This window comes from Marinovum sp. 2_MG-2023 (assembly GCF_030548265.1).
In the GTDB taxonomy this organism is placed as follows: Bacteria; Pseudomonadota; Alphaproteobacteria; order Rhodobacterales; family Rhodobacteraceae; genus Marinovum.
In genome coordinates this window covers 57,107-110,476 of the sequence record NZ_JAUOSD010000016.1, presented here as the reverse complement: position 1 = coordinate 110,476, position 53,370 = coordinate 57,107, and the positions used below count along the sequence as shown (strand labels likewise).

Genomic DNA, 53,370 nt, shown 5'->3' with positions numbered 1-53,370 from the left:
GGTGGCGATTGTGTCAAACGCATCATCCGGCACATTCATCTTTGCCAATTGTTCGGCGACCTCGTCACGCGGCCGCGGAGCGTTCGTCAAAAGCACCACGGTGCCGCCACGTGCGCGAAAGCCTTGCAGGGCGGCGACGGCCTCCGGGAAAGCGTCGATGCCGTTGTGCACACACCCCCACAGGTCGACAAATGCCGCGTCGTAATGATCGGAGATCTCGGAAAAGGACTGGATGATCTGGGTCATGAATGCCTCGCATGTCGGTGTGGCTCAGGTGTACGACATGCGGGGCTGGGGTCAACGGGTCAATAGCCGGGGATGCAATGGCATGCACCGCCCGGCGTTTGGTGATCAGCTTCACAGCGCCTGCCACATGGCGAGGTCAAGTGCCGCCGTCCAGGTACAACGGGGTGTCGGTTCCGCGGACCGGGAGGATCATCACGCCGCCATTGCCCGTGGTCACGCCCAAGTTCGGATTGCCCTGAAAGGCAAAGATCCCGGCCCTGTGGTTTCCTTGACTGTCGTCGGGGTGGAAGGGCCGGGAATTGCGTATTTCAGGAAGAGAAGAAGGGTCTATCGCGCGTAAGGGTCGGCCAGCGCGGGCAAGATCCGGCCTGTGCAGGCGCCAAAGCCGATCTGATATCCGTCGCCCCGTGCCACGCCGGACAGGGTCAGCGTATCGCCGTCTTCTAGGAAGGTGCGGGTCTCTTCGGTGTCGAGTGTCAGCGGCTCCTTGCCACCCCAGCTGAGTTCCAGAAGAGAGCCGCGCTGATGTTTTTCCGGGCCGGAAATCGTGCCAGAACCAAGCAGGTCGCCAGAGTTCATCGGGCAGCCCGAGGTGGTGTGATGCGCCAGCTGCTGGGCGGCGGAATAATACATCACGTTGTAATTGGTCTCGGCGATGGTAGTTGGTGCTTTGCCCGCCGGGGCAAGCGTCACCGACAGGTCGATGTCATAGAGCATCGGGCCCGCGTCGCGCAGGTGCGGCAGCAACTCTTGTTCCCGTGCAGGCGTGTCACAGCGGAAAGGTTCCAGCGCCGCTTTGGTCACGATCCAGGGCGACAGGGTGGTTGCGGTTGCCTTGGCCTGGAACGGCCCAAGCGGTTGATATTCCCAGGCTTGGATGTCACGTGCGGACCAATCGTTCAGCAGCACATAGCCAAAGATCATGTCGTCAGCTTCGCGAACGGTGACCGGGCGGTCGGAGGGTGTGCCGACAATGGCCCCCATTTCCAGTTCCAGATCAAAGCGGGCACAGGGGGCAAAGCGCGGCAGGGCGTCGTTCGGGCCTTTCAACTGTCCCCAGGGGCGGCGCACATCGGTGCCGGACACCACAACCGAAGACGCGCGCCCGTTATAGCCAATGGGAATATGCAGCCAGTTCGGGGGCAGGGCGTTTTCCGCCCCACGGAACATCGTGCCGACATTGGTGGCATGGTGGCGGCCGGCATAGAAATCGGTGTATTCGCTGATCAGGAACGGCAGATGCATTTCTGCGGCATCCATATCGATCAGAAAGGGTTCCACCGTGGCGCGGACGTCGCTGCCGGCGATGAACAGCCCGGTCAGGGTGTTGCGCAACCGGTCCCAGACGTCTGAGCCAGCCTCCAGCACTTCGTTCCAGAACGGCACGTCGAACAGCGGCTCTTTGCCGAAGTTCAGCAAGCCGACCTCTTCTGCTGCGCGGCAGTCAAAGATCTTGTCGCCGATCGCCACGCCACAGCGCGGCTCGCCCCCGCCAACCGAAAAGACACCATAGGGCAGGTTGTTCAGCGGAAATTGCGTATCGGGGGCATTGGCGCTTTCGACCCAGCTTTTCATCAGCGGCATGTGGTTTCCTTTGTTAAGTGCTGCGCGGGATGCGCATCGCCTTTGCGTCAGGCGGTTATTTGTCAGGTAGCAGTTTTGTCAGGTGGCAACTTTTGCTGCCGCGTCAGGTTGGCGCTCGGGCATGGCGCTGGCGATTGCGTCAATCTGCTGGCAGCGGGCATCAATGTCGGTCAGACGCCCGAAAGGGGCCAGATCACATTGCCAGCGGCGGGCGTTATAGAGCTGGCCAACAAGGCAAAGATCCGCAAGCCCGGGGCTGTCGCCGAAACAAAAGGCGGTGTCGGGGCGGATCAGATGTTGAAAGGCGGTGAAGCCTTCGGTCATCCAGTGGTTCATCCAAGCGACCGCATCGTCCTGGGAATGGCCCAGAGATTTCAGGTGGCTTACGACCTTCAGATTGTTGACCGGATGGATATCCAGCGCGATTTGATCGGCCGCTGCACGGACCTTGGCCCGCGCGATTGGATCAACCGGCAGGAGTGCCGGTTCGGGATAGCGGGTTTCAAGATAGTCGAGTATCGCCATGCTTTGCGTCAAGACGGTGCCATCATCCAGCACCAGCGTTGGCACGCCTTTGCCCGGATTCAACGTCTGGTACGACTCGTGCCTCTGGTCGCCTGCGACCAGGTCAACCGGCACGATGTCATAGTCCAGCGATTTCAGGTTCATCGCCGCGCGGACCCGCAGCGACGTGGTGGATCGCCAATATGAGTATAGCTTCATGTTTTGTCGCTTTCATCACGGGATTGTTCAACACGGGCTTTTTCGTCACGGGCCTCGCGGCGGCGTTGCAGAACAACCGCCACGATCAGCCCGCCAAAGAGCAGCAGGATCGGCAAGATCACCACAAGTTTCAGGGACGCGCCAGTCATCTTTGCCTCACTGCCAGTGCCGGCTTATTTCTTGCCCGGCGTGCCATCGAATTTCTTATCCAGGTCACTCCAGCAATCAATATAGTCATCTTGCAGCGGGGCCTCTTGCGCGGCAAAGGCGGTCAGATGCTGGGGGAACCGGGTTTCGAACATGAACGACATGGTATTGTCGAGCTTCTCTGGTTGCAAATCGGCGTTTGACGCGCCTTCAAAGGCATTGCGATCCGGGCCGTGCGGCAACATCATGTTGTGGAGCGACATGCCGCCGGGCACGAAGCCCTGGGGTTTGGCATCGTATTGGCCGTAAATATTGCCCATGAGTTCCGACATGATGTTTTTGTGATACCACGGCGGGCGGAAGGTGTCCTCCATCGTCATCCAGCGTTCGCGGAACAGGACAAAGTCGATATTTGCGGTGCCTTCGACGCCGGACGGGGCGGTCAATACGGTAAAGATCGACGGATCGGGGTGATCGAACAGGATCGCGCCAATCGGGCAATAGTCGCTGAGGTCGTATTTCACCGGGGCATAGTTGCCATGCCAGGCCACCACATCCAGCGGGGAATGACCGATGCTGGTTTGATGGAATTGGCCGCACCATTTGACGGTGACTGTTGATGGCGTTTCGCGGTCCTCGAATGCGGCAATCGGGGTTTTGAAATCGCGACGGTTGGCCATGCAATTGGCCCCGATCGGGCCGCGGCCGGGCAGGTCGTATTTCTGACCATAGTTTTCGCAGACAAATCCGCGCGCCGGGCCCTCGACGACCTCGACCCGATAGACAAGCCCACGCGGAAGGATGGCGATTTCACCCGGCGCAAGGTCGATAATCCCCAGTTCCGTGTAGAACCGCAGCTTGCCCTGTTGTGGCACGACAAGAAGTTCGCTGTCCGCCGAATAGAAATAGGAATCCTGCATGGATTCGGTGACCAGATAGATATGGCTGGCCATGCCGACCTGGGTGTTCACGTCGCCGGCCGTGGTCATGGTGCGCATTCCGGTGATCCAGGTCAGCGGTTGATCGCTGTTGGGCACCGGATCCCAGCGGTATTGGCCAAGCGACACCACATCCGACACCACATGCGGGGCGGTTTTCCAGTAGGGCACGTCGATCTTTTCAAACCGGTGGCTGTGTTTGACAGAGGGGCGGATGCGATAACACCAGGTGCGTTCGTTCTGGTGGCTGGGCGCGGTAAAGGCCGTTCCCGAAAGCTGCTCACCATAAAGCCCATAGTTGCACTTCTGCGGGCTGTTGCGCCCCTGGGGCAAGGCACCGGGCAGGGCCTCGGTTTCGAAGTCATTGCCAAAGCCGGGCATATAGCCGGGGGTCGTGCCAACCGGTGTCTGGGCCTGGGTCATGGGGCGGTTCATTGTCGGGGTGACTGGGGAATTTGTCATCACGTGTCCTCCTGCTGGAGAGGGAAGTAATAGTTGAATTTGTAACTAACAACGATTATCCTTCGCGATATGACAAATAATAGCGCATCAGATGGCGGGTTCGATTTGAACCTGTTCCTGCCCTATCTGCTGAATCAGGCGGCCGAGGTGTCGTCGTTGGGATTTCAGAAGGTGTACAAAGACCGCTACGGGATGCTGGTGACCGATTGGCGGGTGTTCTTTCATCTTGGGGTCTATGGCCGGATGACGGCGCGGGATATCGGGCGGGTGGCCAATATCCACAAGACCAAGGTCAGCCGCGCTGTTGCCAGATTGGAGGCGCGGCGCTTTCTGATCCGCCAGGAGGATGACGCAGATCGGCGGGTGGAACATCTGATGCTGACCCCAATGGGGCAGGCGGCCTATCGTGATCTGTATGGTGTTGCCGAGCAATATGATGCGGCGCTGGTGGCCGGGCTTGACCCTGACGATGTTGTTGTGCTGCGCCGGGTCCTGCAACAGCTGGCCGGTCGGGCGGCCAAAAGCACGGTCTAGACGGGCAATCGGCGTGTTCTGTCCCAAATGCTGGGCAGGATGGCAATCAAAGCTTGATTTGTTGCAGCGGGGCAGACACCCCTTGAGACAGACCAAAGACAGGAGGGCCAAAGACAGGCGACCTGCGGCGTGCGGTTTGCCGGTGTCTGAAATGCCCGCCGACGGCCTTATCGCGCCAACTTGAAACCAACTGCCATTGGGTTACGTCCCGAAACGACCGCCGCGCCCGATTTTTTCAAACCTCCAATACGGAGCCCCGATATGTTGCTACAGATCGAGTCCTATCTGCATTATCGACTGTCGGCGGAAACCGATATTCTGCTGCAAATCGAGGCGGCGATCCTGCCGGATCAACGGATCATCGCCCCCTATCTGCAACCCGGCCCGACCTTGCATTTCGCGCGCGTCAACGCCGAAAGTTCGGTGGGAGAGCGGATCTGGATGCGGGTGGCGGGTGATTTCACCTGCCAATACCGCGCTTCGGTCGAGGTCGATCGCGCCAACCCGGATCTCAATGCGCTGGCGTCGGTGCCGCCGCATCTTTTGCCGGGCGGCGTGGTGCAATATCTGATGCCGTCACGCTATTGCCCGTCGGATCAATTCCAGAATTTCGTGATCGAGGAATTCGGCTCACTGTCCGGTGGGGCGCGGGTGATGGCAATTGCCGATTGGGTGGCGCGCAACATCCGCTATGTGCCGGGGGCCAGCCATGCGGGGACAACCGCGCTGGACACATTTGTGCAACGTCAGGGCATTTGCCGGGATTTCGCCCATGTGATGATTGCCATGGCGCGGGCCTCGACCATTCCGGCGCGGTTTGTCAGCGCCTATGCACCGGGGGTCGAACCGCCCGATTTTCATGCCGTGGTCGAGGTGTTTCTGGATGGCGGCTGGCAGTTGTTTGATCCGACAGGCATGTCCACCGCCAGCACCATTGCCCGCATCGGGGTCGGGCTGGATGCGGCGGAAACCGCGTTTCTGACCAGCTACGGGCCTGCGGAATTGGTGACACAGACGGTGTCGGTGGTCGAAACCGCCGCCAGGAATGGCTAGGGCAACATGCAAAAAGACACGCGCGTCAAGGGCGCAAAACTTCGTCCCGGGTTCTTGCGGGAAATGAAACGCGGCGAAGAGGCGGCGGTAGATGCGCTGTTGCACGCGGCGTTCGGGCGCAAGACCGAAGCGCAGTTGATCGCGCAATTGCGCAAATCCGGTGCCATTGCGGGCGAAAGCGTCCTGCCGCTGGGCCGGGGAGTTGCCGGTTACTTCGCCCTGTCGATGATGGTCAAACCCAAGGGCTGGCTCTGTCTGGCGCCGGTGGCGATTGCCCCGGAGTGGCAGGGGCAGGGCTTTGGCCGCCGTATGCTTGGCATGTTGTCGGGCTGGGCCGGGGCCAGCGGCGCGACGATCGTGGTGTTGGGCGATCCGGCATACTACGAGCGGTGCGGATTTTCACAGGCGCGGGCGGCGCGGTTGTCCTCGCCATATCCGATTGCCCATACATTGTTGATGGCGCCGGGGCAGGACATGCCAGAGGCAGAATTGGTCTATCCGCGCGCGTTCGGCTGAGGCTTTTCGCGCCTCTCATCCGCCCTGACAGGCGTCTTCGATTGTTCTTGTCAATCCGGCCGGGATCGGTGCAACTCACTGCATGTTTCAGGCCAAAACCCAAAATCCCCCGCTTGCCATTCTTCTGATGCTTGGCGCGACGGTGTTCATCGCCAGTTCAACCGCCTTTGCCAAGGCGTTGGGCGCCGGCGCGATTGCCGGTTCCCTGCATCCCTTGCAGGTCACATTCGGGCGGTTTTTGTTCGCGGGCCTGTTTTTCGCCGGTATCGTTGGGGTGTCGCGGCTGAAATATACACGGGTGCATTGGCGGCTTCATCTGCAACGCACCAGCTGTGGCTGGGGCGGGGTGACATTGATGTTTGCCGCCGTGGCCGCGATCCCGCTGGCGGATGCAACGGCGATTTCCTTTCTCAACCCGGTGTTTGCAATGATCCTTGCGATCCCTTTGCTGGGGGAACGGGTCGGCCCGGTGCGTTGGGCGGCGGCGGGGTTGGCCTTTGTCGGGGCATTGGTGCTGTTGCGGCCCGGAACTGGCGCGTTTCAGCCCGCCGCCCTGCTGGCGCTGGGCGCGGCGATGTTGCTGGGGCTGGAGGTGATCTTCATGAAGCGTCTGACCGGGCGAGAGGGGCCGTTGCAGGTGCTGTCGATCAACAATGCGATCGGCCTGGGCATCGCGACATTGGTGGTGCTGGTCTTTGGGCGCAGGGTCTGGGTCTGGCCCACGCTCGCGCAATGGGGCGGTATGGCGGGGGTTGGCCTGTCGATGGCCCTGGCCCAGAGTTGTTATCTGAATGCCGTGTCCCGCGCCGAGACCAGTTTTATCGTGCCGTTCAGCTATGGCACGTTGATTTTCGCCGCAGTGATTGATTTCGGCGTCTTTGGTGTGGTGCCGCGCCCGGTGTCGGCACTGGGAGCAGCGATCATCATTGCCGGCGGCGCCTTGCTTGCATGGCGCGAGGGTCGGGCTGCCACCCGGCGGTCCGCAGCGGGGGCTGCCCCTAGGCCTTGAGCCGCGTGCCGCGCCGGAACATGGTCCAGCCGATAAATCCCACCGCAAGAACCGAAACGATGGACACCGCCAGCCCCAACCAGGGCGACGAATCAGAGACCCCGACCATGCCATAGCGCACACCGTCGATCAGATAGAACATCGGGTTGATATGGGTGATCTCGCGCAGGACCGGCGGCAGGGCCTGAACCGAATAAAACGTACCGGACAAAAAGGCCAAGGGTGTCACGATGAAATTGGTGATCGCCGCCATCTGATCGAATTTCTGTGCCACGATGCCGGCAATAATGCCCAAGCCCGCCAGAAACGCCGCGCCCAGGATGACAAACACCAGCATCCAGACCGGATGGGCAATGCCAATCCCGAGGAACAGCACCAGACAGGTCGCTATGACAATCGCCACCACAACCCCGCGCGCCACACCACCCGCCAGATAGCCGATCACCAGCTCCAGCGGCGACAGCGGCGGCATCAGCGTATCCACAATATTGCCCTGTACCTTTGAAATCATGATCGAGGACGAGGCATTGGCAAAGGCGTTCTGGATCACCGTCATCATCAGGATGCCGGGGGCAATGAAATGGGTGAACGGCACCCCCATGACATCACCGCGCCGTGGGCCGATGGCGATGGAAAAGATCAACAGAAACAGACCGGCGGTTACCAGCGGCGCCAACAGGGTCTGGGTCCAGACGGCAAGGAATCGCTGAACCTCGCGCTGGCACAACGTGAACAGCCCAAGCCAGTTCACCGCGCCAAAGCGCCGACCGCCCATGTCCAGTCCCATGTCCAGTACGGTGCTTTCGGGTGTGTGCCCTGTTTCGCCCATGTTGATTCTCCCTTACCGATTCGCGGCCTTGTAACTCAGCCACGAGTGACTAGAATAGGAGCTTGACCGAAATTCCAAGGGCAGCCCGTACATGAGGCTGCTTTTCTCGTAAGGATACCCGATGGCCTGGACCGATGAACGCGTCGAATTGCTCAAAAAGATGTGGGGCGAGGGGCAATCCGCCAGCCAGATCGCCAAGGAACTGGGTGGTGTGACGCGCAATGCCGTGATTGGCAAGGTGCACCGGCTGGGCCTGTCGAACCGGGCCGGCGTCGGCCCCGCAGCCAAACCAGAACCGGCCAAGGCGGCGAAGGTCGAGCCCAAGATCAAACCAGTGCCCAAGGTCGAAGCCAAGCCAAAGGCCGAACCGGTGGTGGAAACCGCAGTTGTGCCCAAGCCGGTGACACCGGCCCGCCGTCAGATCATCCCGGCCGGCCAGCCGCTGCCGCCGCAACCCTCGGCGAATGAGATCAGCCCAGAGGCGCTGGCCAAAGTGAGCGAAATCGAGAAGAAGGCCAAGCGCCTGACCTTGATGGAGCTGACCGAACGCACCTGTAAATGGCCGGTTGGCGACCCTGCGACAGATGATTTCTGGTTCTGCGGGCTGCCCGTGAAACAGGGCAAACCCTATTGCGAGGCACATGTCGGCGTGGCGTTTCAGCCGATGTCGTCACGCCGCGACCGCCGCCGGTAAAAGGCCGGTCACCGCCGGCGCCGTATTGGCGGCTGAAAAAATCCGCGCAAGCGCTGCCCACAGTCGGGCCGCTTGCCCCGGTTGACGGTACTTGTTTGTTGGCCGGGGGCGGGGGTGTGACCGGCGCTGACAGGGCACTCACACCGACAGCGCGCGGGGCGGATTAGCGCGCCGCGCAGCCCCGGATATCGACCGCGTGATTGTGCCCCAGCACGGTGAACCTGAGCCGGGAACGATCCACCGCGAATGCCGTGCCGTTGACGTGGCTCATTTCTGTGACCGCAATCAAGTCGCGGCCTTCGCGACGGGTCACGGCCTCGGACACCCAGATCGCCGGGTTGGCGGTTTCGATCACCACAAATTCGGGCCCGCCCGCCGATGCCATCGGGATCGAGGCGGTCACGGTCATGCCCCCCGCCTGTGGGGAAATGCGACAGGTGACCTTGCCCACTTTGGCCTCAGCCGCGCTCAGCGGTTGATCCACCATTGCCGCCACCAACCGTGGGTCACGGGTGCCACTGCGCGGCAAGACCCCGGAAAAGGTCAGCGTCGCCGGAACGCAGATGTCCTTGCAGACGCCCAATTCCATCTGGGCCCGCAATTGCACCTCGCGCCCCGCTGCATCCGGTCGGATCACAAAGGGAATCACCACATCGCCGGGATAGCCGATCGAGGTCATGCCATTCTGGTCCATCACCCGCGGCGTCGGCCAGACCGGGCGCAGATCACCGATGTTGCGGCTGCCGGACCAGTTGAACCGCGGCGGAATTCCGGCATCGCCGGGGCTGCGCCAATAGGTTTTCCATCCCGGTTTCAGGTCGATCAAAAGACCAGCCACGTGGCTGCCATCCGCCTGACGCCAGCCCGGCAGAAATTCCGCCCGCGCAATTTCCTGGCTCGGCGACTGTTGTGCTACCGCTGCCGTCGCCCCCGAAAGACCCAAGGCGCAAACGACAATTTTCATCAAATTTCGCATCATGCCCCCAGACCTGCGCCAAAGCCGACGGAAATCCAACTCACTTTGTAGCGAGACTTGCGTGTTGTGTCCCAAGCGACCATCTTTGTCGGGCAATGTGACTCTGGGGAGACCATCGTAATGGCCAAAACGCTGTCGGATACTGGCAATAGTGACCTGACCGGGCAACTTTTGATTGCCATGCCGGGCATGCTTGATCCGCGGTTTGCCCATTCGGTGGTGTATCTTTGCGCCTATTCCGACGAAGGGGCGATGGGGCTGATCATCAACAAACCGGTGGCGGATCTGTCGCTGGGCAGCCTGTTGTCACAATTGGATATTGCGGTGACCGATGATTTTGCGCCGGGGCCGCTGCATTTTGGCGGACCAGTGGAGCAGGGGCGGGGGTTTGTGCTGCACTCGCCGGATTACGAATCGCCAGTGGCGATGCTCGCGGTGGATGACAGCATGTCGATGACCGCCACAGTGGACGTATTGGAAGAAATCGGTGCCGGACGCGGGCCGCAACGGCGTCTGGTGGCGCTCGGCTATGCCGGGTGGGGGCCGGGGCAATTGGAAAACGAGCTGGCCCAGAACGGGTGGCTGACCTGTGACAGCGACCCTGATCTGGTGTTTGACCTTCCGGATGCGGAAAAATGGGAGGCGGCACTGGGTACGCTGGGGATTGATGCGCTGGCCCTGTCGGCCACGGCGGGGCGGGCATAAGGCGGCGGACATAAGACGGCACAGTCCCGGACTTGATCCGGGACCTCCGTGCAAAGGGACGATGAGGTCCCGGATCAGGTCCGGGACCGCGCAGGTCGCCTAGGCCGCCGTCCAGATCCAGGCACCATCATCGCGGCGTGCCCGCGTGGCGCGGCCTTCGTGCCAGAGGTGGATGCAATGTGACATCGCTTCGACCATGGCCAGGCCATATTCGCCTTCGCTGATTTTGCGTTTGAACAGCGGTGCAAAGCATTCGGCGGCGCTGTGCGGCGTTTGCAGGTGGTCCGCCAGCCGGGCAAGCGCGCCATGATGATTGTCGATCAGCTGTTGCAACCGCATCGACAATCCGGTGAACGGCAGCTTGTGCCCCCCCAACACCAAATGATCCTCGCGTGCCATTGGCAGGAACCGCTCACAGCTTTCCAGCCAATCCGCCACCGGATCTGCATCCGGCTCGGTCGCATAGACGCCGATATTGGACGAAATCGAGGACAGGATCTGATCCCCGGCAATCACCAGATTGTCGTCGAGGCTCCAGAAGGTGAGGTGGTCCGGCGCATGGCCATGGCCGAAATGAACAACCCAGCGCCGCCCGCCGATGGTGACCTCATCCCCCGCTTTCAGACGGTGAAAGCCCAGGGGCAAGGGGGCCACGACATCGGAAAAGTTGAAGGGACGCTCGCCTATGCGTTTGGCCAAAACGTCAGGATCCATGCCGCAGGACCGCCAGAACGCCAGCGTTTCCGGCGTTGGCCGATCCTGCACGTCCAGCGACAACATGCGGGCAAACAGCCATGCGGTGCGGCTGGTCCACAGCGTGGCGCCATGTTCTGTCTGAAACCATCCGGCCAGACCGATATGATCCGGGTGGTGATGTGTGACGATGATGCGGCCAATCGGCTTGCCCGCCAATGGCCCGGACAAAAGCCTTTGCCAAATGGCGCGCGCGCGTTTCGTGTCAATTCCGCTGTCAATCACGGTCCAGCTGTCGCCGTCGTCCAGCGCATAGATATTGACGTGATCCAACGCCATCGGCAGCGGCAACCGCATCCAGAGCACGCCGGGTGCGACCTCGGTTGCGGTGCCTTCGGCGGGTGGTTCTGGCCAGGGGGTGCGGATGCCGGGTGCGCTGCCGTCCATCACGAGGCCAGATCTTCCGGCGTCAGCGCATAGAGGGCCGCCGCCCCGGCACCTGCCTGCTCCAACAGGCTGGCATGTTCTGGCAAAAGCCGCTCCACATAGAAGCGTGCCAGCCTGCCGCGTGCGCTGTCTGCGCCTTCGGCGGCTGCCGCTTTCAGGTGGAAATGCCCGCCCAGCACGCGCGCAAACCCCATCAGGAACGGCACGGCGCCGGCAAATCGTGCATTCATGTCGGATTTTTCCGCCATTGCATCGACCACTTCGCGCAGGGTTTCCGATGCCTGCCAGACCGGTTCCGCCAGATCCGGCAGCGTGGCGCGCAGCCCCTCTGCATGGGCCTCGACCTCGTCCAGAAGGGCGTTCATCGCGTCGCCGCCATCCATCATTTTGCGCCCGACAAGGTCCATCGCCTGAATGCCATTGGTGCCTTCGTAGATCGCGGTGACGCGCACGTCGCGGTAATACTGCGCTGCTCCGGTTTCTTCGATGAACCCCATGCCGCCATGCACCTGCACACCCATTTCGGCCACGCGCATGCCGGTTTCGGTGCCAAAGGCCTTGGCGATTGGAGTCAGAAGTGCGGCTCTTGTGGTCCAGTTCGCGTCGCCGGTGGCATGGCCCATGTCGATTGCCTGGGCACAGGCGACGGCAATGGCGCGTGCGACAAAGGTGTCTGCCCGCATGGTGGCCAGCATACGGCGCACATCCGCATGGTCGATGATTGTGCCGGTGCCGCCCTCGATCGGGCTTCGGCCCTGTTTGCGATCCAGCGCATAGGCCAGCGCGGTCTGGGTCGCAGCCTCGGCCTGGCCCAGACCCTGAACGCCGACCCCAAGTCGCGCGTTGTTCATCATGGTGAACATCGCCCGCATCCCGTCATGGGCTTCGCCGACCAGCCAACCGGTCGCGCCATCGTATTCCATCACGGCAGTGGGCGAGCCATGCAGACCCATCTTGTGTTCCAGCGACACCACCCGCAGCGAATTGGCCACGCCCGGTGCGCCGGTTTCATCGGGAATGAACTTCGGCACAAGAAAGAGCGAGATGCCCTTGGTTCCTGGTTTGCCATCGGGCAGACGCGCCAGCACCAAATGGCAGACGTTTTCGGAAAAGTCGTTATCCCCCCAGGAGATAAAGATTTTCTGCCCTGAAACCGCATAGGTGCCGTCGCCGTTTGGTTCGGCCTTGCTGCGCAGCGCGCCAACGTCCGACCCTGCCTGCGGCTCGGTCAGGTTCATCGTGCCGGTCCATTCGCCGGCAATCAGCTTGGGAATATACAGCGCCTTCAGCGCATCCGAGGCATGGTTTTCCAAGGCCTCGATCTGGCCCTGGCTCATCAGCGGGGCCAACTGCAAGGACAGACACGCCCCCGACATCATGTCATTGACCGCAGTGGTCAGCATCATCGGCAACCCCATGCCGCCATGCTCTGGTGCGGCGGACATGCCGATCCAGCCGCCTTCGCCGATTGCGCGATGTCCTTCGGCAAACCCGGGCGAGGTGCGCACAACGCCGTTTTCCAGCACCGCTGGGTGCAGATCGCCGTTGCGTTGATATGTCGTCAGCTTCTCTTCGCAGAGCCGCGCAGCCTCGCCCAGAACGGCCTTTGCCATTTCGGCTGTCGCTTCGGCAAACTTGTCGGTCGCGGCAACAGGGGCGAGCGGCACAATGTGACGCAGGATGACATCATAGTCGTTGAGCGGGGCGGAATATGCCATATATTTTCCTTGCAAAGTCTTTGCTTTAAGCCTGACTCTAGCTATACGCCTGCGAAATTCTGCGACAACCGAAACGCGGCGTCACAGGGAAGGTTGTGCTGACCGATGACTGATTTTGACCGATGACTGATACTATTGCTGAGCCGATCATCACAGCGCGGCTTGATCCCAAGGGGGACGGTATTGCAGGCGCGGTAAAGGTTCTGGCGCAGGGGGGGCGGGTCGCTTTTCCAACGGAAACGGTTTACGGGTTGGGCGCGGATGCCCGCGACGGTCAGGCCGTGGCGGGGATTTACGCCGCCAAAGGCCGGCCCAGTTTCAATCCGTTGATTGCCCATGTGGCCGATGTGGCCACCGCGCAGCGCTATGTGATCTGGGATGATGTGGCCGACCGGATTGCGGCGGCGTTCTGGCCCGGACCCTTGACGCTGGTCCTGCCATTGCGGCCCGATGCGGGGATCTCACCCTTGGTGACGGCGGGGCTGGACACGCTGGCGCTGCGCCTTCCGGCGCATCCGCTGGCGCAGGAGCTGCTGCGGGCCTTTGACGGGCCTTTGGCCGCGCCTTCGGCCAATCTGTCGGGGCGGATCAGCCCGACAACAGCCGAACATGTGCTGGCCGATCTGGACGGGCTGATCGAGGCGGTTCTGATGGGCGGGGCCTGTTCCGTCGGGGTGGAATCGACGATTTTGGCCTTGGGCCCCGAACCGACCCTTTTGCGCCCCGGTGGATTACCGGCCGAGGCGCTGGAGGCCATGTTGGGTGTCCCGCTGGCCAGCGGTGGCTCGGCAGAGACCCCGACATCGCCGGGGCAATTGCTGTCGCATTACGCGCCGTCCGCCGGGCTGCGGATGAATGCGCAGACGGTCGAACAGGGTGAGGTTCTGCTGGGCTTTGGCCCGGTCCCGGGCGACATGTCGCTGTCCCCCGCTGGCGATCTGCAGGAAGCGGCGGCGAATTTGTTCGGGGCGTTGCACCTGCTTGACAGGGGCGGCCCCAAAGGGATCGCCGTGGCCCCGGTGCCCGACCATGGGTTGGGACGGGCCATCAATGACCGGTTGCGCCGGGCCGCCGCCCCACGGGATTAGGCCCGCAGGCGGAACCGCATTACCGTCGGTTGGTCACTTTGTCATGCAGCCGCAGGACAATCCGGCTGGCGGTTTTTTCAAAGAACGCCGGCAGGATCGCATGGACCAATGCCGCGCCGGCGGCAAGAAACAACAGACCCGAAAACCGCAGGGCAAAGCGCAGGTGCTGGCCATAGCTTTCGTTGACCGAAGCGGGATGTGCGGTGAAAAAGGCGACGGGACCGTGTGAAGGCATGGGGTTCTCCTGCTGTTTGCAAAGATCTTGTTGGTGACAAAATACCAAGCGATGGCGGTCAATCCGTCCCAAATCTTCTTGCTATTGCGTCTGTCTTTGGGACATGATCCCATCAATGACCCAGCTTGACGCATTTGATCTCAAGATTCTGCGGGCGCTGCAGAAGGATGCCAGCCAGAGCATGGATGCCCTGGCCGAGGCGGCCGGCCTGTCGCGCAATGCCTGTTGGCGGCGGATGCGCATGCTGGAAGAGGCGGGGGTGATCCGGGGGCGTGTCGCGCTGTTGGATGCGGCCAAGGTCGGCTGCCCGCTTCAGGTCTATGTGCTGGTGCGCACCAATGCCCATGATGCCGCCTGGATGGAGAAATTCGGCCGCGCGGTGCAGCTTTTGCCGGAAATCACCGCCGCGCATCGCATGACCGGCGATCTGGACTACATCCTGCGGGTCCGGGTGGCGGATGTGCCGGCCTATGACGTGTTCTACAAGAAATTGATCGCCATGGTGCCGCTTTCGGATATCTCTGCGAGTTTCGTCATGGAAGATATAAAAGACACCACAGCAATGCCGTTATAAGCCGAGGTTCCATGCAAGAACATGATATTTCCACCACCGCCGAAGCGGCAGAAGCCGCAGCCTTGCCACGGCGAATCGAAGTGTACGCAGAGGGGCAGGCGCCCGCGAAGGGCCTGCCACCCGCGGATTGTCTGACCAATCGCCCGGTGGCACAAAAGAGTGCGGCAGAATGGGCCTATGAGCGGCTGGTGCTCTATATCCGTGATTTCGAGGCCGGATTGGACAATGAACACGAGGTGGCCATGGGGTTCACCGGCGGTCAGGCCGGGATCTTGCGGATTGAGGGCATGGGCTATTTCGATCCCGACATCATCACCTTTCATGGCACCGATGCCCAGGGTATCCGCACCCAATTGGTGCAGCATGTCAGCCAGTTGAACGTGCTGCTCCGCGCGCTGCCAACCCAGGTTGAAACTGCCGCCCCGCGCCGCATCGGGTTCCGTTTGGCGGAGCAATTGGAAAAAGTCGCCCGCGAGGCTGACACCGAAGCGACATAATCGCGCGTTAGACCGGCGATATCAGCTCGAGGCGTGACAGCCCAAGAGGAATCCGTTACATCGACCGGGAACACGATCCAAAGGACCAATGACATGGCTGAACACAAACACGGCGAAATGGACATCTCCGTTCAGGAAGACACCTTTAACGGCTTTATCACTGCGTCGACGCGCGTGGCGGTTGCGTCGATTCTGGTGCTGATTTTCCTCGCCATTTTCAACAGCTAAGCTGTCTTTCGGGGGCAAGATCCGATGAAGAAACTGATTGTGGCCTTTGTCGGCCTTGCCCTTCTTGCGGCATGTGGCACAACGTCAGAGCGGACACGCTATGACGATGCGGAAACCGTGGCGCGTGCGGCCTATCGCCATGATGGCCCGCCTGCGCTGACGCTTTATACCATGGTGAACGCCACCACCGGGGCCGGCGCGCATACCAGTTTGATGATCAACGGCTCGCAGCGGGTGATCTTTGATCCGGCGGGGTCGGTGCAGCATTCGCAGATCGCCGAACGTGCCGATGTGCTTTACGGTATTACGCCGCGGATCGAGAAATTTTATGCCAGCGCCCATTCCCGCAAGACCCACTATGTGGTGATCCAGCGGATCGAAGTCTCGCCCGAGGTTGCCGAAAAGGCGCTGCAACTGGCGATCAACAACGGCGCAGTGGCCCAGGCGTTCTGCGCCAATTCCACATCGCAATTGTTGCAGAAACTGCCGGGCTTTGACGGGATCAAGACAACCTTTTACCCGGTGAAACTGAGCAAGCAATTCGGCGCTTTGCCCGGTGTCGTCACCCGTGAGCTGCACGAGACCGACGACGAAGACAAATCCAAGGCCATCGCTGAATTTGACGCGGAACTGCGGGCGCAAGCGCCGAACTGATTGCGGCCTGAGGCCAAGGGGTGGGGCCCTAGGGGCGGCGTCAAAAACCGGCCCATCACCACCACACCACGGACCGCAAGGCCCAGCGCGATCAGCGACGGTTTTGTGCATGGTGCAGAGCGCATGCTTTTGGCAGCGGCGCAGCGAACCAATACTGCCCCCCATGATCCTCCGTTGCCATCAGACCCCATGCTATTACCGCCGCCCCTGACGGCGGCCTGATGATGCGTTAAGATCACAGAAGCCGCCGTCCACCGGGCGGCTCGATCAAGTCAGAGGCGCCTCGGGCCTAATTCCCCGAAGGAGACCTGAATGACCCTCCACGACCTCTGCAACCGCTACCTCGACGCTCTGAATACTGGCGATTTGGAAGGGGTGCGCGCCCTCTTTACCGCCGACGCCGAGATCGTGTCGCCGCTCTACGGCGTGCGGCCGGCACAGGATTTCTACGCCGAACTCTTTGCCGACACCTCCCGCTTGCAAACGGCGCTGCTCAACATCTTTGACCGCTCCACCGAAGGCCGCTCCGTGGCGCTGCATTTCCGGTACGTCTGGACCCTCGCCAGCGGCAAGATCGTGGAGTTCGAATGCGTCGATGTCTTTGAACTGACCGAGGACCGGCACCTCTTTGCCCGAATGACCATCATCTACGACACCGCCCCCCTGAGAGCCGACTTCGACGCATCCCGGAAACAAGCCTGAGCTTTGGCAGGTTTTGGGTGGTTGGGTTTAAGGGGGAGGTTTTGTTGTGGAGGCTGTGAGGGCTGCTGTGGAAGGCGGCCCTTGGCGCTTGGTCCTTAGCTGACCTTGACCAGCGTTACGCTTGCCGCTGCGCAGATTCCCAAAAGCGGACGTCGAACACACACCAGTTTTATGCAACATCTCTACCGTCTGATTTTGCCGGGTTTCTTCGTACTGGTGCATAAGCCATGATTTGCGCACCAAAGGCACAGAAGGTGACACTGCTAAGGCGGCTTAAGAAAAACTATTCAACGTGTCGCGTTCCATGCGTTTAACCTCGCGCCAAACAGACGCTCCGAAGATGCGAGAGATTTGCTGGTCCGACTTTGCCTCTAAATCTCTGAATTTTCCTGGTGCCAAAAGTTGCAAATGGGCAATCTTCTGCTCGCGGCTGTAGGTATCGAAGTTTGGAAAATAGGTGCTATCGCGGTAATTATGCCTAATCTGATGGTATGCTTTGACCAGCCGCTTGACGTTGTTTGCGCGTTCTTGCCCGAACTTCCTTACTACGGCATTCCTTATTTGGACATCCATTTTTGTTAACAGGCTGATGTCATTGATTTGCGAGAAGTAGAATATCCAGCCCACTGTGCTGTCAGAGAATCTACAGCCGGTAATACGCAAGTTAGCACGCCAGATCGCTCGCTCAACATTATCTGAAGTAGCACCGAAGATGATTTCCATGATACTTGTCATGAGCTTCTTCTCCGTTTCCTGTCTGACCGTGACTTTGTCGCCACCTATTGAGTAGCCCAGGTAAAGGACACTCGAGCCGGGTTCACAGATCAACGATTTCCCAGTCCCCAATTGATGGCAGCTCAGTTTCTTTTCTCTCTTGAGCCGCTTTGAGATGTCCTTGGCGAAGTGCTGAGCTTCGCGACCCGCGCAAATGCAAAGGACATCATCAACGTAACGGTGATATTTAAGGCCCAACATGGACCCATACCGATCATCAATTGTCCTCAGATATATTGACGAGAGTATGTTGGAGATGCTGAGGCCCTGCGGAACGCCAGTTTCATTGGCTTTTTTGCTTGCAACAGTTGCTCCAGTCGGAGTTCTGAGCGCACTAGAGATCATTGATAATGGATTTTCAGTTCGCATCCTCGACCTAAGTGTTTTCAGGAGAATTTCGTGATTGATTGCATCATAGAACGATTGAATGTCTAGCTTGATGAAGCAATCGCCCTCACGCATTTCAGCCACAGAACTCAACACTGAAGTGATAATCGGGTGCGCGTGTTGTGGACGGCAATCGTGGAAAATTTCTGAAAGAAAATTGTTCAGCGCCCTTAAGGCCACCCTGTCCCTTAGGGTCGGTATCGAAACCTGCCTAGGAGGACTAAAGGCATCTTTCAGTAATAACTTCTGACGGTAAGGAGAAAATCGATAGGAACCAGTCAAGGCGCGCCGCGAAATCAGCCCCACTTCATCGTCTCTCCGAGACATAAAGCCATCATAGCCCGTTCCGTCAACTCCGCGTGCAACTCCATCTTGCAAATGCAATTCAACGACTTCTTGGAGCGCGCCTTCAGAGAAGTGCTCAGAAAATAACTGTGAAGATGTACGACTCACGGCGAGGCCGGGGTTGATGATAGGAGATCTGTTCCATAGAGCGCCATTGCAAAAGGCAAAAGTGCGAATGAAATCAGAGCCAAGCGTGCAAGCAACCACCAACCTGCGTAGACGATCCGTTCCCAGCGACCTAACACAGCTTTCTTACCAGGCGGGGACTCAAGTTTCTGAACGGGGTCCAAAATATTGTTAACCAACAGTCTCATGTAGTCACCATTGGTGTGGTTCGGGTAATGCCCTAAAACATCGATATAGTCTTTTTCCAAGGAAGCATGGGCTTCTTGCTTGGAAGCGCGAAGTCTCTGCAATGCTAGGTAACATGATCGGTGATTAGCTGCTGCTTCGCCAAACTTAAAACCAAAAATGAGCAACGAAAGGCAAAGCGTTGTAATGGATGTAAACGTAAGGATGCTCTCTTTGTTTTCATCAATGTTTGTATGATTCAGAACCGAAATACCGATAGATGCCAAAGCAAACAATGCCAAGACAATATGGAAGTACAGCTCAAGAAAACGACTGCGCTTCTCGGCCATCATATGGCATCGTTCAGTGATCCAAATTCTATTCAAAACTTTGTTTATATGTTCTTCCATTCGTCAATCTTTTTTGTGCGGGCGTATTATTTCATGGCTTTGATCCTATTCTGAAGAACAGGATGGGCGAACGTTTCCGTCCGTCAGGCTTTCGCCTGTTACTTACAGAGACCAACCGAAAGGTTAGCCGAGCACAGGGCTCACGCCCGCACAAACTGGATTTAGCCATAATACGAGCGTTTTACAATATTTGCGTAGCAACAAGTTGCTTAAGTCCTTGTATGTTATCTTCGGCGTATCGCCAAACCGCCTGAGAATCGCTGACGAAATGTCCGATCCAATAGCTTCGGCATAATCGGTTCGTACTTGCAGCTAATGTCCGTAATCCGCCCACTTACGGCCAGTCCGAAAACCCGCGCCGCAGGTCTTGCAGATCGTCACTGTCGGGCCGTGACACCACTGCGCGATAGGCCCCTGGCGACAGGTCGGTGCGGCGTTTGAAGAAGTGACTGAAGCGCGAGGCATCCGAAAACCCCAAATCCGCCGCAATCTTCTTGAGCGGCAGGCCCGAATTCTCTAGCCGCGCCTTGGCCTCTGCGGTGATGCGTTCATGTACCAGCTCGGCCGGGGACCGACCGGTATCGCGTTTGCAGATCCGGTGCAGGCGGTCGTATTCAACGCCCAGCGTGTCGGCATAGCGGGTCACTTTCCAGTGGTCCTTATAGTGCAGCTCGACCAGATGGCGGAATTGGCGCAGCACATTCGTTGCCTCGGCGCTGACCGACGTATCCTCTGGTGTGTGGACGCGCAGGGCCGCGATGAGCAGCAGGCGCAGGAACGCGGACATCGACATGGGCGAGCGGCGTTCGGGTTCTTCAAGCTCATGGGCAAACCAGTCAAACAGCGTCTCGATCTGCGGAACTTTGGGGTCTTCGGACAATACGGCGGAGAAGGGCGTTTCGACCAGCATCCGCAAATGCACCGATTCCGAACGCGCGCCGATCGCGTCCAGGATAATGGCATCGCTCAGCCCTAAAAGCCGCGCGCTTGCCCCTGCTTTCAGTGTCAGCACATCACGGCTGTTGCCCGGCCAGAAGAACAGCGCCGGACCATGGCGTTCATTTTCGTCCTCACCAATCAGCAGGGTGCCACGGGTCAGAAACAAGAGCGTTGCGAATCCGTCAGGAAACCGACGGCGCAAGGACCGGTTGTGCAAAGCATCGCGCTCGTCTTGCAGTGTGGCGTAGGTATCTTGCATCACGAATCCCAGAATTTCACATTTAATGACCAGAATCTAACATTACATGCAAATTGTTCCTGCTCTAGCCTTAAAGGGGGGAGGACGGATGCAAATCCGTTAAAAACACATGATACCTTTGACATCGTCACAATTGACCACAGAGCCGCGCATCATTACCCGCCAGAACCCGGCGACAGGGGATGTGGTCAGCCGCGAGATCGCGCATGATCTGGCTGAAAGCCTGCGGTTTGTGTCGCATGCCGCGGCGGCGTTTCCTGCGTGGTCTGCCTTGACGGTCGATGCCCGTGCGGACCATCTTCGGGCGCTCGCTGATCGGTTGATTGCGGATAGTGACGCGCTCTGCCACGCGATGTGTGAAGAGATCGGAGCCCCACAAAAATGGGCTGCGCATAACGTCACTTTTGCCGCCCGTCTTCTGTATGGTGTCGCGGATCAGGCGGGCGCCTTGCGTCACCCCGAAACACTGACAGCCGAAAATGGCATCATCAGCGAGGCCCATCGCGTCCCCTGCGGTGTCTGCCTTGGGATCGCGCCGTGGAATGCGCCGGTGATCCTGGGCATTCGCGCCATCGCCGCGCCCTTGCTTTGCGGCAATACGGTCTTGTTGAAAGGCAATGAAATTGCGCCGCGTACCTTTCGCCTGATCGGGGACGCGGTGGTTGGGGCCGGGTTTCCGCAAGACGTGGTTCAGGTGTTCCTGTGCCCGCAGGACGACAGCGAAAGGATCGTTGATGCGCTGATCGAGCATCCGGTGGTGCGCCGGGTGAATTTCACCGGTTCGACGCGGATTGGCCGCCGGATCGCCGCGCTTTGCGCCAAGCACTTGAAGCGGCCCTTGCTGGAACTGGGCGGTCAGGCCCCGATGGTTGTGCTGGACGATGCCGATCTTGACCTTGCCGCATCAGAGGCGGTGCAGGGAGCCTATCTCAATCAGGGACAGATATGCATGTCCACCGAACGGTTGATCGTCCAGACTGACGTGGCCGATGCGCTGATCCAAAAGATCGAAAAGCTGCGCGATGCTTTGGTGGTTGGTGATCCCATTGATGCCGCGACGGACATCGGGCCGGTCATTGGCGTCGGTGCGGCAGAGCGTCTGTCCGGTCTGCTCGGCGATGCCGTGTCCAAGGGCGCACGCCTTGTGGGCGGCGGCGGGATGCGGGGTGCTTATTTCCATCCGACGCTGCTCGACGGGGTCGAGGCGGACATGCGGCTTTACACCGAAGAAACCTTTGGGCCGATCCTGTCTGTCACGCGCGTCGCGACCGACCAGGAGGCGGTGACGGTCGCCAATGACAGCGACTATGGCCTTGCCGCATCGGTTTTCAGTGGAAACCCGACGCGCGCGGACCAGATCGCAAGCCAGATCCACACCGGCATTTGCCACATCAACCGGTGCACGGTGGATGACGACCCGCTTGCCCCGTTCGGCGGGGTAAAAGCCAGCGGTTATGGCCGGTTCGGCGGGCGGTGGGCCTTGGACGAATTTACCGAACTACGTTGGATCACAAAACGAAAAGCCCCCTGAATTGGGGATGTCAGGGGGGAACCATGACACGCGCATTCGCGCGGCGCGCATCGTTCGCGCCCGACAAAGCTGCTCTTGGCCCACTTGCCAGGAGCGGTGATCCAGACTGGCCATCGCATCACTGAAATCAACAAGTCATTTAGGGAGGAAAACAGATGCTTTTAGGAAAGAACATTGTTGTCACGGGGGCGGCATCGGGCATCGGACAGCGCACCGCAGAGCTGGCGCAATCGCAGGGGGCCAATGTGTTCTCGGTCGATCGGAACACGCCGGACAACCCGGTCGGGCATTTCATCGCGGCGGATCTTGGGTCCGCAGAGGGTGTCGCGGCTTTGGTCAACGCATTGCCAAACGGGATCGACGCGCTGGCCAATGTCGCGGGGCTTTCGGGCACGCCGGGCAAAGTGCCGACCATTGCGGTCAACTTTCTGGGGCTGCGTGCCTTGTCGCTGGGGCTGGCCCCGAAGATGAACCAATATGGCTCTGTCATCAATGTTGCGTCCATCGCCGGTTTCGGCTGGCGCAGCAATCTTGACCGGACGCGCAAGGCCATCGACGTCAAAGGCTTCCCCGATCCTGCGCAATTCTGCGCGGACCACAACATTCAGGATGAAACATCTTATCCCGACAGCAAGGAATTGTTGCTGATGTGGACCTATCGCGCCGCCCATGATCCGGTGTTCAAGGACCGTGGCATTCGGGTGAACGCCGTCAGCCCCGGCCCGGTCGAGACCCCCATTCTTTTGCAGTTCCGCGATGTGCTGGGCGATGACCGCGTCAACGGCGACATCAACCGTGTGGGCCGCGCAGGTACGGCAAACGACATCGCGCCCTCTATCCTGTTTCTGGCATCCGACGGGGCGCGTTGGGTGAACGGCACAAACATTGCATGTGACGGCGGCCTCGAGGCTTCGGTCATGTCCGAAGCCATGAATTTCTAAGGGAAATCAAATGACTGTAAACCTTTTGATCGGTGGCCGCGAGGTCACCGCACAGGACACTCGTACCTTTGAACGCCGTGATCCGGTCACGGGGGACGTGGCAACGACGGCCGCCGCCGCAAGCGTGGCGGATGCCTTGATGGCGGTCGATGCCGCCGCTGCGGCCTATCCGTCCTGGTCCGCAACAGGGCCCGGTGCGCGGCGCATGTTGCTGCTGAAGGCCGCTGATGCGCTGGAGGCCAAGACCGACGAGATCATCCAGATGATGATCACCGAAACCGGCGCAACAGGCCCATGGGCGGGGTTCAATTGCATGCTTGCTGCGGGCATGCTGCGCGAGGCGGCCGCTATCACCACACAGATCACGGGCGATGTGATCCCGGTCAACAAACCCGGCAGCCTTGCCATGGCGCAGCGCAAACCATTGGGCGTCTGTCTGGCCATTGCGCCGTGGAACGCGCCGGTCATTCTGGGCGTGCGCGCCGTCGCCACCGCCATTGCCTGCGGCAACACGGTTGTGCTGAAAGCGTCCGAGATGTGCCCGGCTGTGCAACGCGCCATTGGAACCGTGTTTCAAGAGGCCGGGTTTCCAGACGGTGTGCTGAACGTGGTGACCAACGCGCCAGAGGATGCCGCAGACATCGTCGATGCGCTGATTTCGGCTCCGGCTGTGCGGCACATCAACTTTACCGGATCAACCAATGTCGGGCGCATCATCGCGCAAAAAGCGGCGGCGCATCTCAAACCTGTGTTGCTGGAACTGGGTGGCAAGGCACCGATGGTCATTCTGGACGATGCCGATCTCGAAGGGGCGGTAAACGGTGCCGCATTCGGGGCTTTCATGAACCAGGGCCAGATTTGCATGTCCACCGAACGCATCATCGTGCACGAAGGCATTGCCGATGATTTTGTCCGCGCCTTCGCGGCCAAGGCGGCCAAGCTGCCCGCAGGCAATCCACGCGACAAGGTCGTGCTGGGCGCGCTTGTCACATTGGACGCGGCGGAAAAAATGGACCGGATCATTGCCGACGCCGTCGCAAAGGGCGGCAAGGTGTTGGCCGGCGGGACGCGCGATAGCGCGGTTGTCACGGCGACCGTGATCGACAACGTCACGCCCGGGATGCTGATCTATCAGGAAGAAAGCTTTGGCCCCGTCAAACCCATTATCAGGGTGAAAGACGACGCCGAGGCCGTGCGCGTGGCCAATGACACGGCTTATGGTCTGTCGGCATCTGTCTATAGCGCGGATATTTCGCGCGCCATGAAAGTGGCCGATCAAATCGAAAGCGGCATTTGCCACATCAACGGACCCACAGTGGGGGATGAGGCGCAGATGCCATTTGGTGGCGTCAAGGACAGCGGTTATGGCCGCTTTGGCGGCAAGGCCGGCATCGACAGCTTTGCCTCAACCCGCTGGGTCACGATCGAAGACCCCGCACAGCATTACCCGTTCTAGGCCATGGCTGATCTGGAACAGAACAAAGGCAATGTCATCGCTTTTTATGAGCTGATGTTCAACGATTGCGACCCGCGTCGTGCGGTGGCCGAATATGTGGGGGCGGATTACATCCAGCATAACCCCCATGTGGAGACCGGCAAAGAAGGGTTCATCGCGTATTTCGAACGTATGGCGGCCGGGTTTCCGGGCAAGCGTGTCACCATCAAACGCGCGCTGGCCGAAGGCTGCCACGTGGTTTTGCATTGCCACCAGATCTGGCCGGATGGCCTTGAATACGCGGGCATCGACATTTTCCGGCTCAATGAGGGCGGGAAGATCATCGAGCATTGGGATGTCTTGCAGGAACTGCCGGCAACCAGCGCTCATGACAACGGAATGTTCTGATGAACGTTCCCGGACGGCTGTTCGGATTGGGCCGAACAGCAACGAACAACCCCAAATCAAGTGAAAATCCAAAGGGAGGAAAAACCATGGCTGGAAGACTCGAAGGCAAAGTAGTGCTGCTTACAGGGGCGGGTGGCGGACTGGGTCAGGCGCAGGCGCGACTGATGGCAAAGGAGGGCGCGGTCTTGATGCTCGCCAATTTGCCCGAAGACCCGATTATCGCCGAAGGCAAACCCGCAACAGGCCTGTGGGACAATGCGCAAAACGTGGCCAGGGAAATCTGTGATGCCGGTGGTCGGGCAGAGGTTGTCGCGCTTGATGTGACACAGGAAGATCAGTGGGAGGCCGCGGTCGCCAGGACCGTTGCCAGCTTTGGCAAGCTGGACGTGCTGGTGAACAATGCCGGTATTTATTACCACGCGGGTCTTCTGGATCATACGGTCGAAAAATTCCACCAGATTGTGGGCGTCAACCAGTTGGGCACCTTGCTGGGTATGAAGGCGGCGGTTCCCGCAATGAAGGAAAACGGCGGCGGGTCGATCATCAATTTCGCCTCCATCTATGGCATCGCGGGTGCAGGCGTCTCAACCGCCTATCAATCCACCAAGGGCGCTGTCCGTCTGATGACCAAGTCAGCCGCGTTGGAGTTCGTGGGCGACAACATCCGCATCAATGCCATCTGTCCGGGCATGTTCGACACCAACCTGTTCGAATCCTCTGTGCCCAAGGAGGCATGGGGCCCGTTGGTCGATCTGGTGCCGATGAAACGCTTCGGCAAGCCTGATGAAATTGGCTACGGCACCCTGTTCCTTGCGTCGGATGAATCCTCGTTCATGACGGGGGCCGATCTGGTGATTGATGGCGGTTACACCTGCCCCTGACACGAAAAGGGCCGCGCAGCCGATGCGCGGCCCGCCCCGCTTGTGCCAGAGGGCAAGACCGGGGACGATGCCGCGCCGGGGGCGATCCGCAAATTTCGAACATGAGGCATGAAAATCAAATCACAGATGCGCTGCGTTCGGTTACGCGGCGGGGGCGCCTAAACGCTCTCTGTAGCGGATGGGCGGAACGCCCATCATCTTTCGAAATTCGCGCCGAAAGGTTTCAGCCGATCCAAAACCACAGATTTCCCAGACATCCGACAGCGGAATAGACCCATTCTCAAGCAGTTCTGCCGCCCGCGACACACGCTCTACCTTTAGCCAGTTCAGCGGGGTTGTCCCGGCCTCTTCGTGGAACCGTCTTGCCAGGGTCCGACCGCTTGTCGCCGCTTCGCTGGCCATGCGTTCAATTGGCCAATCTTCGTCAATTGATGCGCGGATGCGGTCCTGGAGTGACGCCAAGCCCGAGCCTGTGCGGGGTTTTGGGTCCGGGCGCGGCACGAATTGGCGTTGGCCCCCATCCCGTTGTGCCGGAAGCACCAGCCTGCGCGCCACAGAGGCAGCCACCTGTGCGCCGTAATCCTGGCGGATGATATGCAAACCCAGATCAAGACCGGCGGCAGATCCGGCAGAGGTAAAGACACGGTCGCCTTCGACGAACAACACGTCGGGATCAACCGAAATCTCTGGATAGCGCTGTGCCAGCATATCCGTGTACCGCCAATGGGTTGTCGCCGATTTGCCATTCAACAAACCTGCCGCCGCCAGCACAAATACCCCTGAACAGATTGACGCGATCCGGGCCCCCCGGTCATAGGCGGCGCGCAGGGCCTTGCAAAGCGCCTCTGGCACCGGCGTGTCCGCGCCGCGCCAACCGGGCACAATGATCAGGCTGGCCTCTTGCAACAGATCAAGACCGGCGTCGACCTGAATGGTAAAGCCGCCAAGCGCGGCAATGGGCCCGTCGTCCGCGGCCACGGTCGCAAAGCGATACCAGTTTTCGATTTCTGGCCGTGGCAGGGCGAAAAGTTCGACCGCGATGCCGAATTCAAATGTGCACAGACCATCATAGGCGATGGCGCAAACCAAACCGTTTTTTGCGGGGGGCATGGCCGTTTTGGTCATGTTGGCAGAATCTGACTGTGTGTTGTCCATTTCGCCAGTATCGCGATTTTCCCCGGCATGACAAGTATCGGTCATCAACGCAAATCGGAGATGCGCCCATGACCCTTCAGATTGACCTGCTCGCCGCCATCGACACCTATTTTGACGCCATTCATGACTGTGACACAGAGAAGCTGACTGCGGTGTTTCACCCCCAGTCCAGCCTTTTTGATGCCGATCAGGGCACCGTGTTCGTCGAACCGATCGACAGTTTCAGCCGCGATGTCGCTGGCCGCACGTCCCCGGCCAGCCAGGGCCAGCCCCGCGAAGCCGAGGTTTTGTTGATCGACTATCTCTCGCCAATCAGCGCGACCGTGAAGGTTCGCATCCGGGCGCATGAGAACGTCTTTGTCGATCATCTGGGCTTTGTGAAGGGCGCAGAGGGTTGGCAGATCGTATCCAAGATCTGGCATCTCGAACGTGTCGTTGATGCAGAAAATACCGATCAAAAGGCCGCTTGAGCCGCCCCCAATCGTTTCAATCAGGAGAATTTATTATGCAACGTACCCCCGTAAACCCATGGAATTGGTCGCTGAACCTTGGCTACAATCAGGGCGAGGTCATCGAAGGCACCACGCGCCAGTTGATCTGCGCGGGCCAAACCTCTGTCGACGGCGAGGGCAATCCACAGCACCTTGGCGACATGCGCGGCCAGATCGGCCTTGCATTGGACAACCTCGAGGCCGTTTTGCAGGGCGCGAATATGGGTCTCGGCAACATCATCCGGCTGGGTGTCTATGCGACCGATGTGGACGAAGCGCTTAAAAACTTTGACCTTTTCGGAATGCGCTTTGGTCCGATCCAATGCGCACCGCCGATGACGCTGCTGGGGGTGAGCCGCCTTGCGATACCGGGTTTGTTGTTTGAAATCGAAGCATCAGCGGCGGCCTGAGCTCTTTGTCAATTCAGCCATGCAGCGACAATTGCTGCGTGGCTGTTTGGGCGCCTTTTGCGACGAACTTTGACCGCCGATCCCGGTGTGACCCATACAGGGCAAATGCCAGCCTATTTTGGCCATGCCGTGCAGATGGTGAATGATCGGCGACCTATGCTTGACCGGCACAACGTCATTTTCTACTGTCATGCCATTCGTAGAGGAGTGAACGACGATGGACAAACGCGACCGGTAATCCGGAACACCGCCCCTGGGGCGGAACCGCGCTCTTTGCGGATAACGCCCGGAGTCCATCGAACACACATCTTACGGAGCAGTCATGCCCAGACTACAGAACAAAACCGCCCTCGTCACCGGGGGTGCCCGTGGCATTGGTGCCGCCATCGCAAAGGCCTTTTGCGACGAGGGTGCCAAGGTCATCCTGACAGACATCGACGCAGAGACCGGTCAGACCACCGCGGACCACATCGGCGCGATCTTCGTCCGGCTTGATGTCGCCGCCGAGGCCGATTGGGATGCGGTGGCCGGGCGATTTCCCAGCCTTGATGTATTGGTGAACAACGCCGGCATCACAGGGTTCGAAGGCCCGTTCGACGGCGCGCCGCCCGCCCATGACCCGGAACATGCCTCCTTGACTGATTGGCGGGCCGTGCATGCGGTGAACAACGACGGCACTTTCCTCGGGTGTCGATATGCGATCCGCGCCATGCGGGCGAAGGGGGGTGGCAGTATCATCAACATCTCGTCACGTTCGGGGCTTGTCGGCATTCCAATGGCCGCCGCCTATGCGGCCTCGAAGGCTGCGATCCGAAACCACACAAAGTCGGTTGCGCTTTACTGTGCCGGGCAGGGGCTTGCGATCCGCTGCAATTCAATTCATCCGGCGGCGATCATGACCCCGATGTGGGAGCCAATGTTGGGCGATGGACCTGACCGGGCGGACCGTGAGGCCGCGATGGTCGCGGACACGCCGATGCGCCGGTTTGGCGAAACCAAAGAGGTCGCAGCCCTTGCCGTCATGCTCGCCTCGGACGAGGCCGCTTATATGACCGGTGCGGAACTGACGATTGATGGCGGCATCCTGGCCGGGTCTGCGGCCACACCGGGCGGCTGAACTTTGCTTGGGGCGGGCGTGCATGCGCGCGCCCCCACCACGCCGCCATTGCGGTGATCAATGTCTGACTGCGCCCTTCCAAGGCTTGTGATGTGCGCTGGCACCGGTCGGCGCGCCAAATTTTCCTGGCACGGCGCGAAAAAAACTTTGACCCTGACATTAGTGTCAAGGCGCTAGGAGGGCCTCTCATCAAGCGAAAATGAGTCGATGACAGGAGGCCAATCAACATGGCAAGCGACAACAAATGGCAGGGTAAGGTGGCAATTGTCACCGGTGGCAGCTCTGGTATCGGTGAGGCAACGGCGACCGAGCTTGCGAAGCAAGGCGCAAATGTTCTGATCACCGGGCGCAACGCGGAAAAGCTGGCGACGGTGGCGGATGCTTATGCCAGTATTGAGGCACTTCAGATGGATAGCGCGCAGGTGGACAGTGGGGCACAGATCGTGGATGCCGCGATGTCCCGCTGGGGGCGGATTGATCTGCTGGTGAACAATTCCGGCGCGGGCCAACCCCTGCCAATTGACGCGTATGATGTTGATGTGATTGCGAAAATGGCTGCATTGAACATCGTCGCGCCGTCTCAACTTGTCCGGGCCTCCCGTGCGGCCCTGCGCAAGAGCAAGGGGACAATCGTCAACATTGGCACCGCTGTGTCCAGAGGGGCTGCGCCGATGCTGGCACATTACGGCGCGACAAAGGCCGCGTTGGAACATCTGACAAAGTCCTGGGCGATCGAGCTTGCCAATGACGGCATCCGCGTCAATGCCATCGCCCCGGGCCCCGTCAAAACCGGCGCATTGACCGGGATGATGGGATTGCCAGAGGAGGCGGCCCAGCAGGTCGAAGCGCAAGAAGCCGCACAAATTCCTCTTGGGCGGCGCGGCGTCACGGCGGATATCGTGCCGTGGATCCTGCGGCTTGGGAGCTCCGAAAACGCATGGCTGACGGGGCAGGTTCTGACCGTTGATGGCGGCTGGTCGCTGCGGACCTGATCCATTTGGGGCCGGGGGCGAACAGAAGCGCCCCCCGGCTTCACTTGATAAACCTGTGTCACATTCACATGTTGATCAGGCTTTCTGGAGAGGACGTCTAAGATGCAGGCGAAAGAAGCCGCAGAGCGGTTGGGGATCACCCAACGGATGTTGCGCCACTATGAAAAACAAGAGCTGCTGGAGGTCGGGCGCACGCTGAATGGCTATCGCAGCTATAGCGAAGCTGACCTGAGACGCGCGCGCCGCATCCGTGACTTTATCGCGACGGGGTTTTCGACCCGGGAAATACGGGCAATGCGCGCCTGTCTTTCAGACAGCGGCGCTGGCCCTTGCGAAGATGGCCTCCAGAAACTGACAGAGAAACTGGCGCATATTGACCGGCTCAAGGCCGAGCTGGACGAGAAAAGGGCCGCGGTTCTGGACCGCTTGGCGACGCTGCGGAATGGTCTCTCCTCGCTAAGCCGTCACTGACCTGACGCGTGCAAAGGCCCGCTTCGCCGGGGTTGGGTCGTGGCTGAGTTCAGAGCAGGTAAAGCGCCAGATACAATGTGGCGGCCCCGACGAACATCGCGGCCAGCACATTGCGCGTCACGAGGCCGGTCAACAGGGCCGCAGCGGCGGCAAGCATGCGCGGCGCATCCGGTGCGCCGCCGGTGGCGGCAGGCCAGACCACAAGCGGTGCCACCAGCCCCGGCAGGATCGCCACGGCGGTATAGCGCAAATGTCGCAACAGCCATTCGGGCAAGGCGCGCCCGCCGACCAGTCCGGTGAAGCTGAACCGCAAAAGAAAGCTGCCGATCCCAAGACCGACAATCACCAGCCAGATTTCCCAGGTTTCGATCATGATGTGCCACCTTGGCCGGCTCTTAAACGCAGCTGTCGTTCCAGTTCGGCACCGGCCATCATCCCGGCGACCCCGGCCACCAACAGCCCAAGGTTATAGGGCAGGAAGGCAAACACCAATGCGACCACGATCGACACCAGCGCCGCCAGGACATGGGGCAAGGTGCGCAGCATGGGCGCAATCAACGCCAAAAAGGTGATGGGCACAGCGAAATCCAATGCCATCCAATCCGGGATGCTTTTGCCCAACATCGCGCCGGCCAGGGTTGCAACCCACCAGGCAGGGGACACCGCCAGCGCCGCACCAAAGAAATAGGCCACCCGATTTTTCAGCGCCATATCCGGGGTGCTTTCGTACTTTGCCGTGGCGGTGGCAAAGCTTTGATCCAGGGTGAAATAGGCGATCAGCGCGCGTTGCCAGACCGGTGCCGCGCCAAGATAGGGGGTCAAAGCGGCGGAATACATCGCCATACGCAGGTTGACCGCCAGCGCCGAAACCAGCGCAATCAGGGCCGGCACGTCATCGACCATCAACTGCAACGCGGTGAACTGGGCCGCGCCGGCGATCACCACGATGGAAAAGCTCAGGGTTTCGTAGACGTTCAAACCCGCTTCGGTTGCCACCACGCCAAACAACAATCCAAATGGCGTGATCACCAGAAGGAAGGGCAATCCGTCGCGCAGCCCGCGCCAGAAATCACGATTGGGGGTGGAGGGTGTCATGGGTTCATCCTAGGGTCTGCGCCAGACCTACTAAGCCAAAGGCGGAGACGCAATTGCCGAGGATGGAAAACGCCCACTCTTATCTGATTTCCCCTGACCCCGAAGCGGCGGGGTTGACCCGGGTGGTGGCAGGTGTCGATCATGAAGGCCGGCCACAGGACATCGCCGTGGTCGAGGAACGGCCCCTGACGATCTTTCTCAACAGTCAGGAAATTGTGACGGCGATGACCATTGGCGATTACCCGGATCTTCTGGCGCTGGGGTTTCTGCGCAATCAACGCATGTTGCTGGACGATGATGTGGTGACCGGCGTCGATTATGACGCCGACCTTGCGGTTGTGGTGGTGCGCACCGCCCGCCAGACCAGCCATGAGGACAAGCTGAAAAAAAAGACGCGGACCAGCGGCTGTGCGGTTGGGACGGTGTTTGGCGATATGATGGAGGGGCTCGAGGGGCTGGTGCTGCCGCAGGCAGAGCTGCGTTCCAGCTGGCTTTACGCGCTATCCGCACAGATCAATCAAACGCCGTCGCTTTATCTTGAGGCAGGGGCGATCCACGGCACGGTGTTGTGTCAGGGCGACCATCCATTGGTCTATATGGAGGATGTCGGCCGGCACAATGCGGTCGACAAGATTGCGGGCTGGATGCTGCGCGAAAACGTTGGGGCGGCGGACAAGATCCTCTATACCACCGGGCGCCTGACCTCTGAAATGGTGATCAAGACGGCCTTGATGGGCATTCCCGTTCTGGCCTCGCGGTCGGGGTTCACCGCCTGGGGTGTCGAGATTGCCCGCCAGGTCGGCATGACGCTGATTGGGCGGATGCGCGGCAAACGGTTCATTTGTCTGTCCGGGGCAGAGCGGGTGATTTGGGACGCCGATCCCGCAAGCGTGCCGCAAGAAGACAGGAAACATCGGCGCAAGGGGGATGGCCGATGACCGGGCCGATGACCGGGCCGCTGGGCGTGATCCTTGCCGGGGGCCGGGCCACCCGGATGGGCGGTGGCGACAAGGGGTTGTTGCGTCTTGGCGGGCTGTCGATCCTGGATCACGTGATTGACCGCTTGCGACCGCAGGTCAGCGGATTGGTCTTGAACGCCAATGGCGATCCGGCGCGGTTTGCCGGGTTTGGTCTGCCGGTGATTGCCGATTCCATTGATGGCTTTGCCGGGCCGCTGGCCGGTGTGCTGGCCGGGCTGGACTATGCCGCTGAGCAAGGCGCAGAGACGATTGTGACCGCCGCCGCAGACACCCCGTTTTTTCCAACCGATCTTGTCGCCAGACTGGTACAGGCCGCAGAGGGCCAGACCCGGCCACTGGTGCTGGCCGCAACCCGACGCGGGGTGGAACAGACGAAATCCATGTCGCGCGGCGGCCATGTGCGCCACCCGACATTCGGGCTTTGGCCGGTGGCGCTGCGTGACGATCTGCGCGCGGCCTTGGCGGGGGGATTGAAAAAGGTCGTTCTGTGGAGCGATGCCCATGGCGGACGCGAGGCGATGTTCGATGCGGAAACGGCATTTTTCAACGTCAACACCCCCGAGGATCTGGCCGAGGCAGAGGCGATGATATGATGCGGCTATATGGTGTGACCGGATGGAAGAATTCTGGCAAAACCGGGCTTATGGAACGGCTGGTGTGTGAGATCACGGGCCGGGGGTTTACAGTGTCGACCGTCAAACATGCGCATCACACATTTGATGTCGACCAACCGGGCAAGGATTCGCACCGCCATCGCATGGCCGGGGCGGGGCAGGTTCTACTGGCTTCGCGCACACGCGTGGCGTTGATGACCGAATTGCGCGGCGAAGAGGAGCCGGGGCTGGATCACTTGCTGGGCCAGCTTGCGCCCTGCGATCTGGTGCTGGTCGAAGGCTACAAACGCGACGGCCATCCCAAGATCGAGGCGCATCGCGCCGTAACCGGCCAGCCGCTGATTGCCCCGGATGACGCGACGGTGCGCGCCGTGGCGTCGGATCAGATGGCGGATGTGGCGATCACATTGGACCGGCCGGTGTTCGATTTGGACGACACCAAAAGCATCGCGGATTTCATTCTGGCCGAGGTCGGATTATGAGCGGCAGCTCCCTGCAACCGCCGCCGCTGCGCAACGATTGTTTTGCGCTGCCTGCGGGGGTCAATTGGACCCCGGTAGAGGATGCGCTGGCCCATCTGCGTGACAATCTGAACGCGGTTGCCGCGGTCGAGGTCTGTGCCGTGGATCAGGCGGCGGGGCGTATCCTGGCCAAGGACGTCACTGCGCATCGCTCCAATCCGCCGACCGCGAATGCGGCGGTGGATGGGTATGGCTTTGCCGGTGGTCTTGCGGCCGGGGCGGTGGAACTGCCGCTATTTCCGGGGCGTGCGGCGGCGGGGGTGCCCTTTGCGGGGACCGTGCCACCGGGCCGGGCGCTACGCATCCTGACCGGTGCGGCGTTGCCGGCCGGGGTCGACACCGTGGTTTTGCAAGAGGATGTGACCACAGATGGCCGCGCCATCGCGTTGCACGGGCCATTGAAACAGGGGGCAAACACCCGCAAAGCGGGCGAAGACGTGGTGGCCGGTGAGGTCATTCTGCGCGCTGGGCGTCGGTTGATGGCGGCGGATGTGGCGTTGATGGCGGCGGTTGGCGTGGCAGAGGTGCCGGTGCGACAGCGGCTACGGGTCGGGGTCTTGTCCACCGGGGATGAAATTGTCGCGGCTGGCGGGACCGCCGGACCGGGGCAGATTTTCGATGCCAACCGACCGATGCTTTTGGCGCTGGCCGAGGCTTGGGGATGTGCGGCGGTTGATTTGGGAATTGCCCCGGATGATCGCCCGACATTGCGCGCCACGTTGGACCGCGCGGCGGGGCAGGTGGATGTGATCCTGACCTCTGGCGGTGCCTCTGCCGGGGATGAGGATCACATGTCCGCCCTTTTGCGCACCGCTGGGGCGCTTCAGATGTGGCGCATCGCGGTCAAACCGGGGCGGCCATTGGCCCTTGGGCTGTGGGATGGCGTGCCGGTGTTCGGGTTGCCGGGCAATCCGGTGGCGGCGCTGGTCTGTGCGCTGATCTTTGCGCGTCCGGCGCTGGCGGTATTGGCGGGCGGGCATTGGCAGCGGCCACAGGGGTTCGACGTGCCCGCCGCCTTCGCCAAGACCAAGAAGCCGGGCCGGCGCGAGTATCTGCGGGCGCAAATGCAGGATGGCCGGGCGGCGGTCTTTGGCTCTGAAGGATCGGGGCGGATCAGCGGGCTGTCCTGGGCCGGGGGGCTGGTGGAATTGCCGGATGGTGCCGCAGAGATCCGCGAAGGCGATTTGGTGCGCTTTCTTCCGTATGGCAGCTTCGGGTTGTAACGGCGCTTAATCGAAGGTGCCGGCGATCCGCCCCAAAAGCATGAACGCCCGCGAGGTGCGGGTATTGGAAAAGGCCGCCACTTCCGCATCTGACGCACGTTCGGAAAAGCTCTGGAAAGTGCGGTCATAGACCCGCAGGAAATGATGCGCCGCGTCGCGGAAAATCGGATCCTGTTTCATCCGCCCCGCGCTGAGCGCCAGCGAAGACCGGTCGCGCACGCCACCAAGGCCCGCAATCGCACGGCCCCGCGCGCCTTCGGCAAAACGCCGCCAGACATCGGGCTTGGCCATGTCGGGGCGCAGGTCGTCCATGTAAATGCCATCCTGGCTAAGCAGGGTCAGCACATCCTGTGCGGCCTGAACCAATTGCGCGGTTGCACGATGCTTGAGCGCGCGGCGCAGCGCGGCAAACCCATCGCGGTCGTCCGCGGTTTCCGGGAAATTCAGCGCGCAGATGAAATCCTCGTTCGACAATTCTGGTTCCAGCGCTTCGGCCGGGGTGCCAAGCGCCAGCGCGGGCTGGTCATCCGAGGGCGACGCAGGTGCGGCGGGCGCAGGCGCGGTTGCCATCGCGGTGCGATGCGCACCAATCTCGCGGGTCGAGGAAAACATCGCCATCGCCGCTTCGGCCTTGCGCTGGGCGGCGGCAATTTCATCCAGCTTGCGCGTGACCGAAGTGGCCGCAGCGCCCCCCTGACCCTGGCTGACATAGGCATGGCGCAGAGCGTCGATCGCGGTTTGCAACCGGCTGCTTTCATCGCGCATCACCTTGCTGGCCCGCGCGGCGGTGGCCGCGACCCAGATCATCGCCACCGGCATGAACACCGCCAGAAGGGTCATCAGGAACCGCAGACCTTCGTCCGTGCCATTGCCGGTCCCCAAACCAGACGGTTTCAGAACCACAAAGAAAATGACCGCCCCCAACAGCCACACAAGTGACAGGGCAACAGCGACAATTTCGATTCCGGTCACCTTGGGTGCGCGGTTTCGTTCATAGATTCCCAATGGCGTTGGTGCCGAAGGCGCAACCCGCGCGCTTCGGTCCTCGGTCTGGGGGGCAGATTGGTCGGCGGGCATTTCCGGGACTTTCGGGACAGGTTACGTCGTGCCGTCAGATATACGCGATTTTCAGGATTTCGTAATCCTTGGTGCCGCCGGGGGTGCGCACTTCTACGCTATCGCCCTCTTCCTTGCCGATCAAAGCGCGGGCAATGGGCGATTTCATGTTCAACAGGCCCTTTTCGACATTGGCCTCGTGTTCGCCAACGATTTGCCAGGTCTTTTCCTCGTCGGTGTCTTCATCAACCACGGTCACGGTTGCGCCGAATTTGATTGTGCCGGACAATTTGGTCGGGTCAATAACCTCGGTCAGGCTCAACACGCCCTCAAGCTCCTTGATCCGGCCTTCGATGAACCCCTGTTTTTCGCGGGCGGAATGGTATTCTGCGTTTTCCTTGAGGTCGCCCAATTCGCGCGCCTCTGCAATCGCCTTAATGACGGCAGGCCGCTCAACGGATTTGAGCAGTTTCAATTCGGCTTCGAGCGCAGAATGTCCCGCGCGGGTCATCGGTATCTTTTCCATAGGCCTTACCAGAAAGGGCCGCCTTTGCCCGAATGGGTGGCGGCGAAATCATATCAGCGTGTTTCAGCGACATTGCCTTAGGCGGTCCATCGGATGCAAGAGGGAAAGGCGGAATTGGCGGGAACGTGCGCGCAGGGGCGCGGGGTGTCGGCCATGGGGGGCATGATCTGAACCTGATGATATGGATCTGTCATCACACCCCGGGGGCGGCCGGGTTGCGACGCTAACATGTGGTTTTTGCGAATTTAACCTGTTCTGAACGCATAATGACGCAGCGCACAACGTTGACCCAAGGCAAATTTCCGGGCAGGACTCTGCGAGCTATGATGCAGGTGCAGCACCAGCCGAGGGAGCGGATATGACCGAAGTGACGCGCGAAGCGATGGAATATGATGTTGTGATCGTGGGGGCGGGGCCTGCGGGGCTTTCCGCGGCGATACGGTTAAAACAGCTGGATAGCGATCTTGAAGTTGTGGTGCTGGAAAAAGGCTCAGAGGTCGGTGCGCATATCCTGTCGGGCGCGGTGCTGGACCCTTGCGGTCTGGATGCGCTGATCCCGGACTGGAAGGCCAAGGGCGCGCCGTTGAATGTGCCTGTCACCGAAGACAAGTTTTACATGCTGGGCGAAGCCGGGCAGATCCGCATTCCCAATGCGCCGATGCCGCCGCTAATGAACAACCACGGCAATTATATTGTCTCGATGGGCAATGTCTGTCGCTGGATGGCCGAACAGGCCGAGGGCCTGGGCGTCGAGATTTTCCCCGGCATGGCCTGTTCCGAGCTGATCTATGGTGATGCCGGTGAGGTTGTGGGTGTCATCGCGGGCGAGTTTGGCAAAAACGCCGACGGCACAGCCGGTCCGAATTACGAGCCGGGCATGGAGCTGCGCGGCAAATATGTCTTCTTGGGCGAAGGTGTGCGCGGGTCGCTGTCGAAAGAAGTGATCGCCAAATACGACCTTTCTGCTGGCAAAGAGCCGCAGAAATTCGGTCTGGGGATGAAGGAAATCTGGGAAATCGACCCCGCCAAACATAAAGAAGGCAGCGTAACCCACACCATGGGCTGGCCGCTGGGCGGCAATGCGGGCGGCGGCTCCTTTATATACCATCTGGAAAACAATCAGGTCTATGTCGGCTTCGTCGTGCACCTGAACTACAAGAATCCCTATCTCTTCCCTTACATGGAATTCCAGCGGTTCAAGCATCACCCGATGGTGGCAGAGCTGTTGGAGGGCGGCAAACGCGTCGCCTATGGCGCGCGGGCGATCACCGAAGGCGGCTATCAGTCGATGCCGAAAATGGTGGCGCCGGGCGTGGCGCTGCTGGGCTGTTCCGTAGGCATGGTCAATGTGCCGCGCATCAAGGGCAATCATAATGCGATGCTTTCGGGCAAGGCGGCAGCCGAAGCCGCGTTCAACGCGATCAAGGCCGAGCGGGCCGGTGACGAGCTGAGCGATTACGAGGTCGAGGTGCGCACCGGCGCGATTGGTCAGGACCTGAAGAAGGTGCGCAACGTCAAACCGATGTGGTCGAAATGGGGGCTCACGGCGTCCCTGGCGCTGGGCGGGTTTGATATGTGGACCAACAGCCTGTTTGGTCTGTCGCTGTTTGGCACCGTCAAACATGGCAAATCCGATGCCGAAGCCACGGAAAAAGTATATGGCCACACACCGATAGACTATCCCAAGCCGGACGGCAAGCTGAGCTTTGATCGGCTGACCAATGTGTCGTTCTCCTTTACCAACCACGAAGAAGAACAGCCCTGTCACCTGACGCTGAAGGATGCGTCGGTGCCAATTGGCGAGAATCTGCCCCAGTTTGCCGAACCGGCCCAGCGCTATTGCCCGGCTGGGGTGTATGAAGTTGTGGAAAAGGACGGCGCGCCGGAATTTGTCATCAACTTCCAGAACTGTGTGCACTGCAAGACCTGTGACATCAAAGATCCCAGCCAGAACATCAACTGGGTCACACCGCAGGGCGGCGATGGGCCTAATTATCCCAACATGTGACACCGCAACCGCGTGACGATTGTGATGAAGCCGGGCCAAATTGGTCCGGCTTTTGTCGTTTTGGGCGATTTGCGGCGGAACCGGGGCAGGGCGGTGCCGCAAGTCTGCCACATTGATGCCAGGGATTGGGAGTGGCGTTTTGTTAAGTAATTGAATTTAAACGGATAAGTGGGTACGTTTGGCCGCCCCAATTTATAGTTAAAATAGGCGAAAATTTTCGAAAAATTATTATTTCTGCCCCAGACCTGCCGGAAACCAATTCCATATTGAGTGGGTAGCAAGCGTGGCCGCGGTGGCCGCCGATCCGACCAAAGGAACAAAGACATGAATACTCGGTTCATCAAATCCGTTGTGACCACGGCAGCAACCACCCACGTTGAAATGCCCTGGACCCGTGGTGCACGTCGCGCCGCAATGATTGCTCGCCGCAGCGCGCCTCTGGAACTGCTGAAGTCCGCCTGATACAAATCAGTCGATCCGCGTTTCAAAAAGCCGCGCTCTGCAATGGGCGCGGCTTTTGTCGTCTTTGCTGCCAAATTCCGGCGCAAAACGCATGGTTTCCCGCGATTCTTCTGCCCGGTGACATCGGCCAACGCCGCAAAATCCGGTAACAATCCCGCCCCCCCAAGGGCCATTGCCGCGTCAGGGCGGACAATTCGGCCCGGTTTTTGACAGATGACCGCAAAACACGGACATTGTTGCGGTTGGATATGAATTGAATTGTCGATCTGACGTTGTCGGTGGGGGCCGACGCGGATGTGACCCGAATAAACAGGTGCACGCCATGACCGCTTCTCATCGCCCACAGCCGAAATCCCATTTTGACATCACACGGTCGACGGTGCGATCCGCCCCGCTTGCCCGGACCGAACCCCCATACAGCGGCGAACATCATGCCTTGCGCGACGCTGTCGAGATGCGCAGGCTTGAGGTGACGGCGCTTTTGCCGGATTTCAGCCTGCATCAAGCGGCGCATATGGTGCCGCAGACCGAATTGTTCGATCGCGCCGTGTCAGGGTTTGCCCGTGGTACGGTTTTGGCGACACCAAATGGGCCTTGCGCCATCGAAGATCTGATGCCCGGCGATCCGGTGCAATCCTCGGCCGGGCCGCAACAGGTGCTTTGGATCGGGTCAACGACGCTTTTGTCAGGTCAGGCCGGGGCTGCTTCGCTGTTGAATGGATTGATCCGGGTGACCGGTGATGCCTTGGGCCGGGGCCGGCCGAGCCACGACATGATGTTCGGGCCAGCGGCCGCAGTATTGCACAATCCGCCGCAAATGCGTGTCGGCACTGGCGAGGGCAGGGTGCTGACCCCGCTTGCCGATTTCATTGATGGCGTGTCGGTGTTCCGGGTGACCCCGCCAAGTGCGGTGCGTGTTTACCACCTGATGTTGCGCAAACATGCGGTGGTCACGGCTGGCGGTCTGGAAGTTGAAAGCTATCACCCTGGCAGCGGCGGCAGGATTGCCCAGATGGGCAGTCAGACACAGTCGCTTTTCATGTCGCTGTTCCCCGGAATTGCCGGCCCGCGCGATTTTGGCCCGCTTGGCTTTCCCCGTGTGGAACGTGAAATGCTGGAAGGTCTGGGATAGGGCGCAGGCGAAGATCAAAACCCTGCGCTGATTGTTGTCAGGCAGGGTGGCGCAAATGGTGAGATGCCGGCAGGCCTGATTCAGGCCGGCAAGATAGCGCAGGCAAAATCGGGCAAGTGAGATCAGCCCGACAAAATTGGACAGGTGAAATCAGGCCGGCAAAATCAGGCGTTTTTGCTTAGCCGCGCTTCCAGCACTTCGAATGGCACGCCCGGTTGATCCTTGGCCCCACGGATCACCAGCGATGTCTTGACCGAGGCCACATTGGGCGCTGTCAGCAATTCACCGGTCAGAAAGCTCTGAAAGCTTGAAAGATCGGGCGCGACGCATTTCAGGATGAAATCCACCTCGCCGTTCAACATGTGGCATTCGCGCACCAGCGGCCAGGCCCGGCAACGGTCTTCAAAGGCTGACAGATCGCTTTCAGCCTGGCTGACCAGCCCGACCATCGCAAAAACCTGCACCTCAAAGCCCAATTCACGGGCATCAACCTCGGCGTGATAGCCGCGAATATATCCCTGTTCTTCCAGCGTGCGCACACGGCGCAGACAGGGTGGGGCAGAAATACCTACCCGTCGGGCAAGCTCGACATTGGTCATGCGCCCATCTGCCTGAAGCTCTGCCAGAATTTTGCGATCTATTGGATCAAGTCGTGTTCCCGGCATTTCGCCCTCCGCCGAATTGCGATTGTTATAACAGCTTGGCAGGCCTACGCAATTATCTTTCCAAATTACGCAAGATTCTTTTCATGCTGTGATTTTGCCCTGATCGGGGCGCATGACGGGGTTTCATGGCCTTTTCGTTTGAGGGCAGGATGGCTATATGCGGCGTCTGATAGAGATGCGCAAGCCAAAGGGGCACCACATGGCCGAGACCCGCCACACCAAAGTTCTGATCATCGGCTCCGGCCCAGCGGGATATACCGCCGGCGTTTATGCCAGCCGTGCGATGTTGAATCCGATTCTGGTGCAGGGGATTGAACCCGGCGGCCAGCTGACCACCACAACCGAGGTCGAGAACTGGCCCGGTGACAGCGAGGTCCAGGGCCCGGATCTGATGATCCGTATGCAGGATCATGCCAAGGCGATGGGCTGCGAGATCATTGGTGACATCATCACCAATCTCGACACATCGAAACGCCCGTTCACCGCAACCGGTGACAGCGGCACGATCTATACGGCGGATGCGGTGATTCTGGCGACTGGCGCGCGGGCCAAATGGCTGGGCCTGCCGTCGGAAGAGGCGTTCAAGGGCTTTGGCGTGTCGGCCTGTGCCACCTGCGACGGCTTCTTTTATCGCGGCCAGGAAATTGTGGTGATCGGCGGCGGCAACACCGCGGTTGAAGAGGCATTGTTCCTGACGAACTTCGCGTCAAAGGTGACGCTCATCCATCGCCGGGATGAATTGCGGGCGGAAAAGATCCTGCAGGATCGACTGATGAAAAACCCCAAGATCGAACCGCTGTGGTTTCATCAATTGGAAGAGGTCGTCGGCGAGGACAACCCCAAGGGCGTCGAGGCCGTGCGCGTCAAACATGTCGAGACCGGCGAGATCACCGAAATCCCGTGCAAGGGCGTGTTTGTCGCCATTGGCCACGCCCCGGCGAATGAGTTGGTCAAGGATGTGCTGGAGCTGCACAATGGTGGCTACGTCAAGGTCGAGGCCGGAAGCACCCGCACCTCGATCGCCGGCATCTTTGCCGCCGGCGATCTGACCGACCATGTCTATCGTCAGGCGGTGACCAGTGCCGGCATGGGCTGTATGGCGGCGCTGGACGCGGAAAAATTCCTGGCGGAACACGACGCGTGATCCCACGGGGCTGAACCCGACAAGGTTGATAAATATTGCCAATCTCCCGCCCTCGACACTGCCCGTGTCGGGGGCGGTTTGCATTTTGGGCCCCGCGCGCGCCCGGACAACCCTGTTGTTTTCGGCGTCAGGCGGGGGATACGGCGGGATTTCGCCCATTGGGGGCAATTGGGGCTTCCCTGAGACGGGTGTGCATGCGATGTGTTCAGCGTTGAACATACTTTTCGAGTCGCAGAAATGGCAACCGCCAAGACACAGCCTATCACCGACGAAGAAGCGCAGACCTTCCTGCTGCTTCGTCAGGTGGACCAAACGCCGGATGCATCGCAACGCGCGATCTCTTTGGCGTTGGGGGTGTCGCTTGGCACATTGAATGCGCAGCTTCGGGCCGCTGCTAAGGCCGGGTTCATCAAAATCAGCGAACGTGATGGCCCGGATCGGCGCCAGCGGTTCGCCTATGCGCTGACATCTCGCGGCGCGGCAGAGAAGGTCCGGTTGACAGATCGGTTTCTGGCCGGGAAATTCGCGGAATATGACGCGCTTCATGCGGAACTAACCGGCACGACAAGTGGCCTCATTCCTTTTAAGCATAGGACCAAATACATGCAGAATAACCTGGCACCCATTTCCGAGCTCTATGTCTCGTATGAGAGCGCGCAGAAGCTCAAGGTTGAAGCCGCCGATCTGGTGAGCCACGATCTGACGCCGCGCCAGATCTGTGATCTTGAATTGCTGATGAACGGCGGCTTCAACCCGCTGAAGGGCTTCCTGACCGAAGAAGACTATGACGGTGTTGTTGAAAACATGCGTCTGGCCGACGGTTCGCTTTGGCCCATGCCGATCAACCTGGATGTCAGCGAAGAATTTGCCGCGTCGCTGGAAATCGGCCAGGACATCGCCCTGCGTGACCAAGAGGGTGTGATCCTTGGCACGATGACCGTGACCGACCGTTGGGTTCCCAACAAATCGCGCGAAGCGGAAAAAGTGTTTGGTGCCGATGATGACGCGCACCCCGCCGTGAACTATCTGCACAACCAGGCCGGCAAGGTCTATCTGGGTGGCCCGGTGACCGGCATCCAGACCCCGGTGCATTATGATTTCCGGGGCCGCCGTGACACGCCAAACGAATTGCGCGCCCTGTTCCGCAAATTGGGCTGGAACCGCGTTGTTGCGTTCCAAACCCGGAACCCGCTGCACCGTGCGCACCAGGAATTGACGTTCCGCGCCGCCAAGGAAGCCCAGGCTAACCTGCTGATCCATCCCATTGTGGGCATGACCAAACCGGGTGATGTCGACCACTTTACCCGCGTGCGTTGCTACGAGGCGGTTCTGGACAAATATCCGGCGTCGACCACATCCATGTCGCTGCTGAACCTCGCGATGCGTATGGCTGGCCCGCGCGAAGCGGTCTGGCATGGTCTGATCCGCGCCAACCACGGCTGCACCCACTTCATCGTTGGTCGCGACCACGCCGGCCCCGGCAAAAACTCGGCAGGTGAGGATTTTTACGGTCCTTATGATGCACAGGACCTGTATCGCGCCAACCAGTCGGAAATCGGCTGTGAAATGGTTGATTTCAAACACATGGTTTGGGTTCAGGAACGCGCGCAATACGAAGCGATTGACGAGATCGAGGACAAGGACAACATCACCATCCTCAACATCTCGGGCACCGAACTGCGTCGCCGTCTGGCCGAAGGTCTGGAAATCCCGGAATGGTTCTCCTTCCCCGAAGTGGTCAAGGAACTGCGCCGCACCAAACCGCCACGTGCGAAACAAGGTTTCACCGTGTTCTTCACCGGCTTCTCCGGCTCCGGCAAATCGACGATTGCCAACGCCCTCATGGTCAAGCTGATGGAAATGGGTGGCCGCCCTGTGACGCTGCTGGATGGTGACATCGTGCGGAAAAACCTGTCGAGCGAGCTTGGCTTCTCGAAAGAGCACCGCGACCTCAACATCCGTCGCATCGGCTATGTCGCCTCTGAAATCACCAAAAACGGTGGTATCGCGATCTGTGCGCCGATTGCGCCTTATGCCGCCACCCGTCGCGCTGTGCGCGAAGACATCGAATCTTTTGGTGCCTTCATCGAAGTACACGTCGCCACCTCGATCGAGGAATGCGAACGTCGTGACCGCAAAGGGCTCTACAAACTGGCGCGTGAAGGCAAGATCAAGGAATTCACCGGGATTTCCGATCCTTACGATGTGCCTGTGAACCCAGAGCTGAGCGTCGAAACCGAGAATGTCGATGTCGACAACTGCGCGCATCAGGTCATCCTGAAGCTGGAAAGCATGGGTCTGATCGCGGCGAACTAAGCAGCTTTCGACATGAAAAAGAAAAAGGCCGCGGCGTGATGCTGCGGCCTTTGGCGTTTCGGTTGCGCGGTTGGCGCAGTTGTCGGGTCATCGGGTTTGTGAAACGTGTGTCGCGAAGCCTGTGGATTACAGAAACAGGTCGCCACTCATCAACACATGTGCGCGCCCGGCCAACCGCACACCCGTGATGGCATCTGCAGGGCCAATCACCTCGACCTGGGCCTCGCCGGGCCGTCCCATGCCGTGGCCCTGTTGCGCCACATAGTTCGGGCGCGTGATATGGCCATGATGCCAAAGCCAAGCGGCGGCGGCCCCGGTGGCCGAGCCGGTAAAGGCATCCTCGGGTGGATTGGGGGGCGGCAGCAACAGGCGGCCAAAGGTATCACCGGTCTCCGTCGCGCCCTGGCATGTGATCATATAGGGTTCGTACATTTCGCCGGGGCCGGCACCGATATGGCGCATCATCCGTTGCAGAGCCTCGGGATTCAGATGGGCGCGCAGGATCGTCTCCGGATCCCGCACCAGCGTGATACAAAACGGCAATCCGGTCGACGCGATCTGTGGCGGCGCAAGGATATCATCGGGGTCCAGCCCAAGAACCTCTGCCACCATGTCGCGTGGGACGGTTTGACCAAATGTCGGCGCGATCACGGTCATGCTGACCAGAAGCCCGACATCGTCATGGGAAATCTCGACCGGGATGATCCCGGCGCCGGTCTCAAGCGTGATCGCCCCGTCTTTGGCCAATTCTCGGTGGGCCAATGCGGCCACGCTGGCCACTGTTGGGTGCCCGGCAAAAGGGATTTCGCCACTGGCCAGAAAATAGCGAACCTTTACATCCGCGTGATCGGACGGGCCGAGAAACGTACATTCCACCAGCGATGTTTCGCGCACAAAGCGTTTGCAGGTCTCGTCGTCCAATCCGGCCGCATCATGCACCACGGCACAGCCATTGCCGCCAAAAGGGCTGCTGCTGAACGCATCCACCCAATCGACGGCAAAGCGTGTGGTCAATGCACCGCCACCGGCGCCATGTCGTTTTGCCGTGCAAGGGCAAAGGCCATCTTGCGATCCGCCACCAGCGCCAGCTGTTCGCCGTCTTCGCGGTGCACGGCGTAAAGCGTCTCTGCCCCGGCCACCTGACTGCGGACCTCTTCCGGCAAATCGGCGACAGCAACAGGTTTGACATAAACGATGTTGCGCGGCAGGGAATTCCCGAATTCATATTGCGTGTTCATGACTTAACCTTTCCTGATATTGATTGTCTGGACCACGGTCTGGGGCCGTTGCAGTGTCAGATCGACATGCAGCAGGCCATTTTCCATTGTGGCGTCCCCAACTTCGACACCTTCGGCCAGCACGAAACTGCGCTGAAACTGCCGGGCGGCAATGCCACGATGCAGAAAAACCCGATCGGTCGATTCGTCCCGCTGCCGTCCGCGAATGACCAATTGTCGGTCTTCGACGGTGATCGACAGGTCATCCTCGCCAAAGCCGGCCACCGCCAGCGTAATGCGATAGGAATGATCCGAGGTCTGTTCGATGTTAAAGGGGGGATACCCTTCGTTTCCGGCCTTGGCCGTTCGTTCCAGCAGGCGCTCCAGCTGTTCGAACCCAAGCATATGGGGATAGGACCCCAGGGTCAGTTTTGTCATGACACGTCCTTGGCAAATAAGCGACATCTCTGTTCCGGCCCCATCAGCGGCAACCGGATCGTAACAAATATGGTATCGGCTGGGCCGGGGCGCAAGACCTTTGCCAAAACGCTGGGGATTCAGTATCTTGACCTGTGGCCCGTTCGTGGCCCGTTCGTGGCCGGTCTGTGGCCCAGTAAAGCCCGCGTAGGAGAGCCAGTCGATGAACATGCAAGCCGAACTCGCGATGAAAACGGATGATGTCTTGCGCGTAGAGCTTGAGGTCTTCAAACGCGAGCATCGCGACCTTGACGAAGCCATTGCCGCCCTTCAGGGCGAGGGCCGGGCTGATGCCTTGACGATCCAGCGTCTGAAGAAGAAAAAGCTGATGTTAAAGGATAAAATCGCCCAGATCGAAGATCGCCTGCTGCCCGATATCATCGCCTGAACCATGGTTTCGATGCGGCGGGCACTCAGACGGGGGATGCTTGCGTCGGCGCTGCTGGTCGGTTTGGCGGCGCTTTGGCTGGGCGTGTCGCATGTGCTTTTGTCGCGTGGGCCTGTGTTGGGGCCGAAACCTGCGGGCGCGCTGCGTATCGCCACCCATAACATTCACTACATCGTTGTTGGTCGGGGGGCTGGGCGCTGGTCGGATAGGGCCTGGGACCGGCGCAAACAGGCGGCAGATGCGACATTCAAGGCGCTGGATGCCGATATTGTCGCCTTTCAGGAAATGGAGAGTTTCTCTGGCGGCAATGATGATCACAACAATCTCGCCCGCCAGTGGCTTTTGGCCCAAAACCCGGATTACGCCGCCGCCGCCATTGGCGATTGGCGCGCCTTTCCCTCAACTCAACCTGTGTTTTATCGGCGCGCCCGACTGGCGGTGGTGGATCAAGGCTGGTTCTTTTTCTCCGATACGCCGGATCAGATCTATTCGCGCACCTTCGATGGCTCTTATCCGGCCTTTGCCAGCTGGGTGGCGTTTCGCGATCGCCGGAATGACACCGAATTGCGCGTCCTGAATGTTCATCTGGACTATGCCAGCGCGGAAAACCGACGGAAATCCACCGCGCTCATCGTGGAAAAACTGAATCAATGGCGCGCCGAGGGGCGGGCGGTTGTTCTGGTCGGCGATTTGAATGCGCGGGCCGGATCGTCCGTGCTTGCATCGCTGGCACAGACCGGTCTGTCCTTCCTGCCTGTGGCGGGCGCGACCTATCATCTGGATCGCGGGCTGCATCTCTTTGGGGCAATCGACCATATCGGCCACACGCCAGAGATCACGCCCTTGGCCGCGCCAGTGGTCTTTCGCCAGAAACTGACGGCGGTCTGGCCAAGCGATCACTACCCGGTGGTGGCCGATTTCACCTCGGATTAGGCCCAAAGCCTAAGACTAATGCGCACCAAGCCGCCCTTTCATCTGACCAAAAATATCCCGGGGGGCTCGGGGGGCTGGCCCCCCGTCGGTCGCTTGCGATCCACCCGGACATTTCGGCGTCGGGAATTTCCGGGCACGGTAAAACCCGATCTGTTCAATCCGATTGCCAACAGGCCCGGTCCGGCTATAGTGCCCGCTCTTGAAAACGGGGGACAAGATGACAAAGCCGGTTGTGGGCATCATCATGGGCAGCCAATCGGACTGGCCCACCATGAAAGAGGCGGCAGAAGTGCTCGATGAATTGGCGGTTGCCTATGAGCCGCGCATCGTGTCGGCCCATCGCACGCCGGACCGGCTGTGGGACTACGGCAAAACCGCTGTCGAACGCGGTCTTCAGGTGATTATCGCCGGGGCCGGCGGCGCGGCGCATCTGCCGGGCATGATGGCGTCGAAAACCCGCGTGCCGGTGATTGGCGTGCCGGTACAGACCCGGGCGCTGTCCGGGGTTGATTCGCTGTATTCCATTCTGCAAATGCCGCGCGGGTTCCCGGTGGCAACCATGGCGATCGGTGCGGCCGGGGCCAAGAATGCCGGTCTGATGGCCGCGGGCATTCTGGCCTTGCAGGACCCCGCTCTGGCCGCGCGGCTTGACAAATGGCGTGCCGATTTGGCCGCTTCGATCCCGGAGGTCCCGGTAGATGACTGACGCATTTGCAAACGCTTTGCCACAGGGCGCGGTGATTGGCATCCTTGGCGGCGGGCAATTGGGCCGCATGTTGTCCGTGGCCGCCAGCCGGTTGGGGTTTCGCTGCCATATCTTTGAACCGGGTGAAAACCCGCCCGCCGGTCATGTGGCCGACCGGGTGACCACCGCCGGGTATGAGGACGAGGCGGCGCTGCGTGCCTTTGCCGCCGAAGTCGATGTCATCACCTATGAATTCGAAAACATCCCCACCGCGGCGCTGGATCTTTTGGAAACCCTGCGCCCGATCCGCCCGGGCCGCGAGGCCCTGCGCGTGTCGCAGGACCGGATGACGGAAAAGGATTTCCTGACCGGATTGGGGCTGACCTGTGCGCCCTACGCCGATGTGTCTGACCGGGCCTCTCTCGATGCCGCGCTGGATCAAATTGGCACTCCGGCCATTTTGAAAACCCGGCGCTTTGGTTATGACGGCAAAGGTCAGGCGCACATCATGACGCGTGACGATGCCGAGGCCGCCTTGGCGGATATGGCGGGCGCTCCGGCGGTGCTCGAAGGATTTGTCGACTTCAGCCATGAGATCTCGGTGATTGCCGCGCGCGGTCTCAGCGGTGAGGTGGCCTGTTACGATCCCGGCCAGAACGTGCATGTGGATGGCATCCTGCGCACCACAACGGTCCCGGCAGAATTGCGCCCGATGATGCAGGCGGATGCGGTGTTGCTGGCGGGGCGTATTTTGAATGCACTCGACTATGTCGGGGTGATGGGGGTGGAATTGTTTGTCACGCCCAAGGGCGTGGTGGTGAACGAGATTGCCCCCCGCGTGCACAACTCCGGTCATTGGACCCAGGCCGGGTGCAGTGTCGATCAATTCGAACAGCATATCCGTGCCGTGGCCGGCTGGCCGCTGGGGGATGGATCACGTCATGTCGATGTGGTGATGGAAAACCTGATTGGCGACGACATGGACCGGCTCGAGTCGCTTGCGCGCGACCCCGACGCCAGCCTGCATCTCTATGGCAAGACTGCGGTCAAGCCGGGCCGCAAGATGGGCCATGTGAACCGCGTCCAGTCGGCCTCTGCCAAATAGCGCGCCGTTCCGGCGCACAGGGGTGTTCCACCCCCAACCTGTCCTTCCCCCGGAACCGGGGGAAGGGAGCGCCTGGCCGGGCGCCCCAGACACAATAATGTCGTAGTGGTTGCATAGGCCGGTTGAGGGGGGCTTCAGGACCCACCAAAGCAATGCTTGTGAAAGCCGTCCCTCGTCTGATCCGTTCATGACAACGTGCTCACGTCCGGCAAGCAAAATAGCCGTCTCCCCGCAGGCGGGGGCCCTCGGCGATTTTGCATGCAGGCCGCTGCGCGCGATGTCCTGATCTCCTCAGGCGAGGGACGGCTCCGAAGCAATGTTTGGTCCGGTGGCGTTTGTCAGGTTGTGTTGGTTAGGCGGCTGGCGGTTTCGCCGGTCAGATAGGTGAAGACGCCGTTGGAAAGCGTCGCCTCGACGAGGCGGGTTTCGCGGTCCAGGATCACGAGGTCGGCGCGTTTGCCAGGGGTGATTTCCCCCCGGTCGGTCAGGCCAAGCACCGCCGCCGGATTGGTGGAAATCAGTGCCCAAGCCCTGTCCAGATCCATGATGGCGGTGTCGACCAATTCCCAGATCGCATTGCGTGGCGCGGGATAGTGGTAGTCCGAGGCCAGCGCCGTAACGAGGCCCTGTTCCACCAGATCGCGCGCAGATGCATTGCCCTTGTGGCTGGCACCGCGGGCCACATTCGGCGCGCCGAGGACCGTGGGCATGTCGCGGGCCAGTGCGGCGCTGGCGGCCTCGGCTGTTTCGGGGAATTCACTGATGGTGATGCCACGGGCGCGCCATGTGGCGACGTCATCCTGGGTGGAATCATCATGGCTGGCCATTTGAACACCGCGTGCCGCCAGCCTGGTACAGAAGCTGTCCAAAGCGGCGGGCACCTCGGCAGAGCGGGCATGCATTTCCATCATCATTGCAAGGTGCGCTTCGGGGTTGCGGCCCGATTTCAGCGCCGTGCCGGTCAGCCGGGGCGGGCGTTTGCCCGCGGCGAGGTGGTCATGCGGCAGGTGGTCGTTGAAGGCGACGTAGCGGATGTCGTGCTGCGCAATCAGGTCAAGCATCGCCGGATGGGCGTCGAGCATATGGGTTTCCAACCGCAGTTGCACCCGCAGGTCGGTGCCCAGGGTGGGGGCGGCAATCGCCACGGCCTCTAGCATCCGGGTGGCAAAATCGGGGCTGCGCAGCCCGCCTTCCCAGCTGTAGAACTGTGCCAGAACGGCGGTGGTGATGCCGTTGGCGGCCAATTCGGCCTCGGCCGAAACGATGCCGGCGGGCATATGCTTCATGGCGCCGCGCCGGGGGGCGAGGTGACGTTCAAAGCCATCGCCGTGCAGGTCGACAATGCCCGGCAGCACCAATTTCCCCGGCAGGGACACAGGCCGCACGCCGCCCGTCGCAATCAGACCGCCGGCAATGGACAGCGGATCGTCGCGCCAGCCTTCGGGCGACAGCCAGCGGGTGCCGTTCAGGCAAAGTTCGATACTCAATTCTCTTCTCCGAAAACCGCGCCTGCCAGGTCCATGTCCGGGTCAAACCGGCCTTCGCGCAGGAACAGAAGGGTTTGCCGCATCACCAGCGGGTTGTTCATCAAAAACGTATGGGTGACCGGCAGGGTGATGTGCCAATCCATGCCGTCGACCTTGGTCGAGGCGACAGAGACTTTGCCATCATCCGGCCCCTCGATCAGCGAGGAAAAATAGGGGTTGAGCGACCGGTCCCCGGCAATTACGCCCAATTCCGCATCAATCGGTGGCAGCTGCGGCGGCAGGCTTTCCGGGTCGGTGCCCAGTTGCAGACCGGCAGGGCCATTGAGCCAGCGAAACAGCTCAAGCCCGCCAAGATCATCCACCAGCTCGCTGCCGTGGTTGGGTGGGGCCAGCATGACAATGCGGCCCATGTGGTCCGCGCCGGGGTGATCGCGCAGCCAGACCCGCAACAGGATGCCGCCCATGGAATGGGTCACGAAATGCGTGGTGGCCGTGCCGCATTTGGCAATGGTTTCCGGCAGCGTGGTGTTGACCAGCGTTTCCACATCGGCAGTGGTCGACGGGTAGGAGGCGACAACCGTGTCATAGCCTTCGGCCTGCATCACCTGTTCCATCACCGCAAAGCTGAGGCCGGTGCGCGCCAGACCATGCAGGAAGACGACACAATCCGCCCGGGCCAGGCCGGGCAGGGCAAGTAGGACAAGGACAAGGGCATAACGCATAGGCCGACAGATAGGCAGAGTTGTCGGGCTGTGAAAGGGGCGCTGCCGCCCGTGACGAAGCGTTACCGTGACCGCAGCGAAACGGCCACACCCCCCAGCACCAATCCTGCGGCGAGGACAAATCGCAGTGTGAGCGGCTCTGCCAGAAAGACCATGCCACCAGCCATCGCAATGATGGGCACCGTCAATTGGACGACCGCCGCGGTGGTTGTGCGCAGTTGCGGCAACACCGAGTACCACAGCGCATACCCCAGCCCGGATGTCACGGCCCCCGCCAGAATGGCCAGCAGCGCGCCGCGCAGGTCGATGCCATCGGGCCAGATCAAAAAGGTGCCCAGCCCAAGCGGCAAGGCCCACAGGAAAGAGGCGCTGGTGGTGGCCAGGGGCGCGCCGGCCCGACGGCCAATCAGCGAAAACAACCCCCAGCCCAAGCCAGCTGCGCACATCATGGCAAAACCCCAGGGATCGGGGCGTTCTGCGCCGGGGGCCATCAGCCAGACCAATCCGCCAAAGGCGATCAATGCGCCGAAGCTGCGCATGGGCGACAGCGGCTCACGCGCGAAAACCGCGCCCAGAAACATGGTGATCTGGACCCCGCCAAACAGGATCAGCGCACCCACCCCGGCGGGCAGGGTGACATAGGCAAAAGAGAACCCAAGGATATAGAGTGTCAGGGTCAACACCCCCGGCAAAAGCGCCCGGCGTGGCCGCAGCGCGGCCAAATCCCCGCGCACACCGACCAGCAGGCACAGCAGGGCCGCACCAGAGGCCAGGCGGATCAGAGCAAAGGCCGCAGGCCCGGTTGTGGCACTGTCCAATGCCATGCGGTTCAATACCGAATTGGCCGCAAAGGCCAGCATGACCAAAGCGGTCCAGCCGATGATGCGCATGGGTTAACCTGTCCGTGCTGGAAAAATCTGTTGCAGGATGCCAACCGAGGCAAGGTAGATCGAGGTTGTGACCAATCCCCAATGTGCCCAGCTTTCGGGGTGGAAATTGACCCAGGCCGCCCAGCCGGCAAAAAACGTCCAGGCCAGGGCCACCGGCAGCGACAGGCCGCGCCAGCGTTCGGTGCGTACCGGGTGAATGAACTTGAGCGGCAGGAACATGGCCACCGCAAAGACCACAACAATTGCCAGGATCACCGGCGGCGGCGGTGCGATGGAAAACATCACGATCACCACCATGTTCCAGCAGCCCGGAAATCCGGCAAAGGAATTGTCACGGGTCTTCATCCCGGTATCGGCAAAATAGAGCGCGCTGGAAAACGTCACCACAATGATTGCGATCCAGCCGGGCCATCCCGGCAAAAGCCCGGATTCAAACAGCGCAAAGGCGGGAATGAACACATAGGTCAGATAGTCGATGATCAGATCCAGTAGCACACCGTCAAATCGCGGGGCATGGGTCTTGACGTCGTATTTGCGCGCCAGTGGCCCGTCGACGCCATCCACGGCAAAGGCAACAACCAGCCAGACAAACATCATCGGCCAGTTGGATTGCACCGCCGCCAACAGGGCGAGCATGGCAAACACGGCTCCGGTCGCCGTCAGCCAATGGATCGAAAGAGCGCGCAGCTTGGTCATTGGGATGTCATGTCGGATATGGCGGTTGGATTCAATGGGGGGCGCTGGCAAGGTGGGGAAAATCTCTGTGAGAATTGCCCCAAGCGGGCCCAAACGCGCAAAGGCCACCCATGTCCGATACTCTGTTTGCCCCGTCAAAGCCCGTCACCGTAGCAATTGCGGGTGAAACGGCGACCTATCCGGTCCGTCGAATTTTCTGTGTCGGGCGCAATTATGCGGCCCATGCCGCCGAAATGGGCAATGAGGTGGATCGCGAGGCGCCGTTCTATTTCACCAAATCCCCGCATTCGATGGTGGCGAGCGGCGCAACCGTGGCCTATCCGCCGGGCACCGGCAATTATCATCACGAAATGGAATTGGCCTTTGCCCTCGGGGTAGAGGTGTTTCGCGTGCCCGAGGATGAGGCTCTGGCGGCGGTATATGCCTATGGCTGTGCGCTGGACATGACCCGGCGTGATCTTCAGGCCACCGCCAAGGACAAGCGGCGTCCCTGGGATCTGGCCAAGGATTTCGAGAATTCTGCTGTTCTGGCGCCAATG

Annotated in this window: 62 protein-coding genes (2 of these 62 only partly in view); 35 read left to right on the top strand and 27 right to left on the bottom strand. The window is 60.4% G+C overall.

What is annotated here, in order from left to right; translation table 11 throughout:
* From Q4577_RS17195 to hmgA, 5 genes are all read right to left on the bottom strand, one after another.
* Positions 1–246, bottom strand: the 5' end (the start) of a protein-coding gene (locus tag Q4577_RS17195) for a TIGR01459 family HAD-type hydrolase (RefSeq protein WP_303471021.1). 627 nt of this gene lie to the left of the window's left edge; the window shows 246 of its 873 coding nt (coding positions 1–246); the start codon lies at positions 244–246; the stop codon falls past the left edge of the window.
* 327 nt (positions 247–573) lie between these two features.
* Positions 574–1,830: a fumarylacetoacetase gene (gene fahA / locus Q4577_RS17190; RefSeq protein ID WP_303471020.1), complete on the bottom strand. Its 1,257-nt coding sequence runs from the start codon at positions 1,828–1,830 to the stop codon at positions 574–576.
* Positions 1,831–1,908: 78 nt separating this feature from the next.
* The gene (gene maiA / locus Q4577_RS17185; protein ID WP_303471018.1) at positions 1,909–2,553 is read right to left on the bottom strand and encodes a maleylacetoacetate isomerase; all 645 of its coding nucleotides are present in this window, start codon (positions 2,551–2,553) and stop codon (positions 1,909–1,911) included.
* Positions 2,550–2,702 (bottom strand): hypothetical protein, encoded by a 153-nt coding sequence (locus tag Q4577_RS17180; RefSeq protein WP_244688531.1) that lies wholly within the window; start codon positions 2,700–2,702, stop codon positions 2,550–2,552. Before Q4577_RS17180 ends, maiA begins: the two co-directional genes overlap by 4 nt.
* Positions 2,703–2,726: 24 nt before the next feature.
* A complete protein-coding gene (gene hmgA, locus Q4577_RS17175; protein ID WP_244688927.1) occupies positions 2,727–4,073 on the bottom strand; it encodes a homogentisate 1,2-dioxygenase in 1,347 nt (448 codons plus the stop codon).
* A gap of 96 nt (positions 4,074–4,169) precedes the next feature.
* Here hmgA and Q4577_RS17170 point away from each other — a divergent pair, with 96 nt between their 5' ends.
* The 4 genes from Q4577_RS17170 to Q4577_RS17155 all read left to right on the top strand — a co-directional run bounded on the left by Q4577_RS17170 (position 4,170) and on the right by Q4577_RS17155 (position 7,212).
* A complete protein-coding gene (locus tag Q4577_RS17170; protein WP_303471013.1) occupies positions 4,170–4,634 on the top strand; it encodes a MarR family winged helix-turn-helix transcriptional regulator in 465 nt (154 codons plus the stop codon).
* A gap of 261 nt (positions 4,635–4,895) precedes the next feature.
* Positions 4,896–5,687, top strand: coding sequence for a transglutaminase family protein (locus tag Q4577_RS17165; RefSeq protein WP_303471011.1), 792 nt, complete (start codon positions 4,896–4,898; stop codon positions 5,685–5,687).
* A 6-nt stretch (positions 5,688–5,693) separates the two neighbouring features.
* Positions 5,694–6,203 carry a GNAT family N-acetyltransferase gene (locus Q4577_RS17160; protein WP_303471009.1) on the top strand — a complete coding sequence of 170 codons (510 nt, stop codon included), beginning with the start codon at positions 5,694–5,696 and terminating at the stop codon, positions 6,201–6,203.
* A gap of 82 nt (positions 6,204–6,285) precedes the next feature.
* Positions 6,286–7,212 (top strand): DMT family transporter, encoded by a 927-nt coding sequence (locus Q4577_RS17155; RefSeq protein WP_303471006.1) that lies wholly within the window; start codon positions 6,286–6,288, stop codon positions 7,210–7,212.
* Here Q4577_RS17155 and Q4577_RS17150 read toward each other — a convergent pair.
* Complete coding sequence (locus tag Q4577_RS17150; protein ID WP_244688928.1) at positions 7,202–7,987, bottom strand: ABC transporter permease; 786 nt, start codon at positions 7,985–7,987, stop codon at positions 7,202–7,204. The two genes, Q4577_RS17155 and Q4577_RS17150, sit on opposite strands and share 11 nt — an antisense overlap.
* Before the next feature lie 175 nt (positions 7,988–8,162).
* Here Q4577_RS17150 and Q4577_RS17145 point away from each other — a divergent pair, with 175 nt between their 5' ends.
* Positions 8,163–8,735 carry a GcrA family cell cycle regulator gene (locus tag Q4577_RS17145; protein ID WP_244688540.1) on the top strand — a complete coding sequence of 191 codons (573 nt, stop codon included), beginning with the start codon at positions 8,163–8,165 and terminating at the stop codon, positions 8,733–8,735.
* A 163-nt stretch (positions 8,736–8,898) separates the two neighbouring features.
* Here the strand turns inward: Q4577_RS17145 and Q4577_RS17140 are convergent, their stop codons facing one another.
* Positions 8,899–9,699 carry a protein-disulfide reductase DsbD domain-containing protein gene (locus Q4577_RS17140; RefSeq protein ID WP_303471003.1) on the bottom strand — a complete coding sequence of 267 codons (801 nt, stop codon included), beginning with the start codon at positions 9,697–9,699 and terminating at the stop codon, positions 8,899–8,901.
* Between the two features lie 132 nt (positions 9,700–9,831).
* Here Q4577_RS17140 and Q4577_RS17135 point away from each other — a divergent pair, with 132 nt between their 5' ends.
* Complete coding sequence (locus tag Q4577_RS17135; RefSeq protein ID WP_303471002.1) at positions 9,832–10,416, top strand: YqgE/AlgH family protein; 585 nt, start codon at positions 9,832–9,834, stop codon at positions 10,414–10,416.
* A gap of 99 nt (positions 10,417–10,515) precedes the next feature.
* Here Q4577_RS17135 and Q4577_RS17130 read toward each other — a convergent pair whose 3' ends face one another.
* Complete coding sequence (locus tag Q4577_RS17130) at positions 10,516–11,556, bottom strand: MBL fold metallo-hydrolase (RefSeq protein ID WP_303471001.1); 1,041 nt, start codon at positions 11,554–11,556, stop codon at positions 10,516–10,518.
* Entirely contained in the window at positions 11,556–13,274 is a 1,719-nt protein-coding gene (locus Q4577_RS17125) for an acyl-CoA dehydrogenase (RefSeq protein ID WP_303470998.1), read from the bottom strand. The genes Q4577_RS17130 and Q4577_RS17125 overlap by 1 nt, the downstream gene beginning before the upstream one ends.
* A 122-nt stretch (positions 13,275–13,396) precedes the next feature.
* On the opposite strand from Q4577_RS17125, the gene Q4577_RS17120 reads away from it, so the two are divergent.
* Positions 13,397–14,362, top strand: coding sequence for an L-threonylcarbamoyladenylate synthase (locus Q4577_RS17120; protein WP_303470995.1), 966 nt, complete (start codon positions 13,397–13,399; stop codon positions 14,360–14,362).
* Positions 14,363–14,381: 19 nt separating this feature from the next.
* Here the strand turns inward: Q4577_RS17120 and Q4577_RS17115 are convergent, their stop codons facing one another.
* Positions 14,382–14,597, bottom strand: a complete 216-nt coding sequence (locus Q4577_RS17115) for a DUF6356 family protein (RefSeq protein ID WP_303470993.1) — start codon at positions 14,595–14,597, stop codon at positions 14,382–14,384.
* 115 nt (positions 14,598–14,712) lie between these two features.
* Here Q4577_RS17115 and Q4577_RS17110 point away from each other — a divergent pair, with 115 nt between their 5' ends.
* The 5 genes from Q4577_RS17110 (at position 14,713) to Q4577_RS17090 (ending at position 17,252) form a co-directional block, all read left to right on the top strand.
* Positions 14,713–15,171, top strand: coding sequence for an Lrp/AsnC family transcriptional regulator (locus tag Q4577_RS17110; RefSeq protein ID WP_303470991.1), 459 nt, complete (start codon positions 14,713–14,715; stop codon positions 15,169–15,171).
* A gap of 11 nt (positions 15,172–15,182) precedes the next feature.
* Positions 15,183–15,668: a DUF6173 family protein gene (locus Q4577_RS17105; protein WP_303470989.1), complete on the top strand. Its 486-nt coding sequence runs from the start codon at positions 15,183–15,185 to the stop codon at positions 15,666–15,668.
* Positions 15,669–15,761: 93 nt separating this feature from the next.
* Positions 15,762–15,896, top strand: a complete 135-nt coding sequence (locus Q4577_RS17100; protein ID WP_244688553.1) for an aa3-type cytochrome c oxidase subunit IV — start codon at positions 15,762–15,764, stop codon at positions 15,894–15,896.
* Between the two features lie 24 nt (positions 15,897–15,920).
* Positions 15,921–16,550 (top strand): hypothetical protein, encoded by a 630-nt coding sequence (locus Q4577_RS17095; RefSeq protein WP_303470987.1) that lies wholly within the window; start codon positions 15,921–15,923, stop codon positions 16,548–16,550.
* 312 nt (positions 16,551–16,862) lie between these two features.
* Positions 16,863–17,252, top strand: a complete 390-nt coding sequence (locus tag Q4577_RS17090; protein ID WP_303470984.1) for a nuclear transport factor 2 family protein — start codon at positions 16,863–16,865, stop codon at positions 17,250–17,252.
* Positions 17,253–17,525: 273 nt separating this feature from the next.
* Here the strand turns inward: Q4577_RS17090 and Q4577_RS17085 are convergent, their stop codons facing one another.
* The 3 genes from Q4577_RS17085 to Q4577_RS17075 form a co-directional block, all read right to left on the bottom strand.
* Positions 17,526–18,866: a reverse transcriptase domain-containing protein gene (locus Q4577_RS17085; protein ID WP_303470981.1), complete on the bottom strand. Its 1,341-nt coding sequence runs from the start codon at positions 18,864–18,866 to the stop codon at positions 17,526–17,528.
* On the bottom strand, positions 18,863–19,459 hold the full coding sequence (locus tag Q4577_RS17080; RefSeq protein WP_303470979.1) for an SLATT domain-containing protein: 597 nt from the start codon (positions 19,457–19,459) through the stop codon (positions 18,863–18,865). Before Q4577_RS17080 ends, Q4577_RS17085 begins: the two co-directional genes overlap by 4 nt.
* 334 nt (positions 19,460–19,793) lie before the next feature.
* Positions 19,794–20,657 carry an AraC family transcriptional regulator gene (locus Q4577_RS17075; protein ID WP_303470976.1) on the bottom strand — a complete coding sequence of 288 codons (864 nt, stop codon included), beginning with the start codon at positions 20,655–20,657 and terminating at the stop codon, positions 19,794–19,796.
* Between the two features lie 109 nt (positions 20,658–20,766).
* On the opposite strand from Q4577_RS17075, the gene Q4577_RS17070 reads away from it, so the two are divergent.
* The 5 genes from Q4577_RS17070 to Q4577_RS17050 all read left to right on the top strand — a co-directional run bounded on the left by Q4577_RS17070 (position 20,767) and on the right by Q4577_RS17050 (position 25,853).
* Positions 20,767–22,188: an aldehyde dehydrogenase family protein gene (locus Q4577_RS17070; RefSeq protein ID WP_303470974.1), complete on the top strand. Its 1,422-nt coding sequence runs from the start codon at positions 20,767–20,769 to the stop codon at positions 22,186–22,188.
* 155 nt (positions 22,189–22,343) lie between these two features.
* Positions 22,344–23,129 carry a coniferyl-alcohol dehydrogenase gene (locus Q4577_RS17065; RefSeq protein ID WP_303470973.1) on the top strand — a complete coding sequence of 262 codons (786 nt, stop codon included), beginning with the start codon at positions 22,344–22,346 and terminating at the stop codon, positions 23,127–23,129.
* Between the two features lie 10 nt (positions 23,130–23,139).
* Positions 23,140–24,585, top strand: a complete 1,446-nt coding sequence (locus tag Q4577_RS17060) for an aldehyde dehydrogenase (protein WP_303470971.1) — start codon at positions 23,140–23,142, stop codon at positions 24,583–24,585.
* 3 nt (positions 24,586–24,588) lie between these two features.
* The gene (locus Q4577_RS17055; protein WP_303470968.1) at positions 24,589–24,972 is read left to right on the top strand and encodes a nuclear transport factor 2 family protein; all 384 of its coding nucleotides are present in this window, start codon (positions 24,589–24,591) and stop codon (positions 24,970–24,972) included.
* A gap of 86 nt (positions 24,973–25,058) precedes the next feature.
* Positions 25,059–25,853, top strand: coding sequence for an SDR family NAD(P)-dependent oxidoreductase (locus tag Q4577_RS17050; RefSeq protein WP_303470965.1), 795 nt, complete (start codon positions 25,059–25,061; stop codon positions 25,851–25,853).
* A 141-nt stretch (positions 25,854–25,994) separates the two neighbouring features.
* On the opposite strand, the gene ftrA is transcribed toward Q4577_RS17050, so the two are convergent.
* A complete protein-coding gene (gene ftrA, locus Q4577_RS17045) occupies positions 25,995–26,963 on the bottom strand; it encodes a transcriptional regulator FtrA (protein WP_303567637.1) in 969 nt (322 codons plus the stop codon).
* Positions 26,964–27,076: 113 nt separating this feature from the next.
* Between ftrA and Q4577_RS17040 the strand changes: the two genes are divergently transcribed.
* The 5 genes from Q4577_RS17040 to Q4577_RS17020 all read left to right on the top strand — a co-directional run bounded on the left by Q4577_RS17040 (position 27,077) and on the right by Q4577_RS17020 (position 30,489).
* On the top strand, positions 27,077–27,478 hold the full coding sequence (locus Q4577_RS17040) for a nuclear transport factor 2 family protein (protein WP_303470960.1): 402 nt from the start codon (positions 27,077–27,079) through the stop codon (positions 27,476–27,478).
* Positions 27,479–27,513: 35 nt separating this feature from the next.
* Positions 27,514–27,909, top strand: coding sequence for a RidA family protein (locus tag Q4577_RS17035; RefSeq protein WP_303470959.1), 396 nt, complete (start codon positions 27,514–27,516; stop codon positions 27,907–27,909).
* A 322-nt stretch (positions 27,910–28,231) separates the two neighbouring features.
* Positions 28,232–29,026, top strand: coding sequence for an SDR family oxidoreductase (locus Q4577_RS17030; protein WP_303470957.1), 795 nt, complete (start codon positions 28,232–28,234; stop codon positions 29,024–29,026).
* Between the two features lie 227 nt (positions 29,027–29,253).
* Positions 29,254–30,018, top strand: coding sequence for an SDR family NAD(P)-dependent oxidoreductase (locus Q4577_RS17025; protein WP_303470955.1), 765 nt, complete (start codon positions 29,254–29,256; stop codon positions 30,016–30,018).
* Positions 30,019–30,120: 102 nt separating this feature from the next.
* A complete protein-coding gene (locus Q4577_RS17020) occupies positions 30,121–30,489 on the top strand; it encodes a MerR family transcriptional regulator (RefSeq protein ID WP_303470953.1) in 369 nt (122 codons plus the stop codon).
* Positions 30,490–30,538: 49 nt separating this feature from the next.
* Here the strand turns inward: Q4577_RS17020 and Q4577_RS17015 are convergent, their stop codons facing one another.
* Together Q4577_RS17015 and Q4577_RS17010 are read right to left on the bottom strand one after the other, a co-directional pair.
* Positions 30,539–30,862, bottom strand: a complete 324-nt coding sequence (locus Q4577_RS17015) for an AzlD domain-containing protein (RefSeq protein ID WP_244688592.1) — start codon at positions 30,860–30,862, stop codon at positions 30,539–30,541.
* Positions 30,859–31,584: an AzlC family ABC transporter permease gene (locus tag Q4577_RS17010; RefSeq protein ID WP_303470950.1), complete on the bottom strand. Its 726-nt coding sequence runs from the start codon at positions 31,582–31,584 to the stop codon at positions 30,859–30,861. The genes Q4577_RS17015 and Q4577_RS17010 overlap by 4 nt, the downstream gene beginning before the upstream one ends.
* A 62-nt stretch (positions 31,585–31,646) precedes the next feature.
* On the opposite strand from Q4577_RS17010, the gene Q4577_RS17005 reads away from it, so the two are divergent.
* From Q4577_RS17005 to glp, 4 genes are read left to right on the top strand one after another with little or no spacing between them, the layout of a single operon-like run.
* On the top strand, positions 31,647–32,522 hold the full coding sequence (locus Q4577_RS17005) for a formate dehydrogenase accessory sulfurtransferase FdhD (protein ID WP_303470948.1): 876 nt from the start codon (positions 31,647–31,649) through the stop codon (positions 32,520–32,522).
* A gap of 8 nt (positions 32,523–32,530) precedes the next feature.
* Positions 32,531–33,157 carry a molybdenum cofactor guanylyltransferase MobA gene (gene mobA, locus Q4577_RS17000; protein WP_303471041.1) on the top strand — a complete coding sequence of 209 codons (627 nt, stop codon included), beginning with the start codon at positions 32,531–32,533 and terminating at the stop codon, positions 33,155–33,157.
* Positions 33,157–33,660: a molybdopterin-guanine dinucleotide biosynthesis protein B gene (gene mobB / locus Q4577_RS16995; RefSeq protein ID WP_303471040.1), complete on the top strand. Its 504-nt coding sequence runs from the start codon at positions 33,157–33,159 to the stop codon at positions 33,658–33,660. The genes mobA and mobB overlap by 1 nt, the downstream gene beginning before the upstream one ends.
* Complete coding sequence (glp, locus tag Q4577_RS16990) at positions 33,657–34,922, top strand: gephyrin-like molybdotransferase Glp (RefSeq protein ID WP_303470945.1); 1,266 nt, start codon at positions 33,657–33,659, stop codon at positions 34,920–34,922. Before mobB ends, glp begins: the two co-directional genes overlap by 4 nt.
* A gap of 6 nt (positions 34,923–34,928) precedes the next feature.
* On the opposite strand, the gene Q4577_RS16985 is transcribed toward glp, so the two are convergent.
* Both Q4577_RS16985 and greA read right to left on the bottom strand, forming a co-directional pair.
* Positions 34,929–35,999 carry a hypothetical protein gene (locus Q4577_RS16985; RefSeq protein ID WP_303470943.1) on the bottom strand — a complete coding sequence of 357 codons (1,071 nt, stop codon included), beginning with the start codon at positions 35,997–35,999 and terminating at the stop codon, positions 34,929–34,931.
* 34 nt (positions 36,000–36,033) lie between these two features.
* Positions 36,034–36,504, bottom strand: a complete 471-nt coding sequence (gene greA, locus Q4577_RS16980; RefSeq protein ID WP_244688602.1) for a transcription elongation factor GreA — start codon at positions 36,502–36,504, stop codon at positions 36,034–36,036.
* 358 nt (positions 36,505–36,862) lie between these two features.
* Here greA and Q4577_RS16975 point away from each other — a divergent pair, with 358 nt between their 5' ends.
* Positions 36,863–38,512, top strand: a complete 1,650-nt coding sequence (locus Q4577_RS16975; RefSeq protein ID WP_303470941.1) for an electron transfer flavoprotein-ubiquinone oxidoreductase — start codon at positions 36,863–36,865, stop codon at positions 38,510–38,512.
* Here the strand turns inward: Q4577_RS16975 and Q4577_RS16970 are convergent.
* Complete coding sequence (locus tag Q4577_RS16970; protein ID WP_303470939.1) at positions 38,497–39,318, bottom strand: hypothetical protein; 822 nt, start codon at positions 39,316–39,318, stop codon at positions 38,497–38,499. The genes Q4577_RS16975 and Q4577_RS16970 overlap by 16 nt on opposite strands.
* Between Q4577_RS16970 and Q4577_RS16965 the strand changes: the two genes are divergently transcribed.
* The gene (locus Q4577_RS16965) at positions 39,297–40,106 is read left to right on the top strand and encodes a Hint domain-containing protein (RefSeq protein ID WP_303470937.1); all 810 of its coding nucleotides are present in this window, start codon (positions 39,297–39,299) and stop codon (positions 40,104–40,106) included. The genes Q4577_RS16970 and Q4577_RS16965 overlap by 22 nt on opposite strands.
* 164 nt (positions 40,107–40,270) lie before the next feature.
* Here the strand turns inward: Q4577_RS16965 and Q4577_RS16960 are convergent, their stop codons facing one another.
* Entirely contained in the window at positions 40,271–40,771 is a 501-nt protein-coding gene (locus Q4577_RS16960; RefSeq protein ID WP_244688611.1) for an Lrp/AsnC family transcriptional regulator, read from the bottom strand.
* A 199-nt stretch (positions 40,772–40,970) separates the two neighbouring features.
* Here Q4577_RS16960 and trxB point away from each other — a divergent pair, with 199 nt between their 5' ends.
* Positions 40,971–41,915 (top strand): thioredoxin-disulfide reductase, encoded by a 945-nt coding sequence (gene trxB, locus Q4577_RS16955; protein WP_303471039.1) that lies wholly within the window; start codon positions 40,971–40,973, stop codon positions 41,913–41,915.
* Between the two features lie 237 nt (positions 41,916–42,152).
* The gene (locus tag Q4577_RS16950; protein WP_303470935.1) at positions 42,153–44,231 is read left to right on the top strand and encodes a bifunctional sulfate adenylyltransferase/adenylylsulfate kinase; all 2,079 of its coding nucleotides are present in this window, start codon (positions 42,153–42,155) and stop codon (positions 44,229–44,231) included.
* A gap of 126 nt (positions 44,232–44,357) precedes the next feature.
* On the opposite strand, the gene Q4577_RS16945 is transcribed toward Q4577_RS16950, so the two are convergent.
* The 3 genes from Q4577_RS16945 to Q4577_RS16935 are packed head-to-tail and all read right to left on the bottom strand — an operon-like array spanning position 44,358 to position 45,886.
* On the bottom strand, positions 44,358–45,245 hold the full coding sequence (locus Q4577_RS16945; RefSeq protein WP_303470932.1) for a PhzF family phenazine biosynthesis protein: 888 nt from the start codon (positions 45,243–45,245) through the stop codon (positions 44,358–44,360).
* Entirely contained in the window at positions 45,242–45,469 is a 228-nt protein-coding gene (locus Q4577_RS16940; RefSeq protein WP_244688617.1) for a DUF1150 family protein, read from the bottom strand. Before Q4577_RS16940 ends, Q4577_RS16945 begins: the two co-directional genes overlap by 4 nt.
* A gap of 3 nt (positions 45,470–45,472) precedes the next feature.
* The gene (locus tag Q4577_RS16935) at positions 45,473–45,886 is read right to left on the bottom strand and encodes an Hsp20 family protein (protein ID WP_244688619.1); all 414 of its coding nucleotides are present in this window, start codon (positions 45,884–45,886) and stop codon (positions 45,473–45,475) included.
* Between the two features lie 202 nt (positions 45,887–46,088).
* Between Q4577_RS16935 and Q4577_RS16930 the strand changes: the two genes are divergently transcribed.
* The 4 genes from Q4577_RS16930 (at position 46,089) to Q4577_RS16915 (ending at position 49,036) form a co-directional block, all read left to right on the top strand.
* Positions 46,089–46,313: a YdcH family protein gene (locus tag Q4577_RS16930; RefSeq protein ID WP_244688622.1), complete on the top strand. Its 225-nt coding sequence runs from the start codon at positions 46,089–46,091 to the stop codon at positions 46,311–46,313.
* 36 nt (positions 46,314–46,349) lie between these two features.
* Entirely contained in the window at positions 46,350–47,246 is an 897-nt protein-coding gene (locus tag Q4577_RS16925; RefSeq protein ID WP_303470924.1) for an endonuclease/exonuclease/phosphatase family protein, read from the top strand.
* A gap of 217 nt (positions 47,247–47,463) precedes the next feature.
* Positions 47,464–47,952, top strand: coding sequence for a 5-(carboxyamino)imidazole ribonucleotide mutase (gene purE / locus Q4577_RS16920; RefSeq protein ID WP_303470922.1), 489 nt, complete (start codon positions 47,464–47,466; stop codon positions 47,950–47,952).
* Positions 47,945–49,036 (top strand): 5-(carboxyamino)imidazole ribonucleotide synthase, encoded by a 1,092-nt coding sequence (locus Q4577_RS16915; RefSeq protein ID WP_303470919.1) that lies wholly within the window; start codon positions 47,945–47,947, stop codon positions 49,034–49,036. The genes purE and Q4577_RS16915 overlap by 8 nt, the downstream gene beginning before the upstream one ends.
* 338 nt (positions 49,037–49,374) lie before the next feature.
* Here Q4577_RS16915 and Q4577_RS16910 read toward each other — a convergent pair whose 3' ends face one another.
* The 4 genes from Q4577_RS16910 to Q4577_RS16895 form a co-directional block, all read right to left on the bottom strand.
* Complete coding sequence (locus tag Q4577_RS16910) at positions 49,375–50,523, bottom strand: alpha-D-ribose 1-methylphosphonate 5-triphosphate diphosphatase (RefSeq protein ID WP_303470916.1); 1,149 nt, start codon at positions 50,521–50,523, stop codon at positions 49,375–49,377.
* The gene (locus tag Q4577_RS16905; protein WP_303470913.1) at positions 50,520–51,245 is read right to left on the bottom strand and encodes a triacylglycerol lipase; all 726 of its coding nucleotides are present in this window, start codon (positions 51,243–51,245) and stop codon (positions 50,520–50,522) included. The genes Q4577_RS16910 and Q4577_RS16905 overlap by 4 nt, the downstream gene beginning before the upstream one ends.
* A 62-nt stretch (positions 51,246–51,307) precedes the next feature.
* On the bottom strand, positions 51,308–52,135 hold the full coding sequence (locus Q4577_RS16900) for a DMT family transporter (RefSeq protein WP_303470911.1): 828 nt from the start codon (positions 52,133–52,135) through the stop codon (positions 51,308–51,310).
* Between the two features lie 3 nt (positions 52,136–52,138).
* Positions 52,139–52,831, bottom strand: a complete 693-nt coding sequence (locus tag Q4577_RS16895) for a phosphatidylcholine/phosphatidylserine synthase (protein WP_303470909.1) — start codon at positions 52,829–52,831, stop codon at positions 52,139–52,141.
* A gap of 110 nt (positions 52,832–52,941) precedes the next feature.
* On the opposite strand from Q4577_RS16895, the gene Q4577_RS16890 reads away from it, so the two are divergent.
* Positions 52,942–53,370: the 5' portion of a fumarylacetoacetate hydrolase family protein gene (locus Q4577_RS16890; RefSeq protein WP_303470906.1), read on the top strand. It continues 270 nt past the right edge of the window; only the first 429 of its 699 coding nucleotides appear in the window; it begins with the start codon at positions 52,942–52,944; the stop codon falls past the right edge of the window.

What these genes read in the sequence shown, in the direction of transcription:
- fahA (WP_303471020.1), bottom strand. Translation starts at nt 1,830, where the DNA reads ATGCCGCTGATGAAAAGCTGGGTCGAAAGCGCCAATGCCCCCGATACG.
- maiA (WP_303471018.1), bottom strand. Translation starts at nt 2,553, where the DNA reads ATGAAGCTATACTCATATTGGCGATCCACCACGTCGCTGCGGGTCCGC.
- Q4577_RS17180 (WP_244688531.1), bottom strand. Translation starts at nt 2,702, where the DNA reads ATGACTGGCGCGTCCCTGAAACTTGTGGTGATCTTGCCGATCCTGCTG.
- hmgA (WP_244688927.1), bottom strand. Translation starts at nt 4,073, where the DNA reads ATGAACCGCCCCATGACCCAGGCCCAGACACCGGTTGGCACGACCCCC.
- Q4577_RS17170 (WP_303471013.1), top strand. Translation starts at nt 4,170, where the DNA reads ATGACAAATAATAGCGCATCAGATGGCGGGTTCGATTTGAACCTGTTC.
- Q4577_RS17165 (WP_303471011.1), top strand. Translation starts at nt 4,896, where the DNA reads ATGTTGCTACAGATCGAGTCCTATCTGCATTATCGACTGTCGGCGGAA.
- Q4577_RS17160 (WP_303471009.1), top strand. Translation starts at nt 5,694, where the DNA reads ATGCAAAAAGACACGCGCGTCAAGGGCGCAAAACTTCGTCCCGGGTTC.
- Q4577_RS17155 (WP_303471006.1), top strand. Translation starts at nt 6,286, where the DNA reads ATGTTTCAGGCCAAAACCCAAAATCCCCCGCTTGCCATTCTTCTGATG.
- Q4577_RS17150 (WP_244688928.1), bottom strand. Translation starts at nt 7,987, where the DNA reads ATGGGCGGTCGGCGCTTTGGCGCGGTGAACTGGCTTGGGCTGTTCACG.
- Q4577_RS17145 (WP_244688540.1), top strand. Translation starts at nt 8,163, where the DNA reads ATGGCCTGGACCGATGAACGCGTCGAATTGCTCAAAAAGATGTGGGGC.
- Q4577_RS17140 (WP_303471003.1), bottom strand. Translation starts at nt 9,699, where the DNA reads ATGAAAATTGTCGTTTGCGCCTTGGGTCTTTCGGGGGCGACGGCAGCG.
- Q4577_RS17135 (WP_303471002.1), top strand. Translation starts at nt 9,832, where the DNA reads ATGGCCAAAACGCTGTCGGATACTGGCAATAGTGACCTGACCGGGCAA.
- Q4577_RS17130 (WP_303471001.1), bottom strand. Translation starts at nt 11,556, where the DNA reads ATGGACGGCAGCGCACCCGGCATCCGCACCCCCTGGCCAGAACCACCC.
- Q4577_RS17125 (WP_303470998.1), bottom strand. Translation starts at nt 13,274, where the DNA reads ATGGCATATTCCGCCCCGCTCAACGACTATGATGTCATCCTGCGTCAC.
- Q4577_RS17120 (WP_303470995.1), top strand. Translation starts at nt 13,397, where the DNA reads ATGACTGATACTATTGCTGAGCCGATCATCACAGCGCGGCTTGATCCC.
- Q4577_RS17115 (WP_303470993.1), bottom strand. Translation starts at nt 14,597, where the DNA reads ATGCCTTCACACGGTCCCGTCGCCTTTTTCACCGCACATCCCGCTTCG.
- Q4577_RS17110 (WP_303470991.1), top strand. Translation starts at nt 14,713, where the DNA reads ATGACCCAGCTTGACGCATTTGATCTCAAGATTCTGCGGGCGCTGCAG.
- Q4577_RS17105 (WP_303470989.1), top strand. Translation starts at nt 15,183, where the DNA reads ATGCAAGAACATGATATTTCCACCACCGCCGAAGCGGCAGAAGCCGCA.
- Q4577_RS17100 (WP_244688553.1), top strand. Translation starts at nt 15,762, where the DNA reads ATGGCTGAACACAAACACGGCGAAATGGACATCTCCGTTCAGGAAGAC.
- Q4577_RS17095 (WP_303470987.1), top strand. Translation starts at nt 15,921, where the DNA reads ATGAAGAAACTGATTGTGGCCTTTGTCGGCCTTGCCCTTCTTGCGGCA.
- Q4577_RS17090 (WP_303470984.1), top strand. Translation starts at nt 16,863, where the DNA reads ATGACCCTCCACGACCTCTGCAACCGCTACCTCGACGCTCTGAATACT.
- Q4577_RS17080 (WP_303470979.1), bottom strand. Translation starts at nt 19,459, where the DNA reads ATGGAAGAACATATAAACAAAGTTTTGAATAGAATTTGGATCACTGAA.
- Q4577_RS17075 (WP_303470976.1), bottom strand. Translation starts at nt 20,657, where the DNA reads ATGCAAGATACCTACGCCACACTGCAAGACGAGCGCGATGCTTTGCAC.
- Q4577_RS17070 (WP_303470974.1), top strand. Translation starts at nt 20,767, where the DNA reads ATGATACCTTTGACATCGTCACAATTGACCACAGAGCCGCGCATCATT.
- Q4577_RS17065 (WP_303470973.1), top strand. Translation starts at nt 22,344, where the DNA reads ATGCTTTTAGGAAAGAACATTGTTGTCACGGGGGCGGCATCGGGCATC.
- Q4577_RS17060 (WP_303470971.1), top strand. Translation starts at nt 23,140, where the DNA reads ATGACTGTAAACCTTTTGATCGGTGGCCGCGAGGTCACCGCACAGGAC.
- Q4577_RS17055 (WP_303470968.1), top strand. Translation starts at nt 24,589, where the DNA reads ATGGCTGATCTGGAACAGAACAAAGGCAATGTCATCGCTTTTTATGAG.
- Q4577_RS17050 (WP_303470965.1), top strand. Translation starts at nt 25,059, where the DNA reads ATGGCTGGAAGACTCGAAGGCAAAGTAGTGCTGCTTACAGGGGCGGGT.
- ftrA (WP_303567637.1), bottom strand. Translation starts at nt 26,963, where the DNA reads ATGCCCCCCGCAAAAAACGGTTTGGTTTGCGCCATCGCCTATGATGGT.
- Q4577_RS17040 (WP_303470960.1), top strand. Translation starts at nt 27,077, where the DNA reads ATGACCCTTCAGATTGACCTGCTCGCCGCCATCGACACCTATTTTGAC.
- Q4577_RS17035 (WP_303470959.1), top strand. Translation starts at nt 27,514, where the DNA reads ATGCAACGTACCCCCGTAAACCCATGGAATTGGTCGCTGAACCTTGGC.
- Q4577_RS17030 (WP_303470957.1), top strand. Translation starts at nt 28,232, where the DNA reads ATGCCCAGACTACAGAACAAAACCGCCCTCGTCACCGGGGGTGCCCGT.
- Q4577_RS17025 (WP_303470955.1), top strand. Translation starts at nt 29,254, where the DNA reads ATGGCAAGCGACAACAAATGGCAGGGTAAGGTGGCAATTGTCACCGGT.
- Q4577_RS17020 (WP_303470953.1), top strand. Translation starts at nt 30,121, where the DNA reads ATGCAGGCGAAAGAAGCCGCAGAGCGGTTGGGGATCACCCAACGGATG.
- Q4577_RS17015 (WP_244688592.1), bottom strand. Translation starts at nt 30,862, where the DNA reads ATGATCGAAACCTGGGAAATCTGGCTGGTGATTGTCGGTCTTGGGATC.
- Q4577_RS17010 (WP_303470950.1), bottom strand. Translation starts at nt 31,584, where the DNA reads ATGACACCCTCCACCCCCAATCGTGATTTCTGGCGCGGGCTGCGCGAC.
- Q4577_RS17005 (WP_303470948.1), top strand. Translation starts at nt 31,647, where the DNA reads ATGGAAAACGCCCACTCTTATCTGATTTCCCCTGACCCCGAAGCGGCG.
- mobA (WP_303471041.1), top strand. Translation starts at nt 32,531, where the DNA reads ATGACCGGGCCGCTGGGCGTGATCCTTGCCGGGGGCCGGGCCACCCGG.
- mobB (WP_303471040.1), top strand. Translation starts at nt 33,157, where the DNA reads ATGCGGCTATATGGTGTGACCGGATGGAAGAATTCTGGCAAAACCGGG.
- glp (WP_303470945.1), top strand. Translation starts at nt 33,657, where the DNA reads ATGAGCGGCAGCTCCCTGCAACCGCCGCCGCTGCGCAACGATTGTTTT.
- Q4577_RS16985 (WP_303470943.1), bottom strand. Translation starts at nt 35,999, where the DNA reads ATGCCCGCCGACCAATCTGCCCCCCAGACCGAGGACCGAAGCGCGCGG.
- greA (WP_244688602.1), bottom strand. Translation starts at nt 36,504, where the DNA reads ATGGAAAAGATACCGATGACCCGCGCGGGACATTCTGCGCTCGAAGCC.
- Q4577_RS16975 (WP_303470941.1), top strand. Translation starts at nt 36,863, where the DNA reads ATGACCGAAGTGACGCGCGAAGCGATGGAATATGATGTTGTGATCGTG.
- Q4577_RS16965 (WP_303470937.1), top strand. Translation starts at nt 39,297, where the DNA reads ATGACCGCTTCTCATCGCCCACAGCCGAAATCCCATTTTGACATCACA.
- Q4577_RS16960 (WP_244688611.1), bottom strand. Translation starts at nt 40,771, where the DNA reads ATGCCGGGAACACGACTTGATCCAATAGATCGCAAAATTCTGGCAGAG.
- trxB (WP_303471039.1), top strand. Translation starts at nt 40,971, where the DNA reads ATGGCCGAGACCCGCCACACCAAAGTTCTGATCATCGGCTCCGGCCCA.
- Q4577_RS16950 (WP_303470935.1), top strand. Translation starts at nt 42,153, where the DNA reads ATGGCAACCGCCAAGACACAGCCTATCACCGACGAAGAAGCGCAGACC.
- Q4577_RS16940 (WP_244688617.1), bottom strand. Translation starts at nt 45,469, where the DNA reads ATGAACACGCAATATGAATTCGGGAATTCCCTGCCGCGCAACATCGTT.
- Q4577_RS16935 (WP_244688619.1), bottom strand. Translation starts at nt 45,886, where the DNA reads ATGACAAAACTGACCCTGGGGTCCTATCCCCATATGCTTGGGTTCGAA.
- Q4577_RS16930 (WP_244688622.1), top strand. Translation starts at nt 46,089, where the DNA reads ATGAACATGCAAGCCGAACTCGCGATGAAAACGGATGATGTCTTGCGC.
- Q4577_RS16925 (WP_303470924.1), top strand. Translation starts at nt 46,350, where the DNA reads ATGCTTGCGTCGGCGCTGCTGGTCGGTTTGGCGGCGCTTTGGCTGGGC.
- purE (WP_303470922.1), top strand. Translation starts at nt 47,464, where the DNA reads ATGACAAAGCCGGTTGTGGGCATCATCATGGGCAGCCAATCGGACTGG.
- Q4577_RS16915 (WP_303470919.1), top strand. Translation starts at nt 47,945, where the DNA reads ATGACTGACGCATTTGCAAACGCTTTGCCACAGGGCGCGGTGATTGGC.
- Q4577_RS16905 (WP_303470913.1), bottom strand. Translation starts at nt 51,245, where the DNA reads ATGCGTTATGCCCTTGTCCTTGTCCTACTTGCCCTGCCCGGCCTGGCC.
- Q4577_RS16900 (WP_303470911.1), bottom strand. Translation starts at nt 52,135, where the DNA reads ATGCGCATCATCGGCTGGACCGCTTTGGTCATGCTGGCCTTTGCGGCC.
- Q4577_RS16895 (WP_303470909.1), bottom strand. Translation starts at nt 52,831, where the DNA reads ATGACCAAGCTGCGCGCTCTTTCGATCCATTGGCTGACGGCGACCGGA.